At 64.3% G+C, this 55653-nt stretch carries 55 protein-coding genes, 1 tRNA gene and 1 rRNA gene (1 of these 57 only partly in view); 29 read left to right on the top strand and 28 right to left on the bottom strand.

Annotation, left to right across the window (positions count from 1 at the left end):
• A protein-coding gene (gene groL / locus AC5RWX_RS09860; protein ID WP_493940445.1) for a chaperonin GroEL crosses the window boundary here: on the bottom strand, positions 1-1252 show its 5' portion. 377 nt of this gene lie to the left of the window's left edge; only the first 1252 of its 1629 coding nucleotides appear in the window; it begins with the start codon at positions 1250-1252; the stop codon falls past the left edge of the window.
• A 393-nt stretch (positions 1253-1645) separates the two neighbouring features.
• Here groL and AC5RWX_RS09855 point away from each other — a divergent pair, with 393 nt between their 5' ends.
• Positions 1646-2218 carry a TM2 domain-containing protein gene (locus AC5RWX_RS09855; protein WP_494078374.1) on the top strand — a complete coding sequence of 191 codons (573 nt, stop codon included), beginning with the start codon at positions 1646-1648 and terminating at the stop codon, positions 2216-2218.
• Between the two features lie 243 nt (positions 2219-2461).
• On the opposite strand, the gene AC5RWX_RS09850 is transcribed toward AC5RWX_RS09855, so the two are convergent.
• From AC5RWX_RS09850 to AC5RWX_RS09840, 3 genes are all read right to left on the bottom strand, one after another.
• Positions 2462-2668 carry a cold-shock protein gene (locus AC5RWX_RS09850; RefSeq protein ID WP_136786853.1) on the bottom strand — a complete coding sequence of 69 codons (207 nt, stop codon included), beginning with the start codon at positions 2666-2668 and terminating at the stop codon, positions 2462-2464.
• A gap of 154 nt (positions 2669-2822) precedes the next feature.
• Positions 2823-3473, bottom strand: coding sequence for a LytR C-terminal domain-containing protein (locus AC5RWX_RS09845; protein WP_494097331.1), 651 nt, complete (start codon positions 3471-3473; stop codon positions 2823-2825).
• 60 nt (positions 3474-3533) lie between these two features.
• Positions 3534-3842: a DUF3263 domain-containing protein gene (locus AC5RWX_RS09840; protein ID WP_494097330.1), complete on the bottom strand. Its 309-nt coding sequence runs from the start codon at positions 3840-3842 to the stop codon at positions 3534-3536.
• A 139-nt stretch (positions 3843-3981) separates the two neighbouring features.
• On the opposite strand from AC5RWX_RS09840, the gene AC5RWX_RS09835 reads away from it, so the two are divergent.
• Both AC5RWX_RS09835 and AC5RWX_RS09830 read left to right on the top strand, forming a co-directional pair.
• Positions 3982-4737, top strand: coding sequence for a uracil-DNA glycosylase (locus tag AC5RWX_RS09835; RefSeq protein WP_494097329.1), 756 nt, complete (start codon positions 3982-3984; stop codon positions 4735-4737).
• An 876-nt stretch (positions 4738-5613) separates the two neighbouring features.
• A complete protein-coding gene (locus AC5RWX_RS09830) occupies positions 5614-6501 on the top strand; it encodes a siderophore-interacting protein (protein WP_494097328.1) in 888 nt (295 codons plus the stop codon).
• Between the two features lie 127 nt (positions 6502-6628).
• On the opposite strand, the gene AC5RWX_RS09825 is transcribed toward AC5RWX_RS09830, so the two are convergent.
• Both AC5RWX_RS09825 and AC5RWX_RS09820 read right to left on the bottom strand, forming a co-directional pair.
• Positions 6629-8314 (bottom strand): threonine/serine exporter family protein, encoded by a 1686-nt coding sequence (locus AC5RWX_RS09825; protein WP_494097327.1) that lies wholly within the window; start codon positions 8312-8314, stop codon positions 6629-6631.
• A gap of 87 nt (positions 8315-8401) precedes the next feature.
• Complete coding sequence (locus AC5RWX_RS09820) at positions 8402-10003, bottom strand: sialidase family protein (RefSeq protein WP_494097326.1); 1602 nt, start codon at positions 10001-10003, stop codon at positions 8402-8404.
• 182 nt (positions 10004-10185) lie between these two features.
• On the opposite strand from AC5RWX_RS09820, the gene AC5RWX_RS09815 reads away from it, so the two are divergent.
• The 4 genes from AC5RWX_RS09815 (at position 10186) to AC5RWX_RS09800 (ending at position 14560) form a co-directional block, all read left to right on the top strand.
• A complete protein-coding gene (locus AC5RWX_RS09815) occupies positions 10186-11586 on the top strand; it encodes an OFA family MFS transporter (RefSeq protein ID WP_494097325.1) in 1401 nt (466 codons plus the stop codon).
• Between the two features lies 1 nt (position 11587).
• Complete coding sequence (locus AC5RWX_RS09810; protein WP_414962484.1) at positions 11588-11689, top strand: MFS transporter small subunit; 102 nt, start codon at positions 11588-11590, stop codon at positions 11687-11689.
• A 327-nt stretch (positions 11690-12016) separates the two neighbouring features.
• Positions 12017-13435, top strand: coding sequence for a lipase maturation factor family protein (locus AC5RWX_RS09805; RefSeq protein WP_494097324.1), 1419 nt, complete (start codon positions 12017-12019; stop codon positions 13433-13435).
• 87 nt (positions 13436-13522) lie between these two features.
• The gene (locus AC5RWX_RS09800) at positions 13523-14560 is read left to right on the top strand and encodes an LLM class flavin-dependent oxidoreductase (RefSeq protein WP_494097323.1); all 1038 of its coding nucleotides are present in this window, start codon (positions 13523-13525) and stop codon (positions 14558-14560) included.
• A gap of 105 nt (positions 14561-14665) precedes the next feature.
• On the opposite strand, the gene AC5RWX_RS09795 is transcribed toward AC5RWX_RS09800, so the two are convergent.
• Positions 14666-15997 carry an MFS transporter gene (locus AC5RWX_RS09795; protein ID WP_494097322.1) on the bottom strand — a complete coding sequence of 444 codons (1332 nt, stop codon included), beginning with the start codon at positions 15995-15997 and terminating at the stop codon, positions 14666-14668.
• Between the two features lie 253 nt (positions 15998-16250).
• On the opposite strand from AC5RWX_RS09795, the gene AC5RWX_RS09790 reads away from it, so the two are divergent.
• From AC5RWX_RS09790 to AC5RWX_RS09775, 4 genes are all read left to right on the top strand, one after another.
• Positions 16251-17123, top strand: a complete 873-nt coding sequence (locus AC5RWX_RS09790) for a shikimate dehydrogenase (protein WP_494097321.1) — start codon at positions 16251-16253, stop codon at positions 17121-17123.
• 32 nt (positions 17124-17155) lie between these two features.
• On the top strand, positions 17156-19012 hold the full coding sequence (locus AC5RWX_RS09785; protein ID WP_494097320.1) for a bifunctional sugar phosphate isomerase/epimerase/4-hydroxyphenylpyruvate dioxygenase family protein: 1857 nt from the start codon (positions 17156-17158) through the stop codon (positions 19010-19012).
• Positions 19013-19076: 64 nt separating this feature from the next.
• Positions 19077-19859, top strand: coding sequence for an IclR family transcriptional regulator domain-containing protein (locus tag AC5RWX_RS09780; RefSeq protein WP_493944894.1), 783 nt, complete (start codon positions 19077-19079; stop codon positions 19857-19859).
• Between the two features lie 115 nt (positions 19860-19974).
• Entirely contained in the window at positions 19975-21252 is a 1278-nt protein-coding gene (locus AC5RWX_RS09775) for a CAP domain-containing protein (RefSeq protein WP_494097319.1), read from the top strand.
• Positions 21253-21283: 31 nt separating this feature from the next.
• Here AC5RWX_RS09775 and AC5RWX_RS09770 read toward each other — a convergent pair whose 3' ends face one another.
• Entirely contained in the window at positions 21284-21802 is a 519-nt protein-coding gene (locus tag AC5RWX_RS09770; protein ID WP_494097318.1) for a hemerythrin domain-containing protein, read from the bottom strand.
• 292 nt (positions 21803-22094) lie between these two features.
• Here AC5RWX_RS09770 and AC5RWX_RS09765 point away from each other — a divergent pair, with 292 nt between their 5' ends.
• The 3 genes from AC5RWX_RS09765 (at position 22095) to AC5RWX_RS09755 (ending at position 24826) form a co-directional block, all read left to right on the top strand.
• Complete coding sequence (locus tag AC5RWX_RS09765) at positions 22095-22967, top strand: HNH endonuclease family protein (RefSeq protein WP_494097317.1); 873 nt, start codon at positions 22095-22097, stop codon at positions 22965-22967.
• A 32-nt stretch (positions 22968-22999) separates the two neighbouring features.
• Entirely contained in the window at positions 23000-23515 is a 516-nt protein-coding gene (locus AC5RWX_RS09760; RefSeq protein ID WP_494097316.1) for a hypothetical protein, read from the top strand.
• 171 nt (positions 23516-23686) lie between these two features.
• Positions 23687-24826, top strand: coding sequence for an aminopeptidase P family protein (locus AC5RWX_RS09755; RefSeq protein WP_494097315.1), 1140 nt, complete (start codon positions 23687-23689; stop codon positions 24824-24826).
• 68 nt (positions 24827-24894) lie between these two features.
• Here the strand turns inward: AC5RWX_RS09755 and dmpG are convergent, their stop codons facing one another.
• On the bottom strand, positions 24895-25926 hold the full coding sequence (dmpG, locus tag AC5RWX_RS09750; RefSeq protein WP_494097314.1) for a 4-hydroxy-2-oxovalerate aldolase: 1032 nt from the start codon (positions 25924-25926) through the stop codon (positions 24895-24897).
• A 2-nt stretch (positions 25927-25928) separates the two neighbouring features.
• Complete coding sequence (locus AC5RWX_RS09745; protein ID WP_494097313.1) at positions 25929-26870, bottom strand: acetaldehyde dehydrogenase (acetylating); 942 nt, start codon at positions 26868-26870, stop codon at positions 25929-25931.
• A 147-nt stretch (positions 26871-27017) separates the two neighbouring features.
• On the opposite strand from AC5RWX_RS09745, the gene AC5RWX_RS09740 reads away from it, so the two are divergent.
• The gene (locus AC5RWX_RS09740) at positions 27018-27782 is read left to right on the top strand and encodes an IclR family transcriptional regulator (RefSeq protein ID WP_494078379.1); all 765 of its coding nucleotides are present in this window, start codon (positions 27018-27020) and stop codon (positions 27780-27782) included.
• A 96-nt stretch (positions 27783-27878) separates the two neighbouring features.
• On the opposite strand, the gene AC5RWX_RS09735 is transcribed toward AC5RWX_RS09740, so the two are convergent.
• Positions 27879-28469 carry a PadR family transcriptional regulator gene (locus tag AC5RWX_RS09735; protein ID WP_494097312.1) on the bottom strand — a complete coding sequence of 197 codons (591 nt, stop codon included), beginning with the start codon at positions 28467-28469 and terminating at the stop codon, positions 27879-27881.
• A 78-nt stretch (positions 28470-28547) separates the two neighbouring features.
• Here AC5RWX_RS09735 and AC5RWX_RS09730 point away from each other — a divergent pair, with 78 nt between their 5' ends.
• From AC5RWX_RS09730 to AC5RWX_RS09720, 3 genes are read left to right on the top strand one after another with little or no spacing between them, the layout of a single operon-like run.
• Positions 28548-29222 (top strand): class II aldolase/adducin family protein, encoded by a 675-nt coding sequence (locus AC5RWX_RS09730; protein ID WP_494097311.1) that lies wholly within the window; start codon positions 28548-28550, stop codon positions 29220-29222.
• Positions 29219-30127, top strand: coding sequence for a VOC family protein (locus tag AC5RWX_RS09725; protein WP_493956942.1), 909 nt, complete (start codon positions 29219-29221; stop codon positions 30125-30127). The genes AC5RWX_RS09730 and AC5RWX_RS09725 overlap by 4 nt, the downstream gene beginning before the upstream one ends.
• Positions 30127-30321, top strand: a complete 195-nt coding sequence (locus AC5RWX_RS09720; RefSeq protein WP_493940420.1) for a tautomerase family protein — start codon at positions 30127-30129, stop codon at positions 30319-30321. The genes AC5RWX_RS09725 and AC5RWX_RS09720 overlap by 1 nt, the downstream gene beginning before the upstream one ends.
• A gap of 271 nt (positions 30322-30592) precedes the next feature.
• Here the strand turns inward: AC5RWX_RS09720 and AC5RWX_RS09715 are convergent, their stop codons facing one another.
• From AC5RWX_RS09715 to AC5RWX_RS09685, 7 genes are all read right to left on the bottom strand, one after another.
• On the bottom strand, positions 30593-32065 hold the full coding sequence (locus AC5RWX_RS09715; protein WP_493940419.1) for an aldehyde dehydrogenase: 1473 nt from the start codon (positions 32063-32065) through the stop codon (positions 30593-30595).
• A 64-nt stretch (positions 32066-32129) separates the two neighbouring features.
• The gene (locus AC5RWX_RS09710; RefSeq protein ID WP_494097310.1) at positions 32130-33149 is read right to left on the bottom strand and encodes an ABC transporter substrate-binding protein; all 1020 of its coding nucleotides are present in this window, start codon (positions 33147-33149) and stop codon (positions 32130-32132) included.
• A gap of 47 nt (positions 33150-33196) precedes the next feature.
• Positions 33197-33994, bottom strand: a complete 798-nt coding sequence (locus AC5RWX_RS09705) for an ABC transporter ATP-binding protein (protein WP_493956941.1) — start codon at positions 33992-33994, stop codon at positions 33197-33199.
• 16 nt (positions 33995-34010) lie between these two features.
• Positions 34011-34763, bottom strand: a complete 753-nt coding sequence (locus AC5RWX_RS09700; protein WP_494097309.1) for an ABC transporter permease — start codon at positions 34761-34763, stop codon at positions 34011-34013.
• Positions 34764-34867: 104 nt separating this feature from the next.
• On the bottom strand, positions 34868-35668 hold the full coding sequence (locus AC5RWX_RS09695; protein ID WP_494078382.1) for an ABC transporter permease: 801 nt from the start codon (positions 35666-35668) through the stop codon (positions 34868-34870).
• Positions 35665-36462, bottom strand: a complete 798-nt coding sequence (locus AC5RWX_RS09690; RefSeq protein ID WP_494097308.1) for a 2-keto-4-pentenoate hydratase — start codon at positions 36460-36462, stop codon at positions 35665-35667. Before AC5RWX_RS09690 ends, AC5RWX_RS09695 begins: the two co-directional genes overlap by 4 nt.
• Positions 36459-37280, bottom strand: a complete 822-nt coding sequence (locus tag AC5RWX_RS09685; protein ID WP_494097307.1) for a 2-keto-4-pentenoate hydratase — start codon at positions 37278-37280, stop codon at positions 36459-36461. The genes AC5RWX_RS09690 and AC5RWX_RS09685 overlap by 4 nt, the downstream gene beginning before the upstream one ends.
• 143 nt (positions 37281-37423) lie before the next feature.
• Here AC5RWX_RS09685 and AC5RWX_RS09680 point away from each other — a divergent pair, with 143 nt between their 5' ends.
• Together AC5RWX_RS09680 and AC5RWX_RS09675 are read left to right on the top strand one after the other, a co-directional pair.
• Entirely contained in the window at positions 37424-38167 is a 744-nt protein-coding gene (locus AC5RWX_RS09680) for a FadR/GntR family transcriptional regulator (protein ID WP_494097306.1), read from the top strand.
• 296 nt (positions 38168-38463) lie between these two features.
• Positions 38464-39132: a hypothetical protein gene (locus AC5RWX_RS09675; protein ID WP_494097305.1), complete on the top strand. Its 669-nt coding sequence runs from the start codon at positions 38464-38466 to the stop codon at positions 39130-39132.
• 385 nt (positions 39133-39517) lie between these two features.
• On the opposite strand, the gene AC5RWX_RS09670 is transcribed toward AC5RWX_RS09675, so the two are convergent.
• Positions 39518-40369 (bottom strand): hypothetical protein, encoded by an 852-nt coding sequence (locus AC5RWX_RS09670; protein ID WP_494097304.1) that lies wholly within the window; start codon positions 40367-40369, stop codon positions 39518-39520.
• A 633-nt stretch (positions 40370-41002) separates the two neighbouring features.
• Between AC5RWX_RS09670 and AC5RWX_RS09665 the strand changes: the two genes are divergently transcribed.
• From AC5RWX_RS09665 to AC5RWX_RS09650, 4 genes are all read left to right on the top strand, one after another.
• The gene (locus tag AC5RWX_RS09665; protein ID WP_494097303.1) at positions 41003-41212 is read left to right on the top strand and encodes a helix-turn-helix domain-containing protein; all 210 of its coding nucleotides are present in this window, start codon (positions 41003-41005) and stop codon (positions 41210-41212) included.
• 16 nt (positions 41213-41228) lie between these two features.
• Positions 41229-41399 (top strand): hypothetical protein, encoded by a 171-nt coding sequence (locus AC5RWX_RS09660; protein ID WP_494097302.1) that lies wholly within the window; start codon positions 41229-41231, stop codon positions 41397-41399.
• A 984-nt stretch (positions 41400-42383) separates the two neighbouring features.
• A complete protein-coding gene (locus tag AC5RWX_RS09655; RefSeq protein ID WP_494097301.1) occupies positions 42384-42872 on the top strand; it encodes a tyrosine-type recombinase/integrase in 489 nt (162 codons plus the stop codon).
• Positions 42860-43537 carry a site-specific integrase gene (locus tag AC5RWX_RS09650; RefSeq protein ID WP_494097300.1) on the top strand — a complete coding sequence of 226 codons (678 nt, stop codon included), beginning with the start codon at positions 42860-42862 and terminating at the stop codon, positions 43535-43537. Before AC5RWX_RS09655 ends, AC5RWX_RS09650 begins: the two co-directional genes overlap by 13 nt.
• A gap of 2 nt (positions 43538-43539) precedes the next feature.
• On the opposite strand, the gene AC5RWX_RS09645 is transcribed toward AC5RWX_RS09650, so the two are convergent.
• A complete protein-coding gene (locus tag AC5RWX_RS09645) occupies positions 43540-43884 on the bottom strand; it encodes a hypothetical protein (protein WP_494097299.1) in 345 nt (114 codons plus the stop codon).
• A 3-nt stretch (positions 43885-43887) separates the two neighbouring features.
• On the opposite strand from AC5RWX_RS09645, the gene AC5RWX_RS09640 reads away from it, so the two are divergent.
• Positions 43888-44103 carry a hypothetical protein gene (locus AC5RWX_RS09640; RefSeq protein ID WP_494097298.1) on the top strand — a complete coding sequence of 72 codons (216 nt, stop codon included), beginning with the start codon at positions 43888-43890 and terminating at the stop codon, positions 44101-44103.
• Between the two features lie 27 nt (positions 44104-44130).
• On the opposite strand, the gene AC5RWX_RS09635 is transcribed toward AC5RWX_RS09640, so the two are convergent.
• The 4 genes from AC5RWX_RS09635 to AC5RWX_RS09620 form a co-directional block, all read right to left on the bottom strand.
• The gene (locus tag AC5RWX_RS09635) at positions 44131-44901 is read right to left on the bottom strand and encodes a hypothetical protein (RefSeq protein ID WP_494097297.1); all 771 of its coding nucleotides are present in this window, start codon (positions 44899-44901) and stop codon (positions 44131-44133) included.
• Positions 44902-45081: 180 nt separating this feature from the next.
• Complete coding sequence (locus AC5RWX_RS09630; RefSeq protein WP_494097296.1) at positions 45082-46401, bottom strand: serine/threonine protein kinase; 1320 nt, start codon at positions 46399-46401, stop codon at positions 45082-45084.
• A 180-nt stretch (positions 46402-46581) separates the two neighbouring features.
• Positions 46582-46655, bottom strand: a tRNA-Thr gene (locus tag AC5RWX_RS09625).
• A 126-nt stretch (positions 46656-46781) separates the two neighbouring features.
• The gene (locus tag AC5RWX_RS09620) at positions 46782-47660 is read right to left on the bottom strand and encodes a DsbA family protein (protein ID WP_493945228.1); all 879 of its coding nucleotides are present in this window, start codon (positions 47658-47660) and stop codon (positions 46782-46784) included.
• Between the two features lie 192 nt (positions 47661-47852).
• On the opposite strand from AC5RWX_RS09620, the gene otsA reads away from it, so the two are divergent.
• From otsA to AC5RWX_RS09600, 4 genes are all read left to right on the top strand, one after another.
• Positions 47853-49328 carry an alpha,alpha-trehalose-phosphate synthase (UDP-forming) gene (gene otsA / locus AC5RWX_RS09615; RefSeq protein ID WP_494097295.1) on the top strand — a complete coding sequence of 492 codons (1476 nt, stop codon included), beginning with the start codon at positions 47853-47855 and terminating at the stop codon, positions 49326-49328.
• On the top strand, positions 49321-50121 hold the full coding sequence (otsB, locus tag AC5RWX_RS09610) for a trehalose-phosphatase (RefSeq protein WP_494097294.1): 801 nt from the start codon (positions 49321-49323) through the stop codon (positions 50119-50121). Before otsA ends, otsB begins: the two co-directional genes overlap by 8 nt.
• Positions 50122-50299: 178 nt before the next feature.
• Positions 50300-51454, top strand: coding sequence for an ABC transporter ATP-binding protein (locus AC5RWX_RS09605; RefSeq protein WP_494097293.1), 1155 nt, complete (start codon positions 50300-50302; stop codon positions 51452-51454).
• 24 nt (positions 51455-51478) lie between these two features.
• A complete protein-coding gene (locus AC5RWX_RS09600) occupies positions 51479-52813 on the top strand; it encodes a DUF4032 domain-containing protein (protein WP_494097292.1) in 1335 nt (444 codons plus the stop codon).
• A 6-nt stretch (positions 52814-52819) separates the two neighbouring features.
• On the opposite strand, the gene AC5RWX_RS09595 is transcribed toward AC5RWX_RS09600, so the two are convergent.
• The 4 genes from AC5RWX_RS09595 to rrf all read right to left on the bottom strand — a co-directional run.
• Positions 52820-53440 (bottom strand): class I SAM-dependent methyltransferase, encoded by a 621-nt coding sequence (locus AC5RWX_RS09595; RefSeq protein ID WP_493942255.1) that lies wholly within the window; start codon positions 53438-53440, stop codon positions 52820-52822.
• Positions 53441-53548: 108 nt separating this feature from the next.
• Positions 53549-54892, bottom strand: coding sequence for an FAD-binding oxidoreductase (locus AC5RWX_RS09590; RefSeq protein ID WP_494097447.1), 1344 nt, complete (start codon positions 54890-54892; stop codon positions 53549-53551).
• A gap of 94 nt (positions 54893-54986) precedes the next feature.
• Complete coding sequence (locus tag AC5RWX_RS09585; RefSeq protein WP_494097291.1) at positions 54987-55472, bottom strand: SRPBCC domain-containing protein; 486 nt, start codon at positions 55470-55472, stop codon at positions 54987-54989.
• A gap of 85 nt (positions 55473-55557) precedes the next feature.
• Positions 55558-55653 (bottom strand): 5S ribosomal RNA (gene rrf / locus AC5RWX_RS09580); the annotation flags it as partial.

The raw sequence follows: 55653 nt of genomic DNA, 5'->3' as shown, positions 1-55653 counted from the left end.
TCAGGGCCACGCCGCCACCGGCGACGATGCCTTCCTCAACGGCAGCCTTCGCGTTGCGGACAGCGTCCTCAATGCGGTGCTTGCGTTCCTTGAGCTCAACCTCGGTTGCGGCACCGGCCTTGATGACTGCCACGCCGCCGGCCAGCTTGGCCAGGCGCTCCTGCAGCTTCTCGCGGTCGTAGTCGGAGTCGGAGTTGTCGATCTCGGCACGGATCTGGTTGACGCGGCCGGCAATGGCGTCGGCTTCGCCGGCACCTTCGACGATGGTGGTCTCATCCTTGGTGACAACCACCTTGCGGGCCTGGCCCAGCAGGTCCAGGGTGGCGTTCTCCAGCTTCAGGCCGACCTCTTCGGCGATGACCTGGCCGCCGGTCAGGATGGCGATGTCAGCCAGCATGGCCTTGCGGCGGTCGCCGAAGCCCGGAGCCTTCACGGCCACGGACTTGAAGGTGCCGCGCATCTTGTTCACGATCAGGGTGGCCAGGGCCTCAGCCTCGACGTCCTCGGCGATGATCAGCAGCGGCTTGCCGGACTGCATGACCTTCTCCAGGATGCCAACCAGGTCCTTCACGTTGGAGATCTTGGAGTTGACGATCAGGATGTACGGATCCTCGAGGACCGTCTCCTGGCGCTCGGCGTCGGTGACGAAGTACGCCGACAGGTAGCCCTTGTCGAAGCGCATGCCCTCCGTGAGCTCCAGCTCCAGGCCGAAGGTGTTGGACTCCTCGACGGTGACAACGCCTTCCTTGCCGACCTTGTCCAGAGCTTCAGCGATCAGCTCGCCGATCTGCGGATCCCCGGCGGAGATGGACGCGGTGGCCGCGATCTGCTCCTTGGTCTCGATTTCCTTGGCGGAGGCGATCAGCTCGGCGGTGACAGCGTCAACAGCCTTCTCGATGCCGCGCTTCAGGCTCAGCGGGTCGGCGCCGGCAGCAACGTTGCGCAGGCCTTCCTTGACCAGGGCCTGGGCCAGAACGGTTGCAGTGGTGGTACCGTCGCCAGCGACGTCGTCGGTCTTCTTGGCAACTTCCTTGACCAGCTCGGCGCCGATCTTCTCGTACGGGTCGTCAAGCTCGATCTCCTTGGCGATGGAAACACCATCGTTGGTGATCGTGGGAGCGCCCCACTTCTTCTCGAGCACGACGTTGCGGCCACGCGGGCCGAGGGTAACCTTTACGGCGTCAGCGAGGGTGTTCAGTCCACGCTCGAGGCCGCGGCGGGCCTCTTCGTCAAATGCAATGATCTTTGCCATAGCGGCTTACGTCCCTTCTGGACAATAGACACTGGACGCAGCTTTTGACGGCTGCTGGCCACCTGCGGTGCCCGCGACGGACGGTTCACGACGACGGCGATTTCGGTACGCCGCGCCGCTCACCTCACCGAGGTGGCGGGTTTCACTCCCTACGGAGACTTCTAGCAGTCGGCCCGCGAGAGTGCTAACTCAATAATTAGCACTCGGAGGGGTCGAGTGCAAGCTGTTGGGTGGACCGATCGGTCCGCTTCGCGGAGGGCGTATGACCCTGAGCGCCCCCGGGCAAACAATCAGGGTGGACCCCCATGGATACGGCCGGGTTCTCGCGCGTAGATTGGCTGGTAAGAGAAACCAGCTTCCAGCAGTCCGGCAACGGGCAAGGTCGGAGAAACCATGACTGAACCACGCGACGAAAAGAACGCCAGCAACCCCACCGAACCCTTGGGAACGGGCACCAACCCGACCAGGCCGATCGGGCAGCCACCGCACACCGGTGCCGCCGGACAGCCCTCCGGCCAGCAGCCCGCCGGCGCCCCGGGAACACAGCAAGGCGTTCCCAGCCAGCCGCCCTACGGCGCTCCCGGACCGCAGTACTCGCAGTCTCCGCCGCAGTCCGGCCAGCCCTACGGCCAGCCGGGCCCGCAATACAACCAACCCGGCCAGCCCGGCCAGTTCCCCCAACCGGGCCAACCCTACGGCCAGCAGCAGTATTACGGGACGCCGCCGGGCTACTACTACCCGGAGCAGAAGTCGCGTCTGATCGGCGGCCTACTGGGCATCCTGCTGGGCGGCCTGGGCGTCCACCGCTTCTACCTCGGCCACGTCGGCATCGGCGTGCTGCAGATCGTGGTCACGTTCCTGACCTTCGGCTTCGGCGCCGTCTGGGGCTTCATTGAAGGCATCATGATCCTGGTTGGGGCGGACCCCTTCAAGCGCGACGCCCGCGGCATTCCGCTGAAAGAGTAGCCCGCCCACGTACGTAACAATGCCGCCGCGCAGCGCGGAACACCGGCCGCAGATCCGGCCGGCAAACCCCACACCGACGCCACCGACCGGCAAAAGCCGGCCCTGCGCACCCGGGTCCAGCAAAGCCGGCCGGCGAAAAGCCGGCCCCGCACAACCGGCCCATTAAAAAGCCGCCGAAAGGGACCCCGGCGAAAAGGCGGTGGAGGCACCCCAGCCTCCACCGCCGTCGTCGTTAATGTCCTGCTAAGAAGCGACCCTGACTTCTTCTGCCTGCGGGCCCTTTTGGCCCTGGCCGATCTGGAACTCTACGCGCTGCCCTTCATCCAGGGAACGGTAACCGTCCATTTGAATTGCGGACCAGTGGACAAATACATCGGAATTTTCTTCGTCCACGGTGATGAAGCCGTAGCCCTTTTCCGCATTGAACCATTTGACGGTTCCCAGCGCCATAGTGTTCTCCATACTCAGTAGTTCCGCCCCTGCCGCAGTCGATTCAGCGGCAGGGTGGTCTTACCCTATCTACGCGCGGGGCGGAAAGTGAGTTACGGCACACTTAATGTTATTGAGGCGTAACCGAAATCCTCAAAAAATACTGCGCGGCGGCTTAGTAGTAGCCGGGGCCGAGCGCCACGGTGACGTACTGCGAGACGTTGCCGTTTTCCTGCAGATCGGCGATGCCGAGCAGTTTGCCCAGGGCCTGGGCGTTGGCTTCCTGGCCCGGGTTGTAGAAGATCACCGAGCCGGCCAGCGGTCCGCCGCCCCAGTTGTCCACCACGGCTATGGTCCAGCCGTCCGACTGCACCCTTTGCGACACGGTTCCGGCCAGCCCGGACACGCCGGCGCCGTTGAGGATCATTACCGGGTCCTGCTTGTTGACCGGCGCAGCCTCTTCGGTGGGCTCATCGGTTGCGTCTTTGGTGGGTTCCGGCGTGGCCTTGTCGCTCGGCTCCGTGGTGGCTTCCGCTTTTGCGCTTTCGGTTTCCTGCTGGGTTTCCTGCACCGTAGCCGACGGCGATGCCGATGCTGTTGCGGCGGGCGAGCTGGAGGGTTTGGCGGCCGGACTCGAAGGCCCTCCGGTCCCCAACAGCGGCAGCACGAAGAAGGACAAGGCCCCGACCGCCAGTGCCAGCACAGCGGCCAGGATGATCAGGCCCAGGCCATTGGACTTCGGCGTCGCCATGCGGGCGCGATGCACGCCGTGGCGGTCTGAAGTTTCGGGGACCTGGTCGAACTCATCCCGGGGGTACTTACTCATCGCGGCGCTGCATCCTTGGTGGTGAAGAATCGGGACCCGGCCTCCCGTGCGGTCCGGGAGTCAGGCGTCGTTGCCCAGCCGGCGAGCAGTGCGCGCGCGCTGGCGGGACGTACGTAGTCTACGCAATCTCTTGACCAGCATCGGATCGTGTGCCAGCGCATCCTCGGTGTCAATCAGCGCATTGAGGATCTGGTAGTAGTGCGTGGCGGACATGTCGAACAGTTCGCGGATGGCCTGTTCCTTGGCGCCGGCGTATTTCCACCACTGCCGCTCCAGCGCCAGCATGCGCTGGTCGCGCTCGCTCAGCGGGCTGGCGTCGTCAATCTCGGCCTCGAGTGAAAACGCACTGGCCTCGGCCGAACCTGCCACAACACACCTGCTCTTCCTAGTACTTGCCGACGGCAATCAATACCCTCTCCATAATAAGGGCGAATCACAGGCCTGTCATTCACTCCCCTCCGGCCGAGCTGATTGCCGGCCGGCGGCCAACATCCGCAAAGATAGAACGGTGAACTACGACGACGGTGCCCTCTTCCCGCTGCCTTCCCACCCGCCTGCCGCGGACTTTAGCGCCCCGTATCCGTTCGCCGCGCCGCAGGAACTTGCCGGCGTGATCCACCCTGAATGGGCCGAAGTACTGGCGCCGGCCGAACCGCTGCTCTGGGACCTAGCCGCCTATCTGGACGGCGAGCGCGCTGCCGGCAAGACCTTGCTGCCCGCGCCCGGGAACGTGTTGCGGACGTTCCAGCGGCCGCTGTCCAAGGTCAAGGTGCTGATTGTCGGTCAGGACCCTTACCCCACGCCAGGCCATTCCATCGGGTTGGCGTTCGCGGTGGAACGGCACGTCCGGCCGCTGCCGCGCAGCCTGGCCAACATCTACAAGGAACTGCAGATGGACCTGGGTTTCCGGCCGCCGCAGCACGGTGACTTGAGCGCTTGGAGCGACCAGGGCGTGCTGCTGCTCAACCGCTGCCTCACAGTTGAAGCCGGCAAGGCCGGTTCGCACCGCAACAAGGGGTGGGAGCAAATCACCGAACTGGCGGTCCGGGCGCTGGCACAACGCGGCGGCCCACTAGTGGCACTGCTCTGGGGTCGGGAAGCTCAGCAACTGGCGCCAGTACTGGAACACGTGCCGCGGATCGAGACGGCGCACCCCAGCCCGCTGTCGGCATCCCGCGGTTTCTTCGGTTCGCGGCCCTTCAGCCGGGTCAACGAACTGCTGGCCGCCCAGCAGGCCGAACCGGTGGAGTGGGCGCTGCGCTGAACGAGCGCCAGCACGCCGACCCGGGGGCTGGGCGCTGCGCTGAGCCGTGGTGCCCGGCTTGCAGGGGCACGGCGGAGCCGGGCATTCCCGACCCGCGCCAGCGCGCCGCTTACGCAACGGGCATCGCAGAGCCGGGCAGCCCTGACCCCGTATCCGCCGTCAGCCGTCCGCCATCCGCCACTCGCTCCCATGTATCGGGAAGGGCTATTTACATCGCCGCAGGTCAGGGGCACGGGAGGGCCTTGAAACATGGGAGGTTAGGCCGAGACTTGGGATCGAACCAAGCGGAGTAACGTGAGCGAGCCACCGCAGAGCAGACTCCCGGCCAAGGCCGCGCTGCTGGTTTGGCGGCGGCGCCGGGAGTGAAACCGCCGGCGAACAGGCAGCCGCGGCTCTTATTGTGCTGGGGCATCTGTTCCCGTGTGGGATTGAGGACTGGTGGGTGTCCACGTTTTGCGAGGGCGTTCGGCATCGCTGCAGATCAGGGGCTTGCGGCTCCCCAAAACCTGGACAGTTCCTGCAGAACTTGGACAGTAAACGCCGGACGCAGACAGGTCCGCCGAACATGGGTGGGCGGAAGCCCCATGTTCAGTGACGAGTGGCCGCCCCGCCGGCCAACATGACCTTCCACAGTGGCCGCCCCGCTGGCCAACATGACCTTCCACAGTGGCCGCCCCGCTGGCCAACATGACCTTCCACAGTGGCCGCCCCGCTGGCCACCATGACCTTCCACACGGCGCCCCGCTGGCCAACATGACCTTCCACACGGCGCCCCGCTGGCCAACATGACCTAACCCACCGGCAAATTGGGAATCATCTGCCGGTGGGTTAGGTTGGCCTAAGTAGCAGTATCCCTTTGTCAGGAGTAGTAAGCCCATGCAGACGCAACCGGCAGCAGCCCCCGCCCGCCCAGGACGGAGCGCCCGGCCGCCGCGCGTGCAGACCAACCTCCAGGTGACCCGCACCGAGTGGCTTTCGAAGCACATGGTCCGCGTGTACGCCAGCGGCGACGCCTTTGATTCGTTTGCGGAGAGGTATGCGGCGAAGGAAGCCACGGACCCGTACATCAAAATTTTCTTCCTTGACCCGTCCCTGGACGTGGAGCTCCCGGTCAATGTGGCGGAGCTCAAGGAAACGCTGCCGGCCGACAAACTGCCCGTCACCCGCACCTACACGGTACGGCGAGTGGACCGCGAGACCCGCGAAGTCGTGGTCGACTTTGTGGTCCATGGCGACGAAGGCCTTGCCGGACCGTGGGCTGCCCAGGCCAAGCCGGGCGACTGGATGATGTTCAACGGCCCCGGCGGCGCCTACCGCCCCGACCCCGACGCCGACTGGTACCTGCTGGCCGGCGACGATTCGGCGCTCCCCGCGATCGCGGCCGCCATCGAAGCCCTGGCTCCGGAGGCCCGCGGCCATGCCTTCCTGGAAGTGGATTCCGAGGACGACGTCCAGGAACTGGACTCTCCGGCCGGCTTGGAAATCCACTGGCTATTCCGCCGCGGACAGACGCCCGGGACCGCAACCATGCTGCGCGACGCTATCTCCGCCCTGGAGTGGCCCGAGGGCAAGGTGGATGCATTCGTCCACGGCGAGCGCGGCGAAGTGAAGTCGCTGCGCGATGTGCTGTTCAAGGAGCACGGGCTGTCTCGTGAGCAGGTCTCGATCTCCGGTTACTGGGCCTACGGCCGGGCCGAAGACGCTTTCCAAGCTGAGAAGCGCACCCCGGTGGGGCAGATCTTCCCGGAGAACGACCCGGCCTGACCCGGCGCGCACCGGCGAATTGGGCGTCCGTTCCCGGAGAACGATCCGGCCCGACCGGGCCCGCACCGACGGATAAGGCGCCCCTTGACGGAGAACGGGCCGGCCGGCACCGGCGGATAAGGCGCCCTTACCGGCGCCGGGCCCGCCTGTTTTCGTTCGATCCCAGCCCCTTGGTGAACGGACGGGCCAAGTTGTCGCCGAGCACGGTACCGCCGGCGATGGCCAGGATCACTGTCAGCGCACCGAACAGTCCCAGGATGCCGTTGAACGGCGCCTCCGAGTTGACGGTCAGCTCGAAGATGGAACGGAACACAGACAGCCCGGGCAGCAGGAACAGCACGGCCGGCACCGCCACCACCAGCTGCGGCGAGCCCATCCGCAGGCCCACGATGCGCCCGAGGAACCCGATCACCACCGCCCCGACGGCGGGGCCGATCCGGTCGCCGATCCCCGCCCACACCGCGAGATCGTAGATCAACAGCCCGGCCAGCCCGACGGCGGCCGTGGGCAGCAGCATGTTCAGCTTGGTCTGCTCGGTCATGCTGAGAGCAATGGTTGCCACGACTAGCAGCAGCGCCCGCACCACGTAGGGGTACTGGCCCTGGCCCTCCACGAAGACTTCGGGCAGTCCGACGCCGAGCATCGAGCCGCCCACCAGCCCCACGGCGACGCCGGCGGCAATCGCAGCGAAGGTAAAGAAGGCCGAGAGATAACGCCCCGACGCGGTGACCGGGAAGCCGTTAATGGCATCCTGGGTGGCGGAGACCAGCCGACCGGTCGGCAGCAAGAACAGGATGCCACCGGCGATCACCAGCGACGGGCTCATCGGCACTTGCAGCGTCCAGAACAGCAGCGCCATGACGGTGGCCAGACAGGCGCCGATGCCGGTGATGAAGAAGTCCGGCATCCGCCATTTGCTCAGCTTCCGCCCCACCAAACCCATCAGCACCGTAGAGATGCCTCCCACCATGGCCGCGAAGACGCTGCCGCCGAGAAAGGCGATGATGAAGCCGGAGAACACGCCGCCGGCCGCGATGGCCATCCAACGCGGGAAGGGCTTGGGGCGGGAGGTGATTTCCTGCAGCCGCTCCTTGGCTTCGCTGCGGCCCACGCCCCCGTTGACAATGTCGGTGACCAGCTCGTGCACCAGGGACAGGCCGGCATAGTTGTTGGTCCAGGATCGCACCACGCGCATCACGGTGATCGGCACGGTGTCCGGCTTGGCGTAGTTGATCAGGACGGACTGGTTGGTGATGTCGACGTCGATGTCGCTGAGGCCGAACGCCGCGGTGACGGCGATGATGCTGGTTTCCACTTCCAGCGCGCCGGCTCCGTAACGGAACATGGTTTCTGCCACGTCCAGCGCGAAGTCCAAGGTAATCCGCGCCGAGGCGTCGATGCCTGCGGTCTGGATCATCGGGTTGGCGTACGGGCTGCCCGCCAGCCGTTCCACAATGCTCATTGGAGCCGTGGGCGGCGCCTCGCCCTGCACCAGCTTGCGCAGCATCCGGCGCGCCGCCACGTTGGAGCGTGACGCCGCCGCCGACGCGCGCAAAGGTGCGGTTCCGGTCGGGACGGGCTTGACCTGCTTGGCCACCGGCCGGTCCGTCGGGCGCGGCACGGGAGGATGCGTGGGCTGTGGACCGGCAGCCGAGCCGGTGCGTCCGGGGGCCGAGGAACGGCCGGTTCCGGAGTCGGGAGCGGGAACGTTCTTCGGTTTGATGATCGGCAGCATTCCCGCCTGCGGGGTCATGGGCGACATGGATTCCTGGTCCGGGTCCTTGTCCTGCACTCCCACTCCGTTCTGCGTCATCGCCACCGTGACGGCGGCTCGTTGATCCCGGTTAAATCCTTGCACACTGCCACCGGGAGAACACTGCCGACGAGGCAGAGAGCCGCGTCACCCCTCGCTGATTTCTCCGCTGACGACGTCGAGGCTGAACTCCCGCGCTCGGTCCACCACTGCGGCACTCCCCAGAGCGTTGTTCACCGGAGCCGCGGTGCAGGTGAAGACTACGGTGAAGCGGCCGGCAGCGACGTCGGCGGCAGTCACCGTGTGGATGGGATGGAGGTAGTGTGCTTCCGCGCCCGGCCCGAGTTCCCGCGGCGGAAAATCCTCGGCATTGTCGAACGCGCCGGACAACTGCACGCGCAGGTGCTGCGGCCCCAGCACCCTTGCCCGTCCGGCAAATACCAGCAGGTCCCCGGCCCGGTAGCCCGGCTCAGGTTGCCCGACGTCCGCACTGAGGATCGCGTGCAGCACCATGTCGAAGCGCAACGGATAATCTCTGACCAGCGGCAGCGGGCCGGTCTCGGGCCGCCGCCCGCTAGTGCCTTCAAGCACCTTCTGTGTCACCGCTCCGCGGGGCCATGCCGCCCGCAGCATTCCGGGATCAGCTGTGGCGTAGGCCAGTTCGCGGCCGCCCTGCCGCGCGTACAGCACCCCTATTCGGCCGTCGGCCAGCCTGACCAGGGCCGGCCCGCTGGCTCCGCTGCCCCAGATGGTGACTTTGTGCGGCCAGGATTCCCCCTCGTCCCGGGACAGACTGAGCACTACGTTTCGGTTCAGCAACGGATCCTGGCAGTTGGCAGCCAGCAACCAGTTGCTGCTCTCCGGCGCGGCCAAGCCACCCAGAGCCGGCAACCCGTCGAAGCGGATCAGCGAACCGGGGCTGCCGGAATCGGGCAATTCTTCGATCGGTTGCAGCGGCCCATAGCTGTGCCCACCGTTGTCCGACACGGCGGCCCACCGGCTGGCAGCGGCGCTCAGGTGCAGCAGCACTCGACCGTCCGGCAAGCAGGCCGCAGCGCCCGGGTCCAGCTCCGGTTCCGGCATCTCCACTGCGGGGTAGGCCTGCGGCAACTCAAAGGCTTTGGACGCCACCGGCGCCTCCGAGATGGCCGGTGCTGGGGCCGGCGCGTCCAGCGGCTCACCGACAGTCCAACTGTCTCCGTGGTCATCGCTGTAGCCGGAGGCTGCACCCTGCCGCCCGTCCGTCTCGGTCACCGCGAACTGCACCAGCAGCCGACCGGCGAATCGCCCGGCATGCAGTCCGGTCCCTGAGCCGGCCTCGGCCAGTCCGGTCACCGTGTCCGAGGCCACCCGCGGGGTGACGGTCCGGTGCTGCCAACTGGCGCCGTCGTCGTCGGATGAGATCAGTTCAAAGCGACGGTCCTTGGCGGAAGGAACCGGACCCGTGCTGCCGGCTTTGTCCCGGGCGACGAAGGCCATCAGGATCCGCCCGGTCGCGGCGTCGGACAGTAGTCCAGGCCGGCCCGGTGCCTGCCCGGTTTGGCCAGCCCAAACCACCTGCTGCGGCTCCCAGCTGGCGCCGCCGTCGAAACTGCGACGCAGCAGCAGGTCCCCGGTGCGACGTGGTCCGCCCTGCCCGCCCACGCCGGCATAGGCAGCCAGCACGCTGCCGGATGGGGCGACGGCGAGCGCCGGGGTCCGGTAGCCGCGGTAGCCGCCCACGCCCCGAACGGCGAGGACCTGTTCCATTCCTCCACCGTACCGGCCGCGGTGCCCGGAGGGCAGGGGCAGCCGGAGCGGTTGGGACCGCGGAAGGCTCAGCGCGACACGCCGGGCTAATACGGTTGCCCAGCTCAACCATCAGTCAGGATGTGAAGTGAAACACATGTTGCAGTTTCGCCTCGCACCCGTCTTTGAAAGGACGCCCAACGATGAGTTGGTTGGACCGATCGCGTACGATCGCCCCTCCGGGTTTTAACCGCTGGCTGATTCCGCCGGCAGCCCTGGCCGTGCATCTGTGCATTGGCCAGGCCTACGCCACCAGCGTGTACAAGAACGCCCTGGTGGCCCACTTTGACGTGAGCTTGACCGAGATTGGCATCATCTTCTCCATTGCCATGGTGATGCTGGGGCTGTCCGCCGCGGTGATGGGCACCTGGGTGGACCGCAACGGTCCGCGGATGGCCATGTTCACGTCCGCCATGTTTTGGAGTGCCGGCTTCCTGGTCGGTTCGCTGGGCATCTTCACCGGCCAGCTCTGGCTGGTCTACCTGGGCTACGGCGTGATTGGCGGCATCGGCCTGGGCATCGGCTACATCTCCCCGGTGTCCACGCTGATCAAGTGGTTCCCCGACCGCCCCGGTTTGGCCACCGGCATGGCGATCATGGGTTTCGGCGGCGGTGCGCTGATCGCCAGCCCGGTCTCCACCGCGCTGCTGCAGTTCTATGACCCCAGCTTCGACGGCACGCCGGGCTGGGTGGCCAGCGGCGATGCGGTCGGCAAACTCTTCCTGACCCTGGCCGTGGTCTACCTGGCCTACATGCTGTTCGGCGCGTTTACCATCAAGGTGCCGGCAGCCGACTGGAAGCCGGACGGCTTCGACGCGGCCAAGATCAAGGCCAAGGCATTGGTCACCACGGCGAACGTCTCGGCCAAGAACGCCATCAAGACCCGCCAGTTCTGGCTGGTGTGGATCGCGCTGTTCTGCAATGTCACCGCGGGCATCGGCATCCTGGAACAGGCCTCGCCGATGATCCAGGACTTCTTCCGCCAGCCCGACGGCGTTTCGCTGGTGACGGCGGGCGTTGCCGCCGGCTTCGTGGGGCTGCTCTCGATTGCGAACATGGGCGGCCGGTTCGTCTGGTCCACCACGTCCGACTATCTGGGCCGTAAGAACAACTACATGCTGTACCTGGGCGTCGGCGCCGTGCTCTACGTGGTGCTGGCCCTGTTCGGCTACACGTCCACCGGCCTGTATGTGCTGCTGGCGGCGGTCATCATCAGCTTCTACGGCGGCGGCTTCTCCACGGTTCCGGCCTATCTGCGCGACCTGTTCGGCACGTTCCAGGTGGGCGCCATCCACGGCCGGCTGCTCACGGCCTGGTCCGCCGCAGGCATTGCCGGGCCGCTGATCGTCAACGCCTTTTTGGACGCCCAGGGCAAGCCCGGCGAACTCACGGCGCAGGCCTACCAGCCGGCGCTGCTGACCATGGTGGGCCTGCTCATCATCGGCTTCATTGCCAACCTGCTGGTCAAGCCGGTGGACAGCAAGTACCACGAGGCTCCGGCCCAAGAAGCCGGCGAATCCGCGATGGCCGGAAAGGAGGCCTGACATGAAGAAAGCACAAGTAGCCCTCGGCTGGGTGCTGGTGGGCATCCCGCTGCTCTACGGCATCACCCAGACACTGATGAAGGTCCCGGCGCTCTTCGGCTGACCCCTCACACCGCTTGGCCGGATCCCCCGGGAAGCGAGACGTAGCGGCAGGCCCGGCTCTCCTGAGCCGGGCCTGCCGCTGCGAGCGGGGACTTCACCGCTGCGCCGTGCTGATCGGAGCCGGGCCACGGCTTTGAGCCGGGCCTGCCGCTTCGAGCGGGGGGATCTCACTGCGCCGTGCTGATCGAAGCCGGGCCTGAGGCCCTTGCCGGGCGGCAGCGTTGAGCGGGGCCTCCTCCGAAGCCCGCGGCGTTGAGCCGCGCAGCCTTATTACCCCGGGACCGGCCGCCTTGACACCCGACCGGTCCGCCGTACCGTTGGAGGTGCCATGGAGTGGTTCAGCGCCGAGGGGTTCGAGCTGGCGCGGCAAGTGCTGCAACGGGGCATCGCCGCGGTGTTCCTGATTGCCTTCGCCTCCGCCCTGGCCCAGTTCCCCGCCCTGCTGGGCGAACACGGGCTGCTCCCCGTGCCGAGGCTGCTGGAACGGCGCACGCCGCGCGGCTTCACCCTCTTCCGCTGGGGCTACACCGACGGAAGGCTGCGCGCCGTGGCGGGCACCGGCGTCGTGATTTCAGCACTTCTGCTGGCGGGGCTGCCGCAGCTGGGACCGCCGTGGCTGCCGCTGCTGGCGTTCCTGGCGCTGTGGTTCCTGTACATGTCCATCGTGAACGTGGGCCAGACGTTCTACGGCTTTGGCTGGGAGACGCTGCTGCTGGAGGCGGGCTTCCTGGCCGCGTTCCTCGGCTCGGACCGGGTGGCGCCGCCGGCCCCGGTGCTGTGGCTGTTCATCTGGCTGGTGTTCAGGCTGGAATTCGGCGCCGGGATGATCAAGATGCGGGGCGATACCGTCTGGCGGGACCTGACCGCCCTGTACTACCACCACGAGACCCAGCCAATGCCGAATCCTGCCAGCTGGTTCTTCCACCACTTGCCCAAGCCGCTGCACAAAGTGGAGGTGGCCGGCAACCACTTTGCCCAGCTGGTGGTGCCCTTCTTCCTGTTCTTTCCGCAGCCGGTGGGCAGCATCGCGGCCGCGGTGGTGATCACCACGCAGCTGTGGCTGGTGGCATCCGGCAACTTCGCCTGGCTCAACACACTGACCATCCTGCTGGCCTTCTCCGCGGTGTCCGACCGCGCGGTGCAGGCCATCCTGCCGGTCAGCGACTTCACGCCGCAGTACCAGCCGGAGCCGGTGTGGTTCACCGTGCTGGTGCTCGCGGTCAGCGCCCTGATGGTGTATCTGAGCTACTGGCCGCTGAAGAACCTGTTCGCCAAGCGCCAGCTGATGAACGCCAGCTTCAATAACTGGCACCTGGCCAACGCCTACGGCGCGTTTGGGTCGATCACCCGGCAACGGTACGAAGTGGTGGTGGAAGGATCTACGGACGGCGTCCACTGGCAAGAGTACGGATTCAAGGGCAAGCCCGGGGATCCGCAGCGGATGCCGCGGCAGTTCGCCCCGTACCACTTGAGGCTGGACTGGCTGATGTGGTTCCTGGCACTGGGCTCCCCCGGTGAGAGCTGGTTCATCCCGCTGCTGCGGAAGCTGCTGGAAGCTGACAAAGCCACGCTGAAGCTGCTGCGGCACGATCCCTTCAACAGCGAACCGCCGCTGCTGGTCCGCGCGACGCTGTACCACTACCGCTATTCCAGCTGGGCGGAGCGGCGGCGGACCGGGCAATGGTGGGTTCGGAGCGAGGCGGGCCAGCTGGTGCCCCCGCTCTCCCTGCCGCGCACGGCGGAATAACCGCTGCCTCCCCGAGGTTGCCGCCAGTAACCACAAGATGCATATGCATGCACACTTCCTCCAACGCAGACGAAAGGCGGCCACCGCGTGGCGCAAACAATCGAACTCGGGCTGGACACCTTCGGGGACGTCACCACCGGGGCGGACGGAAAGCTCCTGCCGCAGGACCAGGTGATCCGGAACGTCATCGCCGAAGCCAAGCTGGCGGACGAGGTAGGCCTGGACTTTATCGGCATCGGCGAACACCACCGCGAGGACTTCGCCGTGTCCGCACCGGACGTGGTGCTGGCCGCCATCGCCGGGCAGACCAGCCGCATCCGCCTGGGTTCCGCCGTCACCGTGCTCAGCTCCGACGATCCCGTCCGCGTCTTCCAGCGCTTCTCCACCCTGGATGCCGCGTCCAACGGGCGCGCCGAGGTGATCCTGGGCCGCGGCTCCTTTACCGAGTCCTTCCCGCTGTTTGGCTTGGACTTGGCCGACTACGACATTCTCTTTGACGAGAAGCTCCAGCTCTTTACCGAACTGCTCAAGGAAGAACCGGTCACCTGGGCCGGCCGCACCCGGGCGCGGCTGGACAACAAGCGGATCTACCCGCCCACCGCGTCCGGCAGCCTGAAGACCTGGATCGCCGTCGGCGGCACGCCGCAGTCAGTGGTCCGCGCCGCCCACTACGGGCTGCCGCTGATGCTGGCCATCATCGGCGGGGCGCCGATGAACTTCGCGCCCTTCACCGACCTCTACCAGCGCGCGCTGGACCAGTTCGAAAAGCCCGCGCTGCCCATCGGCGCCCATTCGCCTGGCTACATTGCCGACACGGACGAACAGGCCCGCGAAGAGATGTGGCTGCCGTATGCCGACATGCAGGAGCGGATCGGCCGCGAGCGCGGCTGGAGCCGGATGACCCGCGGCCAGTTCGAAGCCGAGGCGGGCCCCGACGGCGCGCTGTTCGTCGGATCACCGCAGACCGTGGCCACCAAGATCGTGAAGATCGCCAAGGGCCTGGGCCTCTCCCGCTGGGACATGAAGTACAGCCTGGGCACGCTCCCGCACGAGAAGCTGATGAAATCCATTGAACTCTACGGCACCAAGGTGGCGCCGCTGGTGCGGGAGCAGCTGGCCCAGTAGGCAAACGCAACGTCGCTTAAAGAACGTCGCTTAAAGTACGACGCCGGCGGGAGGCTTTCGCTGGAAAGCCTCCCGCCGGCGTCGTACGCGCCCAGGGTTGCGGGGTTAGACCTTGGCCGGGCGACGTTCGCCCAGCTCTGCCGTGGGCACCTTGTAGGTTTCCCTGGCGGTCAGCGCAGATATCGAAGCGATGCCTGCGATGATCGCGGTGAAGATGCTGGTGGCAACCCAGCCGCCCTCCTGCAGGCCGCCGATGGCGGCAACGATGGAGGGCGCGAAGCCGGCCATCAGGAAGCCTATCTGGGTGCCGATGGCCAAGCCGGAGAACCGGACCCTGGCGCTGAACATCTCCGCATAGAAGGACGGCCAGACGGCATTGGCCGCCGCGTAGGCGCAGGAGAAGACCAGCACGGACAGGGTGAACTGCAGCAGGGTGTTGCCCGATTCCATCGAGAGCAAGTAGAAGGGCATGATCGCAGCACTGCCCAGCGCACCGTAGATGAACACGGGCTTGCGGCCGATCCGGTCGGCGAGCTTGCCGAACAGCGGCTGGGTAAAGAGTGCGCCGATGTTGCCTGCAACCACCAGCCACAGCGTGATGCCTTCGTCGACGCTGCCCACTTCGGCGCCGTACTTGATCGCCAGCGTGCCGTAGACCGTGGAGACCGCGGCGATGAACGCGCAGCAGATCACCCGGAGTACGTCGCGCCAGTGATTGCGCAGCAGCACACCGACTGGCAGCTTGGCCAGCTCATTGTTCGCCTTGGCGGCTTCGAAGGTCGGGGTTTCGTGCAGCGAGCGGCGGATGAAATAGGTAACGATCACGACGACGGCGGAGAGCCAGAACGGAATCCTCCACCCGATGCCGTACTTGATTTCGTCCGGCAGCGCGACGACCGGAATGAAGACCAGGGCGGCAAGGATCTGGCCACCCTGGGTGCCGGTCAGGGTCCAGGACGTGAAGAAGGAACGGCGATTGTCCGGTGCGTGCTCGAGCGTGAGCGAACTGGCGCCGGCCTGCTCGCCCGCGGCGGAGAGGCCCTGCATCAGGCGGCAGAAGACCAGAATCGCCGGAGCCCACCAGCCGATGGTGTCGAAGTCGGGGATACAGCCGATGACGAAGGTCGCGGCACCCATCAGGATCAGCGTAAACATCAGCACCTTCTGGCGGCCGATGCGGTCGCCGTAGTGGCCCACGAAAACGGCGCCAACGGGCCGGGCGATATACGCGAAGCCGAAGGTTGCCAGCGACATGATCCCGGCCTGAGCGCTTTCATCCGGAAAGAAGACGTGCGGGAAGATCAGCGCGGCGGCGGAACCGAAAATGAAGAAGTCGTAGTACTCGACGGCGCTGCCCATGAAACTGGCCAAGGCCGCCCGCTTGGGCGTCTTGCCGTGATGGGCGAAGGCCGCATCCTCTTGGTGGACGGTGGTCATGTGTTGCTCCTTAACAACTGCTGTGAGCACCCCGCCCACAATGTTGTGCGTTATGCGCACGGCTGTGCACTGATCGAACGCAGTACAACGTAGCGCACCTCACAGCAGAAGCACAAGACGCGTGGCTGCCGCATCATCCACCCCGGACCCTCGCGGGCTCTTTAGGCGGAGACTCCGCCGCCGTGCGCACCACCTCTTGCCTCGCTGTGCGATATGCGTACAATTGTGCAGTAATCGAACGAAGGGTGTCAGCATGAGCACGGTCGCGGAGTCCTTTTTGGTGGGCCTGATCGGTGAAGGCATTACCGCCTCCCTCACTCCCCCGATGCACGAACGCGAGGCGGACCACCAGGAAATCCGCTACCTCTACCGGCCCATCGACCTCTCCGTCATCAACCGGACCGGCGACCAGGTGGGCCAACTGCTGCGCCAGGGCCGCGATCTGGGCTACAACGCCTTCAACATCACCCACCCGTGCAAGCAGCTGGTGCTGGAACACCTAGATGACATGTCCGACGACGCCCGTCGTCTGGGCGCCGTCAACACCGTGGTGATCCAGGACGGGAAGTTCATCGGCCACAACACCGACTTCTCCGGCTTCAGCAGGGGAATGGAACAGGGCCTGCCCGACGCCGAGCTCGGCTCGGTCGTGCAGCTTGGCAGCGGCGGTGCAGGTTCCGCCGTCGCCTATGCCCTGCTGAAGAAGGGCTTGCAGCGGCTGACCCTGCTCGATCTCGACCCGCGTCGGGCCGCAGAACGAGGGGATGCCCTGGCCGCGCTCTTCCCGGAACAGGAAGTGGCGGTCGCGCCCATGGACCGGCTGCCGGAAATGCTTGCGTCCGCCGACGGGGTCCTCAATGCCACCCCGGTCGGCATGCACAGCCACCCGGGCCTTCCGCTGGACCCCGCCCTGCTCCAGCCTCGGCACTGGGTGGCGGATGTGATCTACCGCCCGGTCGAGACCGAGCTGATCGCTGCCGCCACGGCCCGGGGCTGCCGGGTGCTGGACGGCGGCCACATGGCCGTGGGCCAGGCCGTCGACGCCTTCCGCTACATCACCGGACTGGAACCGGATCCGGCGCGGATGCGCGCGCACTTCCTCGAACTCCTCGCCCTAGGCCGATAACGGCTGCCTCAGCTGCAGGAAAGGTCACCCCCTTGCGTACCTCCATCGCCACCGTCTGCCTCAGCGGGACACTGGAAGAAAAGATGCACGCCTGCGCCAAAGCAGGCTTCGACGGCATCGAAATCTTCGAACAGGACCTGCTGGTCTCCCCCTGCAGCCCCGGCGAAATCCGATCCCTGGCGGCAGAGCTGGGCCTCACCCTCGACCTTTACCAGCCGTTCCGGGACTTCGAAGGCGTCACCGAGGAACTGCTGACCGACAACCTCCACCGTGCCGAGGCGAAGTTCCGCCTGATGAATGAACTGGGCATGGACCTGATGCTGTTGTGCAGCAACGTGGCCACGGCCATCCACGACGACGATGAGCTGGCCGCCGCCCAGCTCCGCCAGCTCGGCGACCTGGCCGCAGGTTACGGCATCCGGATCGCCTATGAGGCCCTGGCATGGGGGAAATTCGTTAACGACTTCGAACATGCCATGCGCATTGTTGAGCTGGCGGCCCATCCGAACATCGGCACCTGCCTGGACAGCTTCCACATCCTGTCCCGCGGCTGGGACCCGGCCGGGATCGAGAAAATCCCGGCCGAGAAGATCTTCTTCGTCCAGCTGGCCGACGCACCCGAGCTCAGCATGGACATCTTGTCCTGGAGCAGGCACTACCGGGTCTTCCCTGGCGAAGGCGCATGGGAACTCGACAAGTTTATGGGCCATCTGGTCCGCAGCGGCTACAACGGCCCGGTCTCGCTGGAGATCTTTAACGACGTTTTCCGGCAGGCGGACGAGGAACGCACCGCCGTCGACGCCATGCGTTCACTAATTTGGCTTGAAGAGCAGACCTCCGTGCATCTGCAGGAAACCGACGGGCCGGACGCCACGTATGCAATGGAGCTGGCAACGCTGCCCCAGGTGGCCGAACCGACGGGCTTCAACTTCGCCGAGGTGAAAGCCGAAGACACTGAGCAGGTCCAGCAGTTGCTGCGGCAACTGGGTTTCACCTTCCGTGGCCGGCACCGCACCAAGCCGGTGCAGCTCTGGACCCAGGGCCGGGCGCGGATCATCGTCAACGAGCAGCAGGCCCGCGGACTGGAACCGACGATTGCCGCGCTGGCCTTCGACGTCGAAGATCCGTTGGTTGCCGCTTCCCGTGCCCTCCAGCTCAAGGCGGAGGCAGTTCCCCGGCAAAGCCAGGCCAACGAAGCCGTCCTGCAGGCCGTCAAGGCGCCGGATTCCACCGAGATTTTCCTGTGCGAGGCAACCGAGGACGGCACCTCGGCCTGGACGGAGGAATTCATCGCCGAAGCTGCCGTCCGGCCCGGCCCGGAGCTGATCACGCGCATCGACCACGTCAACCTGGCGCAGCCGTGGCAGCATTTCGACGAGAGCGTGCTGTTCTATGAGAGCACCCTCTCGCTCGCCCCGCGGCCCTCTACGGAAGTGCCCAGCCCCGTCGGCCTGGTGCGCAGCCAGGTCATGCGCACGGACGACGGCATGGTCCGGCTGGCCCTGAACATCGCGCCGCTGGTGATGGAACGGCCCGGCCCCTCGGCGGCGTCGGCCTACCCGCAGCATATTGCCTTCGTCTGCACGGACGTCGTCGCGTTGGCCCGCAATGCCGTGGCCGGCGGGCTGGAGTTCCTGAAGATTCCGGCCAACTACTACGCCGACCTGCAGGCACGCTTCCGCTTGGACCCGAAGTACTTGGCCACGCTGCAGGAACTCAACCTGCTCTACGACCGCGATGAATCGGGCGAGTTCGTCCATTTCTACACGGCAACCGTCGGGAGCGTCTTCTTCGAGGTCGTCGAGCGCCGGAACGACTATGACGGCTACGGTGCACCGAATGCCCCGGTTCGCCTCTCTGCCCAGTATCGTCTGAGCAAGAACGGCTAAACTCACTCGCGTTGCCCGCCGCCGTGGACAATGCCGTCCGCCAGTTGAAGGGATAGGAATGGTCATGGAGTTGCAGGACGACGCTGCGCCGGCCTACTGGGTCAAGTCCGCCGAGAAGACCTTGGCCGTGCTGTTGGCGTTCAGCTCGGACGAACCGCGCCTGACCATCACCCGCGCCGCAGCCAAGGCCGACTTGAGCCGCGCCGCCGCCCGGCGGTTCCTGCTCACGCTCACCGATCTGGGCTACCTCCGCGCAGACGGCAACACGTTCGAGCTGACACCACGGGCGCTGGACATCGGGGCCTCCTTCCTGTCCAGCCTGACGCTTCCCCAGATTGCGGAACCGCACCTAAAGCAACTGGCGGTGGATCTCGACGAGACCACGTCCTTGTGCATCCTGGACGGTACCGACGTGGTCTATATTTCGCGGGTGCTGGCGCCACGCATGCTCCGTGTCTCGGTCAACGTCGGTACCCGGTTCCCGGCCTGGGCCACCTCCATGGGCCGCGTGCTCGTCGCGGGGCTGCCGGCGGCAAGCCGCGACGCCTTCTTCGACCGCATCGAAATCACGCAGTTCACCGAGCACACCGTCAGCAGCATCGACGCGCTGCGCAAAGAAGTCGAGCGCACTGCCGAACGCGGCTGGTCTTTGGTCTCTCGCGAGCTGGACGATGGCCTTCGCGGACTCGCCGTCCCGGTCCGCCGCGGCACCGATCTCATCGCCGCCCTCAATGTGTCGCTGCAGACGCACCGCGGCCCGGAGGAGACGATCACGAAAACGGTGCTGCCCCGCCTGCAGGAGGCGGCCGAACGTATTGCCAATGACTTCGGCGGCCGCCGGGCCTGAATCCGGGGATTTTCTTCCGGACCGCAGCCTGCGGCAGTTTAAACCTTTCGTCTGCCAGTGCCCCTGGACGTCTCGGGGGTGCCGCGTGTTCAGGTGAACGGTTTACCCTAATGGGGTGCGCACCTTCATAAAACCATTCATCGCAGCAGTTCTGCTGCTGGCCCTTGCTTTTTCCGGGCTTTCGCCAGCGTCGGCCGCAACCCTGACCGCCAAGGATCCCTTCGTTGCCGAAGTGCTGCGGTTGACCAACCTGTACCGCGCGCAGAACGGGTTGTCGCCGGTGGTCTGGAACCAGAACGCCGGCAACGTTGCGCAGCAGTGGTCCGAGGAACTGAATACGCGGATCAACAAGGACAAGCTGGATCTGGAGAAGATCCACCGGCTCGGTTACGGCAGCAAGGAAATCCCCTCCGGCTTCGACTGGTACACCGAGAACATCGCCATCAACCACTCCGCCCGAAACGTGGTGGACTGGTGGATGGACTCCCCCGCCCACCGCGCCGGCCTGCTCAGCCCCAACGCGACCGACATCGGTGTCGGTTACACGAAGACCACGCACAAGGATTGGTACGGCATGTCGGTCGCGGTGGCCAATATCGCTGGCTACCCGTCCACGAGGGCCAAGCTGCCGCCGCATCCGGGCATGGTGCGTGCAAGCTTCCAGCACGGGGACATCGCTGCCGTTGATTCCGCCGGCAACCTCTATGTCTACGATTCGGCAAAGGGACATGACCTCTACAAGCGCCGGTACGTTGCCAACGGGTTCAAGGGCGTGGCCCAGGTGGAAGTAGCCGATTGGAACGCCGACGGTGTGCTGGATGTGGTGGCCCGGTGGAAGTCCGGGAAACTCACCGCCCACTTCGGTAAGCCGGCCGGCGGCCTGCTGAAAGCTGCGACCATCGGTTCCTCCGGTTGGGGCAACTACGACGTCACGGTTACCGCCTGGAAACAGGCCGACACGTTCCCGACGCTGCTGGCACGCAACACGGTGACCGGGCGGCTGTATCACTACGCGAACCCGGCCGGGCTCAAGCACGGCAGCCGCACCAATTTGGGGACCGGCTGGAAGTCCTTGTCGATCTTCAGCGCAGACGTCGACGGCGACGCGAAGATGGACGTGGTCGCCAAGACCACCACGGGGCAACTCAAGCTGTACCGTTCCAACGGCGCCGGCAAGTTCGTCTCCGAGTCCCGGCGGATCATCGCGCCCTCGGGCTGGAACGCTATGAACCATTTGTCGATGATCCAAGACCATCTAGGCGACGGGAGACCCGGGTTGCTGGCCCGGGATACCCGCGGCAACCTGTACCACTACCCAATCCTGGCCAACAAGCTGGGCAAGCGGGCAACCATCGGCGTCGGCGGCTGGCAGACGTTGACGATCGGCAGCTGACCGACGTCGGCCAGGAGATTGCAGATCGCGCTTAGCCGTGGGCGTGCTTGCTCTCATCCGGCGCGTGCACATGGGTATCGCCGACGAGTTCCACCAGCCCTTCGACGGCCGCGGACAAGGACAGGTCGGGAGTCCGGGCGATGAAGGGCAGCAGCACACGGTTCTCCTTGTCGATGTGCAGTGCGAACACGCGGGACAACGACGCCGCCACAAGGGCCGCCTCGATACCCGCGGCGCCGCGCAACTCATCCAGCAGCGCAGCCAATTCTTTGTGGTCTGCCGTCAGCACTTCTACCAGCAGCCTGGCTTCCTCCCTGGCACCGGCTGGCCGGTATAGCTGGGTCTCTTCCACCGCTGCGTGCGGAAGCATCTCCCGCTCTCCCCACTCCAGCAGGATGCCGTGTGCGTTGTAGGCGGTATCCTCGTCGCTGGTTTCTATGGCCCGGGTGAGCTCCGCCGTCATCGCCTGCACACGCGCCACTAGTTCGATGTGATGGCGGACCATCGCGTCCACGGCCGCGCTCTCTGCCTCAACATTGGTCTCGGTCACGGTGTGCTCCTCAGCTTGAGGGGTGCCCGCCGCTCAACAGGCTGGGTTCGTCCATTGTCGACGTGGACCATCAGGCTGTCGAGGGCCTGGCCGCCGCAGGCAGGTGCGACGTCCAAGCGCGGACCGCACCGCCCGGTGGCCGCCGTCGAAACTCTTTGTCTGGTGCAGCCAAACAGACAGTAAGGATTGTGCATCTCCTGAACGGGCCGCCCACACCTAACGCGGCGGCCTCGGCCGCCGATAGCTCATCGCACGGCGAAGGAAAGCCTCCGCGCCGGACACCTGGGGGATCATGAACACGTCTACTAACCGGCTGGGCCGATCGCTGGCCGCCATCACCACTGCCGCGGCCTTGTTGCTCGGGGGCTTCTCCGCCGCGACTCCAGTCGAAGCAGCCAGCGCAAAAGCCACGACCAGCGCGTCCTCGGTACTGAACACCCTCCCGGTCAAGGGCAAGGCCGCCAAGACCGGCTACTCCCGAGCCAAGTTCGGAAACGGCTGGAAGGATCCGGACCGTAACGGCTGTGACGCCCGCAATGACATCCTTAAGCGCGACCTGACCAAGGACCGTTTCAAGCCCGGCACACGCAATTGTGTTATCGCCTCCGGGACTCTGAAAGACCCCTACACGGGCAAGACCATCAAACACGTCCGTGGCGGCAACAAGGTGGACATCGACCACGTCGTCGCCCTCGGCCAGGCATGGGTGTCAGGTGCCCAGAAGCTCTCCACCGCCCAGCGGACCGCGTTCGCCAACGACCCGCTGAACCTGCGCGCCGTAGACGCCTCCGCCAACCGTGCAAAGGGCGACAGGGAAGCCAGCGCCTGGCTGCCCAAAAACAAGGCCTTCAGGTGCACCTACGTAGCCACCCAAATCGCCGTGAAGAAGAAGTACGCCCTGTCGGTTAACTCCGCCGAAAAAGCTGCCATGAAGCGGGTCCTCGCCTCCTGCCCCGGCCAGAAGGTTGTGAAGGTCACCGCTATCAAGCCCGCCGGCAAAGCCTCGACGGCCAAGAGCCCCACCCCTGCCAAGACCGTCAAGGGCGTGCACCCTGGCGCTTTCTGTGCCGCAGCGGTTAAGGGGCATAAGGGCATCAGCGCCAAAGGCAAGACCTACACTTGCAAGAGGTCGTCTACAGACAGCCGCCTGCGCTGGCGGGTCTGACCTCATAGGGCTTTTATTGACGGCAGGTGGATATGGGCGGGCGCGAAGACTTCGAAGCATTGCTGGAACTGTTGTCAGTGGTGCGTAACTCCGGCTTGCGCTACCCCATGTCGGCCATCGTGGACAGGACCGACCACGAAGGCAACAAGGTCAGCCTGAAAGTCCGCGTCTCTGACGGCGATCATAGTTGGAGCGTCAATGGCGACGGCGGAAGCATCACGTCTGATCCGTCCCACGGTTGCGTCAAAAGAACCGGCGGCAGGGTCGAAACCATCGGGCATGAACGGCCGGATTGGCTTCCGGATGAAATCCAACTCTTCTATCCGCTCACCATGCGGATCTGGGGCGGACACCAGGACAACCAACGCATTACGGGCGCAGTACGAACGCAGGACGGCATCCGCCTCTCCATGGTTTACCTAGAGGACGCAGAGTACGCTGCGGAAGCAACGTTCGATTCACAGCACGGCGTTGTTACCGATTTTCGTACTGCTACCGACCACCTCTCGGTGCGAGACCTGCAGACCGACATCCGAGTCAGAGACTGACGACGACGGCTGCGAGCACCCTGCAAATGAATGGGCCCCTTGGTGACGCTGTAGGCAATGCGCCCGGATGAACGAGGAGGCGCGGAGTGCTTGGTGGCCTGGCCCTTGCCAGGTCGTTTCCGTGGGGCGCTTAATGAACCTGTCCTCACCGACCTTTCGATGGAGGTTGTCGTGACCGAGCAGAGCAGCTCTGCTGAACCGGTCGCGTTCACTGCCGATGACTTCTCACTGCGGCAGCGGCGAGCTGCGCAGGCCGCGCACGACGCCGGGCTCGCCGGCCTGCTGCTGACGCCGGGACCAGATCTGCTCTACATGACCGGCTATGCCCCGGTGGCGATCACCGAGCGCATCACCATGCTGGTCATCCCCGCGGACGGCGAGCCCGCCATGATCGTTCCCAAGCTGGAACGTCCCGATGCGGAAAACGCACCCGGCGCCTCCACCTTCCAGTTGCTCGATTGGCCAGACGGAAGTGATCCGTATGAGGCGACGGCGAAGCTCCTGGACGGCTCCGGGCGCTACGCAGTATCTGACTCTGCGTGGGCCATGCACCTGCTCGGATTGCAGGGCAGGCTGGAGAAATCGTCGTACGTGTCCATGACCACGGCGCTACCGATGCTGCGCGCGATCAAGGACGCCGACGAGGTGGCAAGGCTGGCGGCGGCAGGGGCAGCCGCGGACCAGACCTACGAGGAGATCCTCAAGGTCCGGTTCGCGGGCCGTCGCGAGACCGACGTCGGTGCGGACCTGGCCGAGTTGCTGCGCCAGTTCGGGCATTCGCAGGTCGACTTCACCGTGGTGGGCTCGGGCCCGAACGGAGCCAACCCGCACCATGAGATCGGCGACCGGATCATCGGGGACGGCGACATGGTGGTGCTCGACTTCGGCGGCCTCAAGCACGGCTACGGATCGGACACTACCCGGACCGTGCACGTCGGCGAGCCCACCGAGGAGGAACGCGAGGTGCACGACGTCGTCCGCCGTGCGCAGCAGGCAGGCTTCGAGGCGGTGCAGCCCGGCATCGAGTGCCAGGAGATCGACCGCGTGCCACGAGCCGTGATTATCGAAGCCGGATACGGTGACTACTTCATCCACCGCACCGGACACGGCATCGGGCTCACCACCCACGAACCGCCGTACATGGTGGAGGGCGAAACCCAACTCCTCGAGCCCGGCATGTGCTTCTCGATCGAGCCAGGCATCTACCTCCCCGGCCGGTTCGGCGTCCGCATCGAGGACATCGTCACGGTCACGCCGGATGGCGGGCGGCGTCTGAACCAGACTCCGCATGAGATGGCGATCGTCTCCTAGCCTCCACCCCAGATTCAACCGACTGACTAGTCCCGAGGACCCCACGGGTTCGGGCAGCGGTTCGGGCGTTAGGCGGCCTGCTTCTTCAGGAGGTCGAGGGCGACGTCGACGATCATGTCTTCCTGGCCGCCGACCATCTTGCGGCGACCGAGCTCGATCAGGATCTCAATGGTCGGGATCCCGTACTTGGCCGACGCCGTTTCGGCGTGGAGCAGGAACGACGAGTAGACGTTGGCGTAGCCCAGCCCGAGGGTTTCGCGGTCGACCTGAACCGGGCGGACCTGGAGCGGGCGGACGATGTCGTCGGCGGCGTTCATGAGGGCCATCACGTCGGTGCCGTGGTTCCAGCCGAGCTTCTCGGTGACGGCGATGAAAACCTCAAGCGGCGCGTTGCCGGCCCCCGCGCCCATCCCGGTGAGGCTGGCATCGACGCGGTTCGCGCCCGCCTTGACGGCAGCGATCGAGTTGGCAACACCCAGCGAAAGGTTATGGTGGGCGTGGATGCCGATCTCGGTTTCCGGGTTCAAGACGTCGCGGAGCGCGTTGACACGGTCGGTGACGTCGTCCATGGTCTGGGCACCCGACGAGTCGACCACGTAGACACACTGGGCCCCGTAGCCCTCCATGAGCTTCGCCTGCTCGGCCAGCTTCGCTGGTGTGGTCAGCGCGCTCATCATCAGGAAGCCCGCGGTGTTGAGGCCGAGCTCGCGAGCGGTCGCGATGTGCTGGGCCGAGACATCCGCCTCGGTGCAATGCGTTGCGACCCGCACGTAGCTGACCCCGGCGGATGCTGCCCGCTTGAGGTCGGAGATGGTCCCGATGCCCGGGATGAGCAGGGTTGCGATGGCAATGTTCGATGCGACCTCGGCTGCTGCCTCAATCAACTCGACGTCGGAGTGGCGCGAGAACCCATAGGTGACGCTGGAGCCGTTGAGCCCGTCGCCGTGGGCGACCTCGACGCTGTCCACGCCGGCTGCGTCAAGCGCCGTCACGATGTCGCGCACGTTGCTCTCGGTGTACTGATGCCGCACGGCGTGGCTGCCGTCCCGGAGGGTCACGTCGGAGATGTACAGCTTCTCGGGAACGAGGGAATCGGTCATGGCTATGCCACCTCCATGGTCAGTGCGTGTGTGGCGATCGTTTCGGCAGTGCGAAGAGCGGCTGACGTCATGATGTCGAGGTTGCCCGCGTAGGCCGGCAGGTAGTGCGCCGCACCCTCCACCTCAAGGAACACGCTGGTCTTGAGTCCGGTGAACGCCCCGACGCCGGGCACGTTCACCGGTTCGGTTATCTCATCGAACTGGACCCGCTGCTTGAGCCGGTAGCCCGAGACGTAGGCGTTAACCTTGGAGACCATTTCGTCGACAGACGCTTCGATGGCGTCGCGGTCGGCGGCATCCGTCAACACGAAAACGGTGTCGCGCATCATCATGGGCGGTTCAGCCGGGTTCAGGATGATGAGGGCCTTGCCCGAGGCGGCACCGCCGACGCTCTGGAGCGCCTCGGCGGTGGTTTCGGTGAATTCGTCGATGTTGGCGCGGGTTCCGGGACCGGCGGACTTGCTGGAGATCGAGGCAACGATTTCGGCGTAGTGCACAGGAGTCACGGCGGAGACCGCAGCGACGATCGGGATCGTCGCCTGCCCGCCGCAAGTCACCATGTTCACGTTGAGCGCATCAAGGTTCTGTTCGAGGTTCACCACGGGAACGCAGTACGGGCCGATCGCTGCCGGGGTGAGATCGATCAGGCGGATGCCGGGCTTTGCGGCGCGCAACTTCTCGGCGTTGTAGCGGTGGGCGCCCGCAGAGGTGGCGTCGAAGACGATCTCGATGTCGGCGAACCCCGGAGAGGCGATCAGGCCGTCGACGCCGGTGGAGATCGCCGGGACGCCGAGGCGGGCGGCGCGGGCCAGGCCGTCGGATTCGGGGTCGATGCCGACCATGGCCTTGATAGAGAGGATTCCGCTGCCGCGGAGGATCTTGATCATCAGGTCGGTGCCGATGTTGCCGGAACCGATGATCGCTGCGGGAACGCCTTGTGGCATGCTCCGCTCCTTTCACTTCGTTGTGATACGTCGTGCGAGCTCTCGTTCGAAACTTCGGCACTTGTTCGATATATAGAACAGGAGCCCTGCATCTTTGTCAATGTCGGCTCATTTGCGGCACGCCGCTTTCCCCGGTATTCATAAGGCATGGCCCGACTCACTCCCGCTGTGCTGCGCACGCTCGACATCCTCGAGCTGTTCCTCGATGACAGCGCACCGCTCAGCGCACCGGAGGTGGTGCGGAGAACCGGCCTGCCGCGCACCTCGGTCCATGAACTTCTGGCGACGCTCGTCGCCCGGGAATACCTGCAGAAGGACGAGGTCACCAGCACCTTCCGACTGGGCGTTCGACTGCTCCAACTCGGAAACGCTTATTCGGCCCGGTTCGACATGCTGTCCACAGCAAACGACGTCGCCCGCGATCTCGCCGCCCGGAGTGGTGAGACCGTCAGCGTTGCCCTCCTTGAAGGAGGGGACGTTTTCTACCTGGCGAAGGTCGAAAGCCATGACAACTTGCGACTACCCTCCAGCATCGGCCAGCGCCTGCCGGCCAATGTCACCGGCCTCGGCAAGGCGCTGCTCGCCTATGCGTCGCCACAGTCACTCGCTTCACGGTTCGCCGACCACAACAACCTGCCGCGGATGACCGAGCACAGCATCGGCACTCTCGCGGAGCTGGAAGTGGAGCTGGCCCGCATCCGGGAACGGGGCGTCGCCTTCGAAAATGAGGAATCGACTCCGAAGATTCGCTGTGCCGCTGCTCCCGTGCGCGACGGCTCTGGAGCAGTCGTCGCCGCGATCAGCGTCTCGCTATCGAAGGCTCGTTGGGAGCAACATCCAGAGGAACACTGGGTCGACCTGGTTCGTGATGGCGCCGCGCACTTCTCAGCGCTGCTCGGCTTCCCCACCTAGCGCCCGCCGCACCTGATCCAGGCTCGACCGGACGCACATGGAGGTGCTCATCCAAAGGGTGCGGCAGCGGAGGTCTGGCGAGATTGCCTCCCGACGTCAGTGTGGAACGGCCGGTGCGACACCCAGAATGGCGAGCGCCCGCTCCGCCCACTCAATCCGGAGCGTCGCGGAGTCGATCAAGTAATCAAAGACGTGAGTTTTGAGATTCACGATCCGCGCATGATCGGCAGGGTCCCGCCGCTGCAGCCGCTCCCGGATGAGCGGTGTATCTGCGGCTGCCAACCTGGCCCGATGCGCGGCCCACTGCTCGCGCCGGTCCTGAATCTCGTCTATGTGTGCGCGAAGAACGGCCTCCGCTTCCGCGGGTGGGATCATGTCGAGAAAGAGGGTCTGGAGCAGGAAGGCGTCCCGGACATTCGGCTCGGCGTGCGCTTCAGCCAGCCAGCTGCGCAATATGGCCCGGCCAGCATCAGTGATGGAGTATGAAGTGCGCTTGAGCCTGCTGCCGCGCACCTGCTCTTCGCCCCTGATGAGGCCGTCCGTCGCCATCTTCGTGAGCAAAGGGTAGATCTGGCTTTGCGGCGCGGTCCACACCCAGCGGGCCGTCGACTCGAAAAATTGGGTGAGCTCATAACCGGTCATCGGACGCGCCTCAAGGACGCCCAGCACGGCATACTGCAGGGACATGCGCCCATCCTAGCTGGTACATGTCTTGATTGACATTTCTACCCATACATGTAGGCTCATTCCAGTCTACAAAGGAGTATGAGCGTGATCACAGTTGCCCAGACAGAACTGCGCGACGCTGCGGCGGTCGTGGCGGGTGCTGGACTGACCGATGCTTTCGGCCACCTCTCAGTGCGCACGTCGGCGAACGAACTGCTGATCACACCGCCCGTCGCGTTGTCCACGCTCACTGAAGCAGACGGGCTCATCCCCCTCTTTGTCGGTGATACTGACTTGCCGAGCGCCGCGCCGAAGGAAGCGTGGATCCATCTCGCCTTGGCCGAGGCCCGCCCGGACATCGGTGCGATCTGCCGTGCACAGCCCCCCGCAGTCGCGGCGCTCGTCGCGGCCGGTCAGCCAGTGCTGCCCCTCAACGGCCATGGTTCATTCCTCGGCGGGACGGTACCGGTTTATGAGGACTCCCGCCTCATCCGGGATGCAGCCAGCGCGAGGGAGGTTCGGGGCGCGCTGGGCGACGCGAACGCGGTGATCCTCCGAGGGAACGGCGCCGTCACCACCGGGCCTGACCTCGCAAGCGCCGTAGCGCTGATGTGGGTGCTGGAGAAGACCGCGGAGCTCAACCTCCGCGCGCTGGCCGCTGGCACGCCGCAGCCGTTGCCCCTTGACGAACAATCCTGGTGGCGCGACCGCGCCACCGAACTGCTGCCCAGAATCTACACCTACCTCACCAACACCTACCGAAAGGGTCAATGATGATCGAGATCACCGATATCGCCTACGTGCGATCAGGGTCTGCGGATGTCGACGCCGCAGTGCGTTTCGCCGTGGACATTGTCGGCATGCAGTATGCCGGCAGCGACAATGGGGTGCATTACCTGCGCGCCGACCACCGCCACCACTGCCTGGCCTTCGTCGAAGGGGAAGCAGGGGTGCTCAGCTCCGGGCTAACGCTGAAGGACGAAGACGCACTGCGGCTTGCTGAGACCGAGCTGGCCGACGCCGGCGTGAACGTCGTGCGCGGGACCGCCGAAGAGGCGCGGTCACGCCGCGTCAGCAGCTTCATCAGCTTCGATGACCCCTGGGGAAACCGCTTTGATCTGGTGGTCGGCCAGGTGTACGACGCCGATACCGTCCACTGGGGCAGGCAGGCCGGCATTGTCGAGTTCGGCCACCTCTGTGTGGACGCACCGGATGTGAAGGCGGCCTACGAGTGGTGGAGCTCGCTGTTCAACATCAAGATCAGCGACTGGATCGGTGACTGGGCCGCCCTCATGCGCTTCGACCCGGTGCACCACAAACTCGCCGTCTTCAAGGGCAGCGAACCAGGTTTGTGCCACATCAACTTCCAGGTTGAATCGCTGGATGACGTCATGCGTAGCTGGAACTTCCTCCTCGAGCAGGGCGTCGAAATCGAGCAAGGCCCGGGCCGACACCCGCAGTCCACGGCGATCTTCCTCTACTTCAAGGGCCCGGAGGGGCTCACCTACGAGTACTCGTACGGCGTGCGCCGGATCGAGGACGACGCCACCTGGCAGCCTCGCACCTTCGATCCCCTGCACCCCAAGTCGATCGACATGTGGGGCGGCGTCACCCAGCGTGTGCAGACGCAAAAGCAAATCCGTCGTCCACTCGACTCATCTGAATTGCAGGATGCCTGATGCCTCTGGTTGAGATCAGTATCGCGGAAGGACGCAACGAGGAGCAGCTGCGCGACCTCATGGAGCGAGTACATAATGCTGTCGAGGAGTGGGGCGCGCCCGGCCAAAGCGTCCGGGTCCTGGTCCGCGAGATCAGCCCGAAGCTGTGGCTGTCGGGCGGCGTCACCTTGGCGGAGAAGGCAGCGACCAAGTAGGCGCAAAGGAAGCAAAGCAGTAGGGCCCGCAGCCGAGAGCTGCGGCCCTACTGCTTTGCGCACTCCCCTCGGCTCAGTCCGTGAGCATCTGGCGTGCCTACGAGGTCCATCCGGGTACCCCCTACACTCCAAATGGTCTCGGAAACCGAGCACGCCCCCTTCATCTCAATGAAGAGGGCGTCCTATTTCTCCAGAGCCGACGTCGCCCCGCTCGGTGTGACCGAGCGGGGCGACGTCGAGCATTGGCTGGCGGGAGACGATTGGCCTGGCGTTAGTACGCCCCGGTGAGGGCCACCGGCGGATGAGCGACCGGTGGTTCCAGCTGCATCACGACGGCCTTCGGTTCGGTGAAAAACTCCCGGCTGAAGTTGCCGCCCTCTCGGCCGACGCCCGAGGCGCCGACGCCGCCGAACGGGGCACGCAGATCGCGGATGAAGAAGCAATTCACCCAAACCGTGCCAACCCGGAGGGAACCGGAGACGCGATGTGCCCTGACCAGATTCTCGGTAAACAGCATTGCGTTCAGCCCGTAGGGACTGTCATTCACCTCGTTGACGACCTCGGCTTCGGTGTCAAACGGTGTGATGGTCACTATCGGCCCGAAGATCTCTTCGCGCTGGTGGGGCGCATCGCGATGCAGCCCGGTGACGACTGTCGGGTGAATGGTCCAGCCCTCGCCCAGCGAGCCGGTAACCAGCTTGCCGCCGGCCTCCTCGATGGTGTCGAAGTAGCTGCGAACCTTCGCGTAGTGCTCTTCGCTCGCGAGCGGGCCTATCTGCGTGGCCGGATCTTTCGGGTCGCCGACAACCATGGCGTCCGCTGCGGCGGTGAAGCGCTCCGTGAACTCATCGAAGATCGAGCGTTCGACGTAGATTCGGCTTCCGGCCAGGCAAACTTGACCGGCGTTGGTGAATATTGCGCGGATCGACCAGCTGATGGCGTTGTCGAGGTCAGCGTCAGCGAAGACGACGTTGGCGCCCTTGCCCCCCAGCTCCAGGCTGACTGGGGTGAGGTTCGCGCTGGCCGCACGGGCAATGAACCTCCCCGTATTCGACTCGCCGGTGAACGTGATCCGGTCGACGTCGGAATTCTCGGTGAGTGCCTGGCCGACCGAGTCCGGGCCGTAACCGTGGACGACGTTGAAGACACCGGCTGGGATGCCGGCTTCCAAGGCAAGGCGGGCCAGGATAGTCGCAGACGCCGGGCTATCCTCGGCGGGCTTCAGAACGACGGTGTTGCCCCAGGCGAGCGCCGGCGCGACCTTCCAGCTTTCGAGCATCATCGGAAAGTTCCACGGGGCAATCGCGGCGACAACGCCTGCGGCCTCGTAGCGGGTGTACGTGTGGTGGCCGGAGTCCATCGGCAGCACATCAGCCGGGCTGAGGTGCGCGTGGTCGGCAAAGAAACGGAAGTTCTGGGCGGTCCGGGCGACGTCGTTGCCCAGGCTTTGCGTGATGGGCTTGCCCATGTCGCGGGTGTCGGCCATGGCGAGTTCCTCGCCGTGTTTGATGATCAGGTCGGCGAACCTGTTGATCAGTTCGCGCCGCTTGCCGGCGGTCATCCGCGGCCAGGGGCCCTCATCGAAGGCGCGGCGGGCGGCGGCGACTGCGAGGTCAGCGTCGGCTTTGGTGCCGAGCGCGATCTCCGCCCACGGTTTGCGGGTGTAGGGGTCGATGCTCGGGAAGGTCTCCCCCGAGACTGACGGGATTTCCTGGCCATCGATGATGTGACCGAATGTCTGCATGGCCTGGGGCCTTTCTTGCTGTGCCGGGCGGGCACTTTGGCCCGCCCGGCGGGTTGTGAGGTGTTTACTTTCCGGGGACGTAGACCATCTCGTTGAGGTCCACGGGAGTGGGAATGGCGCCCTGGTCGACCATGATCTTGTTCCAGACTTCAAGGTTTTCCGCACTGGCCGATCCGGCTACCCACTCGGGCAGCTTGATTTTGGCAGCGAGTTCCGGGGTGGTCTTGCTATAGGTCGGAACGATCTCGCGGGCGGCGTCGGGGTTTTCGGCGAGAAGTGCGTTGGCCTTCTCGAGCGCACGAATGAACGCAGCGGTTGTATTCGGGTTCGCCTTGACGAAGTCGGCGGTCATGCCCAGGCCGGAGAGCGGAACGCCCGCGGTCGGGCCGGAGAAGTTCGCGAAGAGCTTCTTGGCGCCGGCTTCGTTCGCGGCGGTTTGGAACGGCTCGACCAGCCACACCGCGTCGACGCCGCCGGACTGTAGCGTCGGCACCATGTCCGGGAACGGCAGCTCGAGGAACTCGACCTTGCTCACGTCCATCCCGGCTTCTTCCATCAGCACCTTGATGGTGAGCTCGCCGGTGTTCTTGAGGGTGTTGACGGCGACCTTCTTGCCCTCAAGGTCCTCGATCGAGTCAATCCCGGAGTCCTTTTTGACGTAGACCCCGTTGCTTTCCTCATTGCCGCGCACGCCCTCGGCGACAATGTTGATCCCGACCCCGCCGCTCTGCGCGAGCAGGAACGACGGATAGGTCGCGAAGGCAGCCTGCATGTCGCCGGCGATCATGGCCGGCACCGCGGCGGCGCCACCCTGCGCCGGCTGGGCCGTCACGTTGAGGCCCTCGTCCTCGAAGAATCCCTCATCGATGGCGATGAAAACGGACGCCTGGTCGGCGACCGGGGTGATTCCGACGAGCAATTCCGTCGTCTCAGGCTTACCGTCCCCGGCTGGCGCGGGTGCACCATCAGCGGGTGCTGCGGCGCCTCCTACCGAGCAGCCGGCGAGGCTAAGCGCCAGCGCGGACGCCGCGGCGATGCCGAGCCAGGTCTTCCTAGTACGAACTGTTTCTGATGTAATGGGCACGTTTCCTCCTTGAATAGTGCAGTGATTGATTGGTGCTGCTGGGACTATCAGGCAATGTCGGCCACAGGGGCCACGACATTGTCGTTCTCGGGGTGACGAATGAGGCGGGCCACCTCGCCACGCAGACGAATGAACTCCGGGTCCTCTTTCGTCTCGATCTGGTCGCGGCTGTCCGACAGGGGGATATCGAGCGTGGTGACCACGAACGTCGGCGGCTTGGAGAGCACCACCACCCGGTCGGCCAAGTAGACGCTCTCGTCGATGTCGTGAGTCACGAAGAGGATGGTCATGTTGAACTTCTTCTTCACCGCCAGCACCAGGTCTTCGAGGTCTTCCCGGGTCTGGGCATCGACGGACGCGAACGGTTCGTCCATCAAGAGGATCTTCGGACGGTAGGCAAGAGCGCGGGCGATAGCGACGCGCTGCTGCATGCCCCCGGACAACTGGGACGGATAGCGATCCTCGAATCCGGTGAGGCCGACGGCGGAGAGCGACTCGGCAACGCGCCCCTCCAATTCGGTCTTGCTGAGGCCGAGTTTCGTGAGCGGGAACCTCACGTTGGCCTCCACGCTGAGCCAGGGAAACAGCGATCCGCGGTAGTCCTGGAAGACCATCGCGAGGCCCTCAGGTACGGAAGTGATCTTGTCGCCGAGGAAGGTCAAGTCGCCGCCGGTCGGACGCATGAGTCCGGCCATGGTTCGCAGCAGTGTTGTCTTGCCGCAGCCTGAGGGGCCGACAATGGAGACAAGTTCGCCGGGCTGAACCTCGAAGGTGATGTCTTTGAGCGCGAGGTGCGCCTTCGCGCCCGTACCGTAGGTGTGGGTGAGATGGGTGACGTTGAGCATGTTTCTTCCTTGAGGTCTAGGCAGTTTCGCGACCGGAGCTGCGCTGCCAAGCGAGGATGCGGCGCTCGATGAGCGTGAGAACGGTGTTGAGGAGGAAGCCAATGATGCCGAGGAGGACGATTCCTGCCCACATATCGAGGAACCCGAACCCTCGCTGTGCCTGCACGATCGAAAAGCCGATGCCGTTGGAGGCTGCGACCATCTCAGAGATGACCATGAGAATGAGCGCCAGTGACAGGCTGGTCCGGACACCTGCCAGGATCTTAGGAGCGGCGCCTGGCAAAACGATCCGCGTAAGCCGCCCGACAAATCCGATTCGGAACACCGTGGCTGTCTCGTACTTCAGCTCTTCGATGGACCGAACGCCTTCGATGGTGTTCAACAAGATCGGCCAGGCTGTGCCAAAGGCGATCAACAGCACCCGCATTTCATCACCGGTGCCGAAAAGTACGAGGAAGATCGGTAGCAGCGCCGGCGGCGGAACTGCCCGCAGGAACTGGATGATCGGGTCGATGTAATCGCCGAATTTGCGGCTGAGCCCGATCGCGGTGCCCAAGGCCACGGCAACCACGACGGAGACGCTGAAACCTAGCAACATCCGTCCGAGGCTTGGCAGCACGTCGTTCAGCATGCTCGGAGTGAGGATGCCGTTCGCATCGGGTAGCCAGAGCAATGCGGCTCGCTCGAAGATGCGCGTGGGCTGCGGGAAGAACGGCGATGGGAAGATAACCGTCGCTACCTGCCAGGCGGTGACCAGGACAGCCAGCACAACCCACCGCAGAGCGAAGCGCCTCCACCAGTGGAGTCTGGCTGCCTGTTTCTCGGAGCCGGCGCGCGGACTGCCTGCGGTCTGCACCGCTGTGGTGAGCGCCATTACGCTACCCCCTCCTTCTTCCAGGCGAACATCTTGCGTTCAACCGCAACGAGCACCAAGTTCACGACGACGCCGATCAGACCGGCGACGAGGGTTCCCGCGAACACTAGTGAGGTGTCGCCGCCGCCTGAGCTGATCCGCAGAATGTATGAGCCGATACCACTTGCCGAACCGGCAAGCAGTTCCGCACTGATCGTTACGATCAGCGCGATGGCCGCCGAGATCCGGACGCCGGTGGCGGCCAGCGGTGCCGCGGATGGCAGACTCACTCGGGCTAGGATGCCCACCCGGCTAAGACGGAAAGTGCGGGCGGTTTCCTTGGCGACCGGGTCAACATCCCGCACGCCATACACGGTGTTGAAGAAAATCGGCCATAAGGAGGCGTACACCACGAGCGCGATCTTCATGTCGGTGCCCTGGCCGAACACGAGGATGGCGAGCGGGATGAGCGCGACCGACGGAATCGGCCGCATGAATTCGACTACCGCCGACGACGCCTCATAGGCGATGCGGAAAGATCCGAGTACCAAACCGAGCGGAACCGCCACGATGATCGCGATGCCCAGGCCGATCGCCCATGCGGTGAGGGTGGAACCTACGTCGCCGAGGAACTCGGAATCGAACAGAAGCCCGCCCGTGTCGGTGAGCACTCGGGACATCGGGGGCAAGATGCTCGCTGGCACGATGCCGAAACGCGATACCGACTCCGCGAGCAACAGCAGCCCCATGACGCCGATCAGCCCACGCGTGATCTTGGGGCTCACGCGGCGGTGGACAGGCAGGGTGGCAACGGCGGTCATGCCGACATCCGCACAGGAACGACGAGGGTGCCCAGTGATGTGAACTGCACAGAAACCTCGTCGCCATCGTGGATGAACACGGCGTCCGTCAAACCCCCGGTCAGCACGATCGACCCTGCTTCGATAGCCTCACCGCGAGCCGCAAGGGCATTGGCTGCAAGTGCCAGAGCCTCGGCGGGGTGGCCCTGAACGGCTGCTCCTGTGGCAGTGTCGACAACAGCCCCGTTGATGCGCAGCACGCACGCCTCGAGGGCGAGGTCCAGTCCGACCGGTGAAACGGAGGTGGCGCCAACCACGAACCGCGCACTTGAGGCGTTGTCCGCAACGACGTCGGGCATAGCGAAGCTAAAGTCGCGGTAGCGGCTATCAATGACTTCGAGGCCTGCGTGCACCGACGCCACGGCGCGCATGGCGGATGCTGCCGTCACTCCCGGCCCCTCAAGCCGCTCGCCGAGCACGAAGACGATTTCGGGCTCGACCCGCGGGTGAATAAGTTCGTCAAGCGGGATCGGCACGCCGCTTTCGAGCACCATTCTGTCCGTGATCACAGCGGTCAGCGGGGAGTCGATTCCCATGCGTTGCTGTTTGGCACGCGAGGTGAGTCCGAGCTTGACGCCGATGACGGTGTGGCCGTCAGCTTGCTTGCGCTCGATGAGCAGTCGCTGGGCGGCGTATCCCGTATCGAGGTCAAGTCCAGGCCACTCGTCGGTGATGCGGCCGCGGTCTGTGCGGCTGGCCTCGGCTTCGAGCAGAATGTCGGCGACCTTCTCGGTCGTCCAATCTGTTGACGTCACGCTGCGACCTCCGTCGATGCTGCGGTGAAACGAGCGCTCACCGATCCGAGGTGAGCGAACGTAGCCGTAATGGTGTCGCCGGCGGCAACCGGGACGGCGGCGGTGATCGAGCCGGCCATGACCACCGAGCCGGCCTCAAGGGTTTGGCCCAGCGATCCGAGCTTGTTGGCCAGCCAGAGCACCCCGTTGAGCGGGTGACCCAGCACCGCGGCGCCGGCGCCGGTGGCGACGACCCCTCCGTTCTTCGCGAGTACGCACCCGGCAAGTCCAAGGTCGGCGACATCAAGCTGTAGCGGGCGGGTACCTAGGATCAGGGCTCCCGACGAGGCGTTGTCCGCGATGGTGTCAGAGAGCGTTATTTTCCAGTCCGCGATCCGCGAGTCGATGATTTCGAGGGACGCGATGGCGTAGTCGATAGCGCCGATGACATCAGCGACGCTCAGCCCCGGGCCGCGCAGGTCGTGCTTGAGGACGAAGGAGATCTCGGGTTCGATTCTCGGGCTGAGGAATCCACCCACATCGACGCTCGAGCCGTCAAGAATCATGTCGCTGAACAAGTGCCCAAAGTCCGGTTGGGAGACGCCAAGTTGGCGCTGCATGGCCAGCGACGTCAGGCCGACCTTGTAGCCGGCCACAACCCGACCCTGGTCTTTCCACCGCCGCACCTGATGCAACTGGACGCGGTACGCATCTTCCAGCCGCAGGCCGGGAAGGTCCTCCGTCAGCGGGCGCACCGGCTGGCGGGTTTCATATGCCTTAAGCAAGGTCTCGGCATACGCGCCGATTTCTTCCTGGGAGTACTCAGTCTCGTCGTTCAAGGGTGACCTCGTTGTCGTCGAACTAACTTTTTCTAGTGGCAATACGCTAGACCATATTATTCAACATGTCGAATACCTTGAATTAGGGCGGCTTCCTCGCTGTGCCGTACTATTCGTCATGTTCAATGCTAGGATTGTGGACCATGAGTGACCTTCCCGACGGCGGTATCAGCCCCAGATTCGACCGGGTGGCGAGCGATCGCACTTCGCGAGCCGAAGCGGTCGCGCAGCAGGTGAGCGAATTAATTTCCCGCGAGAATGTCCAGCCGGGCGCGCGTTTGGGGCGTAAGTCCGATTTGCGAGACCAGTTCGGCGTCGCTGCCTCCACCCTGAACGAGGCCGTCCGCTTGCTCGAAAGCCGCGGGCTGGTCGAGACTCGTCCTGGCCCGCAGGGCGGCATCTTTGTTGCGCAGCCCACCGCTCAGATCCGGCTCAGCCACCTGATCCTCGGGCTCGACGCCAACTCCCTTTCCGTTGCCGATGCGCTGGAGATTCGCAACGCGCTCGAGTTGCCCCTTGCGGCCCATGCAGCGCTCCGCGCGGATCGCGAGAGCCTAGCCCGGCTGGAGCGGATCGTCCGTCGGATGGGGGAACTCCAGGACGATCCTGCGGAATACCTGAGTCAGAACTGGCAGCTGCACGAAGAGATTGCACGTATGTCCAGCAACGAACTTCTGCGCACGATTTACCTCTCGCTGCTCGACACCGCACGCCAGTCGCTCCGAGAGGTCGCGCCCGACGCGCAGTTCCGCGAAGCCTGGCAAGAGAATTGGGCGCTGCACCGCGAGCTGGTTGATGCGATTTCGTCGGGCAGCCCGGGGAGGGCACGGATCGCGGCCGAGCGCCACGCACCCTACGCGGAACGGCTCAACGAAAGCGTTTCGTAGCGACCCGACGCTGTAGCTGCTCGCGCTGTTCGGCCATCCTTCACTTGGTTACCGCCGCGCTCGAACCTGCCGGATCTTGGAAGTACCCACCCGGGGCTCAGCTCGACCTGACGCTGTTCAATGACCGGGCGCCATTCGTGCGCGATCCCGAAGTGTGGCCCACGGCGACTGGTTTGGCCACACCTGAGGCCCGCGCCGGGTCTTCTTTTTTCGAAATCGCGATGATGGCTTGCAGCCGCTCAAAAGCCTGCTGTAACGATTAAGTCGCAACATTCGCTACTGATTGGAGCAACAGCATGTCATCGATTACGAAATCCAGGGCCCGCCGGATGGCCGCGGCCGTGGTGGTAACAGGTTTGGTTACTGCCGGCGGCGCAGGAGTCGCTTCGGCAGCAGACACGCAAGAACCATTGGTGACCATCGATGCTGAGAGCGTGTTCATTGCCCCGGCTGTGGTCGAGCAGGTCGAACCGGTAGTTGAAGACACCACCGACCAAACTTCCACGGAAGGGCCGGCCGGCGACGAACCCGCACCGAGCGATGAAACCCAGCCCGGGGAGAACCCGGCCGAGGGCGAAGAACCAGCGGAAGAACCTACAGAAGCTGAGGAGCCTGCCGAGGAACCCGTAGTCCCGCAGCCGGGCGATGAGGGCCCGATCACCGAAGAGCCTGCGCCTGAGCCGGTGGAGGAAGAGCCCGTAGCCGAGGAGCCCGCTCCGGAGCCGGAGGAGCAGCAGCCGAGCCACGACTGGAAGGCCGTCAAGGCCGAAGCCGACGCCACATGGAAGGCAGCGAAAGCTAACGGACAGGCCGATTGGAAGGCTGTGAAGCATTCCGGAATGGCCGAGTGGAAGGCCGCCAAGCATGACGGCAAGCACTGGCAGTCCGACGAGCGTGGGCTTGATGTGAAGAAGGATGCCAAACACGAAGGCCACTCCGAGCGGAACGGCCACTGGGGAGACTAACCAGTCAACCCCTGAGCTGCGTTGGAACCGCAACGCAGAGCTAGGCTAGGAGGACCTGAGCACGGTAATTCACCGGGCTCAGGCCCTCTAGCTTGATTGAAGCCGTTTGCATGCTGACCGAGCGTAAAAAAACCTCTCTCACTGGCATTCGCCTAGTCAGAGAGGGGGTAAGGAGCCCCCCTGCCGGATTCGAACCGGCGACCCCCTGTTTACAAGTGCGACTATGCAGGACGACGTATAACTACGCACACCTACGAGCTTCTACGCTTTTGCCCCGAAATTCCGGGAATTTCCACTCATACTAAAGGTTCCGTTCGTCCCTGTTCGTAGCTGCCCGAGCGGCTTCATCAGGCAGGGCTGGAGGGGATCCAGAGGGGTCGTCCTGCTATGGCGCTGAAGTCTTCTTGATCTCCCCGGAAGCGAACCAGCCAACGATGGTTGCTGCGAGCATGACGTGTGTGCGCGCCTGTTCCAATGTTGGCGGAATGGCGTTCTGGTCTACGTGGCGGTACTGCTGCCCTGCCCAAAGCGTCTGGAGCATGTTGTAAATCGTCTCGTTAGCCGGTGCCCTGCCGTTTAGTTCGCGCAGTCCGTGACTCCAATTGCCCTGCTGCTTCACGTCTGACACTGCGTTGCCCAATGAGGGGTTCGGATGGTTCGGGCAGACGATTGGTGTGACAGCCCGTTCCGCAGCCTTCACAGCGGCGTCCATCGCCTCCTCTGGCTTCTCATCGAGGCCAAAGGCGTACTCCCATGCTCTGGCCAGTAGCTGCCCTGCTGTGGCATCTGCCGCATTAATGGCCTCCTGAACGGTTTCCGACACACCCTCCGGCAAGCGCATCCCAATTCGGCTCTTACCGTCTCGGCGATCCACGGTGTATTTGGACCGGTAGAGATTTAGATACTCCTCTAGGCGCTCACTTCCATCGTCGTAACCCCGCGGCGTTGAGTAGAGTACAAAGTCGATCACCCGCATGAACATCTGCTCCCCATGTTGAAATGCGATTGCGGCGAACGTGGAAGCGTGCTCATGGCCGCCAGCAACGAAGCCGAAGTCAGTGTTGAGAATCAGCTGCAGCTTCAGCCCGAAGGCGTTGTTGACGTAGTATCCATCACGGGGAACTTGTTGGGCCACCCAACCCTTCAGTGGCTCGGCCAAGACGGTAGGTATCCCCTCCCGGATAATCGCGAGAGACGACACTTCTTCTTCTGTTGCATCGAAGGGAATGAAAGTCATGACCCGATTACATCACCCTGCGAGGACTGGTTTGGGCAGCCGAGGGGTTTTGGAGGGGTTGTAATTCGATGGTGACAGAACGAAAGCCCATCCCACCTGCGGCTGGCCAAGTGAAATGGGCTTTCATGCTGTAGGCGGGTGGGGCTTGAACCCACGACCGAACGATTATGAGAGCGTCAACAAAGGTTTACGCATACATACGCACAGTTACGCGCGACGACTGTCTTGTCCCTTGTTTCTCGGGAAGTGCAGCCTTTCTGGTCGCCCCGTTCGTAGCTGTCCGTAGATGTGCGGACCGCTTCGAAGCGCAGGTGTGGAGGGGTTTTCGGAGGGGCAGGAGGGGAAAGCCAGGAGGGTATCTCTACCGACTAGCGGAGTGAGGCTCACGCAAGGTAGGCTTCCTCTCGATCCGAACATGAGCGGATGGCTTTACGAGAGATGGCCCAGTAGGGCTAAGGGCCTGGGATTCCGCGCAGTGCGGCTCAGCGGCTACGAGACGGACCGGAACGATCGTCCATCGTTCCAACTTGAAACCGTAGCAAGACCATTCGACCCGTGTGGCACGACTATCAACGTCGGAGCTGCACGGGTTTTTTGTTGCCCGAAACAGCTCCCTGAGTTCCTGGAGCAATCATGGCCACACAATTGCCGCGCAATACGAATCCGCCGGTTTTCACAGTGCCGACAGCCACCGAATACATCCCTGGCATGACGGAGCGTCAGATCTACGACGCCGTGCGCAAGAAGCGCATCACACACGTCAGGGTTGGCCAGTACATCCGCTTTCGACAGTCGGACCTTGATGAGTACATCGAGCGCAACACCATTCGTGCCGAAAGCTGATCGAGGAGCCGTTGCAATGACGAACGAACCGAATTTCCAGACCGACGAGAATCATCCAGCACCGCGCTACAGCGGCAAGGTCAAGCCAACGTGGACGCCGCCGAAGCGACGAAGCGACATTGAGGCGGCATCGGAGTTCACCGGGGAAGGCGCACGTTCCGCTCCGCGAACGGGTGAACGGTCGTGAAATCGCCCGTCACACCCGGCACATCGGTGTTCACGGACAAGGTGCGATGGTCCTGTTTTCAGGTCACGCCTGAGATGGCCGATGCTCTCCGCTACCTTTCCCAGTCCAGCGGCGTTTCTGAACGCAGCATCATCCGGACGGCTGTCACCGAGTATCTACGAGAAGCAGGATTCCCCGGCCTCCCAGATTTGCCTCCAACCCGCATCAACAAGAAGGGAACCAAGTAATGCATAAGGAAGCAGTAATTCACAAGATCGGTCAGTCGAATCTCGGACCTAATCTCGCTGCAATCGGAGCCGCGAACCGGCTGCAACAACCTCCCCAACGGCAGGAAGTCGGCCATCCCGTCGGCGGTCCGCGAGCGCATCTGGTCCCGCCGCGAGGAAGGCGCATCCTTCGGGCTGATCGCGAGCGAGCTGGCCGCGGAAGCGCATCTGTCGCCCATGGGTCTGGCTAGCTGGTCGGAAAGCACTGTGCGCCGCGCCTATACGAGCATGAAGCAGAAGCAGGAGGCGACAGCATGAATCCCCACCGGAGCTGACCGCGCTGGTGCTGAGCGAACCTTCCGAGGTCCGGCGGCGCGTGGTCCTTACGGAGCGTTACAGCGAGAACTTCTCGGATGCCTACCTGTGCCTCGCTGCGCTGGAATTCGTTGGGCGGGAGCTGGGAAGTCGCACGCTGGAACGAGTACGTGACCAGAACCGGGCAAGCTGGCTGGTCGATGTCGCCCGAGCCGAGGGACGGCACATGCATCACAGCCACCAGCGCCGGAAATGGCCGGCATGGCCACTGGTACCAACGAGCGCGGAGTGATGCAGCTAAAGCTGCATGGCGAGATCGAGCCTGAGGGCGCGAACAGCGGCCTCGCGAGCGCGTGCCATCAACAGAGCGCACGGCACCGGCCCATCGAAAAATCTTCACGCGCTACGGGCGGGAGATAGCTGGTTACTCCAGCTCCGGCCGAACGCACGAAAGGACAATCTCATGGCACACATCAAGACCCTGACCAGAACCAGCGGCAAGACGGCGTACGAAGTCCGATGGCGGGACGGCTCCCGTTTTCGGCAACGCACGTTCACTGTGAAGCGCGAAGCCGAACGGTTCGCCCTGAGAGTGGAAAATGAGCTAGCGGAAGGCGCTTCCACCGAGCCGCTGGTCAAGAACTCCAAGACCTTCCAAGAAATCGCGGAATCCTGTCTCGAATCTGACCGGCCACGTCTCAAGCAGAAGACGCTTGAAGGGTACCAAACCACCTTCCGTGTCCACATCTACCCAGTTTTCGGCTCCCGGCGTATTGCTTCCATCACCAGCCAGGATGTGGAGAGGTTCGTCGCTGAGTTACGCGTCAAGCCCACACCGGGAGGCAAGCAGCGATCAGATAGTTCTGTCCGTGGAACGTTCCTCGCCTTGCAGAAGGTGTTCACGTACGCAGTTCGACACCGCCTAATCTCTTCAGCCCCTTGGACGCGCTGAACAAGCCACGATTGCAGCCGTACGAAGCCAACTTCCTGACCCTCGCAGAGGCAAACGCCGTTGCATCGGAGCTAGATAGCTTCGAACCCTATCGGCTGATGGTGCGCTTCGCCGTCTGGACCGGCCTGCGTTCAGGCGAACTCGGTGCCCTAGGCTTTCGGGATATCGACCTAATGCACAAGGAGGTCCGAGTCGAGCGCACCATGAGCTGGGTTGAAGAAGGGTGGATCTACACGCCGCCGAAGTCCGAACGCTCTCGCCGGAGCGTCCCGCTGCTGGACGAACAACTAATTGTTGAGCTGCGCGAGTACATGGCGCAGCACCCGTACCGGGCCAACCCTGAGGCGGGGCTGTGGCCGGGGAAGATCAAGGGTCACCCACTGGCGACGTTCGAGCGCGCTTTCGATCCCAAGGGCTTCTACCGCTACAGCTTCAAACCAGCCGCCAAAGCGACGGGGCACCCAACGCTGAAGTTCCACGAGCTTCGGCACACCTTTGCCTCGCTGATGGTGAGCTTCGGAGTGTCCATGTTCGAGCTGAGCCGACTGATGGGGAACGGCTCCATCACTGTTACCGACAGCGGCTATGCCCACATGTACAAGAAGGACTACTCCGAGCTACGCCGTCGCATTGCTCAAGCTACCCGCGGTGAGGGCGCGGCATGACTTCAGGCCGCTGTGAAAAACTCTTTATTCTTGACCGAGCCGGAACCCACGTAGGCGGGGACATTCCAAAGCGAGGCGTGGCCACCGATAGCGCTCGTAATGATTTGCAACGGGTCGCCATCAAAAATGGCCAGAACGATGGCATTGTCAGGCTCGTGATAGCCCTTGGCGATCTTCTTGATTCCCTCGCCAACCCGCGCTTCGAACTCCTCACCATTGTGCTGGAACCGGAGGAAGTAAATTCGCTCTCCGTGAGGCTGCGGCCCCTGACCGGCTGCCTTCGCCAACTGTGCGTAGACTTCTTCGGCTTGTGCAGCATCCTCTGCTGCCGGGAGAAAGAATTCCATCCTGTGATTCTAGACGCTGGGCAGCTACTCACCTGGCACGACGGCGAGCGCGTGAGCGAGCCGGTAGATGTTGTCCAGTGCGACGTTCCGTCCGCCGCGTTCCACCCCACCTACATAACGAGCGGCAAGATGCAGATCGCGGGCAATGGCCAGAGCTACAAGCTCAACGCTCTCACGGAGGAGGGTTGCCGCGCTCTAGCTGACGCTCTACGACGCTAGGAGCTGGAGGCTGTCCCGGTTCAGGAATCAGCAGCTATGTTTGCCCGTATCCGTATCCGTATCCGTATCCGTATCCGGCCATAGAAGTCGAGCATGAAGCGGTCGTCCAAAGCTCGGACAGGACTCGCGGTTGCTGAGAACTTCAGTGGGTGTATAGCGAACCGATCGGTTTGCGTCAGCGATCCAAACGACGTGATTGCCCTGATCGGCCAGAAAGTAGCCGATTTCTGAGCCTCTCCCTTGGATAGTTAGACGCTCCTTAGGGATCCATCCCTGATCAGTCACGGACACAACCAACACGCCGAACACTACCCACATGATTGCTAAAAAACGCACATTGGGCACATGCGTATCGCTCGATTTCTGGGCGAGCCAGGGTACAGCTTTTCCGTTGGATTCTAGAAGGTGGCGTGCTATCCGCACTGCAGCGGCGTAGAGAAGTTGAGAAGCCGCAACGACGAGGGCTACCAAGGCGAATTCCCAGGACGCAACCAGCACGGCCACAATCGCGAAGGAGGCGCATAGAACGGCTTCTGTGCGCCATGGTCTTACCTCACGTATGGATTCGCCCAGACTCACGGATTGCATAACTAACGTTGCCAGAACTGCAATGGGCAACAGAACGACTAGGACGATGGCGAATAGCCCCGAAAAGGACTGGTGCATGAGGAGCGTCGCAACGGTATTTGAGTCCCAGTGGGCGAACGAGTACACCTTCAAGAAAGCGAACAGAGCAGATGCGCCACCAATGATCACAGTCCAGGATGGCATTCGGTTACGTGATTCTGCCTCCGACAAGCGAATTCCCTTCCCCAACTGCAACCGGACCCATCCAATACCGTAGCCGAGTGCCGGTTATGCACGAGTCGGCGATCTACTTGTGAAGCAGAACTACACCCCATCTTCTTCCCGGTTTTATGTGGCACGCCCTTGACACAGTCGAACCGCGCGTCAGCAGTCAGGCGGGTTTATCCCCTCTCACCACCAATTGACGGATTCAGCGGGTGGGTCCTGATTGAGAATCCGCTGGATCATCGGTGGCAAGGACTTCTCCAACAGTGCATCCCGTACGAAAGCTCTGGGCGGATAATGTTCTTCCAGGACTTCCGCAAGCGTGTGCACATACTGGTTCTCAGCTGCCGCCTGTACTGCGACGCGAGCGAATACGCTCCGCACGAACCAACGATTATGGTTGTAGCCCAGAAACAGGAGGGGCTTCAGGACCGCAATTCGGACACGGGGATCGTCCGTGGCGTCCCAGACATGCTCCAGGAAAACAGCGTAGGTGTCTGTCGCTGCAAACGGATGCTGCCCCTCGATGTAGCTGAGAAAGTTCGCCAACATGTCAATGAATGAGTCGAGACCCGCCGCGGCCATGTTTTCAAGATCGTCCGACGATAAGCTCGGCAGGAAGTTCAGGTATAGCTCGCGGTCCTGAGCGTTGGCTAACAGCAGTGCCATCAGTTCGCTTAGAGCAGCACGGTCGCCCTGTTGGTGCTGCACCAGCAGACGTTCAGCCCGTTTCTCAACGACCTCGTTGTCTTGGGAATCGCCCTTGCGCCTTTCGATCGCCTTCCGCATCTCAGCAATGCTTGAGTAGCGATTCTTGGAGTCGCGGTTAGTGGCACGGACAACGACGTCCCTAAACCGTTCCGGCACCCGGCTAGGCTGGATCCCTTCCGCGGGGGAAGAGTTGCTGAGCAGTGCGTACAGCAAGGCCCCCAACGAGTAGACATCCGCTGTTACGTCAGCTTCTTTGGCGTTGTTCCACTGTTCCGGCGCAACGTACCCGTTCGACCCAAACCCGGCATTCGTTCGAGTAATTACGGTTGATTCACTTGTAAGTCGTCTGCTGTACCCAAAATCAGACACCTTGTACACACCGTCAACGACGAGCACGTTGGCCGGCTTGATGTCCCGATGGATGACGTTGGAATCGTGGGCGAACTCGATGGCGTCAAGGAGCTCACCGAAGATCCTCAGGGCATGATCCTCCTCCAGACCCCACGGATTTTCACGCATCTCCTGCTCCAGCGTGCTGTCTGCCCACGGCATCAGATATCCGGGTTCTTGATTGGTGAGGCGGACCCGTTGAACGTTCACTATGCCGGGATGATTCAAGCTCTGCATCAGGGCGATTTCTCGCTCAAAACGCTTACGGTCTTCCTCCGGATCAGGGCTGTCGGCCGCAATCGTCAGAACCTTCACCGCGCACTTTTCGCCGTTGTCACCCGTGGCCTCGAAAACACTTCCCTGGCCACCCCGCTTAACCAACTGGCCAAGTATGAAATGTTTCATATCCCCCTACCTCTACCTTCGGCTTCGAGGTTACAGCACTGTGATCCCGCGCACCTAAACGATTGACCATGGTAACCAGCGCGATGTACATGGAGGGGTTTAGGAGGGGCTGGCTTCGCTTGAGCAAAAGCGAACCGCCCAATTCCGGGCATCTTCTCAGTGTTTGAGCGGTTCTAGCGGAGCCCCCTGCCGGATTCGAACCGGCGACGCCCTGTTTACAAGACAGGTGCTCTGGCCAACTGAGCTAAGGAGGCGTGCTGGCATATTCGCCAGACGTGCCGGACAAACCGGCTAGATAAGGGTAGCCCAGGCGGCGGCTTCGCGTGAAACTCTCAAGCCGCCGCCCGGAACCGCGCCGGGAACCGGCACGGAGAAATGGATTAGGCGCGGGCGTCGATGATGCCCTGAGCGAACTGCTGGAAGTCGCCGGCGGTGTTCGGGTCCCACTTCTGTCCGTCTACGTAGACCGTAGGCGTGCCGCCCACCTGGTACTCGCTGAAGGTCTGGTTCACGAACTTGGTCCAGGGACGGAATTCGCCGTCGTCAATGCAGGAGGACACGTCGGTTGCCCCGGCCGATTCGGCAATCTTGGTCAGGGTCGCGTTGTCCAAGCCGGCACCGCCCTCGGCCGGCTGCTGGGCGAACAGCTGCGTCAGGTACTCGTTGAAGACCTCGGGCTTGGAATCGGCTACACAGGCCACGGCGTTGGCAGCGCGGGAGGAGTAGTTGGTAGTCGACACCCGGTCAAGGAAGGTCGCCACCCGGTACTCGACGGTTGCGTCGCCGGAGGATGTGAGGTCGGTGAGGTACCCGCCGTACTGGCCTTCGAAGCTCTTGCAGACCGGGCAGCCCATGTCCACGTACATCACGATGCTTGCCGGCTTGCCCTTGGGCGCGGCAGCTACACCGGCCGGCACGATGACGTCGCCTTTAGTGGAGGCGGGGGCGGGGATGTTCGCCACATCCACCTGGGCGGGATCGGTGTCCGCCAGACCCTTCTGCGTGATGGTGTAGCCGCCGAACGCATTGCCGTGCGCCGGCGCTGCACCGGCGTCGGCAATCTGGCCGCGCTGGTTGGTGATCACAACCGCGGCGATCACACCGATGATCACCAGTACAGCGACCACCACCCCGCCCTTGACCAGCAGCGAGTTGCGCTTTTCCCGCTTCTGCTGTGCCTCGCGCATCTGGCGGGCCTTCTCCCGGGCCGCTGCGGTGCGCTCGGCCTTAGTCGGCTTAGGGCTGTTTTGGTGAGCCATGAATCCTCGCGTCTTCTCGGTCTGCTTCGCCCGGGCAGGGCACATCAGCACCAGTTTAGTTGCAACTTCAACGTTCAGGCGGCATCAGTGGCCGCGTTCACGTTTGTACCTGAGGGAACGATCCGGGGAAGCGACAGGTTTCCATTCCTTATAAGGTCTTCATCAGGACGACTTCACACAAAGGAGAGTCAATTGGCGGATTCCGCTCAAAACGACAGGGACGCAGAAGGACGCCAGTATGGTGAGTACGACCTGATCGTCGTCTCCAATCGGCTGCCGGTGGACTACACCACGGACGAGGACGGGCAGGGCGAGTGGCGCCGGTCACCCGGCGGACTGGTTACGGCGTTGGCGCCGGTGATGGCCAAGACCGAGGGTGCCTGGGTGGGCTGGCCGGGCGTCCCGGACGAGAAAGTAGACCCGTTCGACCACGACAACATGCACTTGGTGCCGGTGGCTTTGAGCGCCGACGACGTTGAACTGTACTACGAAGGCTTTTCCAACGCCACGCTCTGGCCGCTGTACCACGATGTGATTGCGTCGCCGGAATTCCATCGCGCCTGGTGGGAGTGCTACAAGATGGTCAACCAGCGCTTCGCCGAGGCCACGGCGGAGATTGCCGCGGAGGGCGCCACCGTCTGGGTGCAGGACTACCAACTGCAACTGGTTCCGAAGCTGCTGCGCGAGGCGAGGCCGGACCTGCGGATCGGTTTCTTCAACCACATTCCGTTCCCGCCGCTGGAGATCTTCGCCCAGCTTCCGTGGCGCCGGCAGGTGATCGAGGGCCTGCTCGGTGCCGACTTGCTGGGCTTCCAGCGCCCCAGCGACACCAGCAACTTTCTGCGCTGCGTGCGCCGCTTCAGCGGTTTCGCGGTGCGCCAGCAGCAGGTGCAAGTGGAAAACACCGACGGCAGTATCCGCCTCTGCAGGGCCGGCGCCTTCCCGATTTCCATCGATGTAGAGCACATCAACGAGCTGGCCCACCGGCCTGACGTGATTGCCCGGTCGGAACAGATCCGGCAGGAACTGGGCAACCCGGAGACCGTGGTGCTGGGCGTGGACCGACTGGACTACACCAAGGGCATCGGGCACCGGATCAAGGCATACGGCGAACTGCTCGAAGACGGCAAGCTTGACGTGGAGAACGCGGTGCTGATCCAGGTGGCCTCCCCCAGTCGCGAACGGGTGGAGTCCTACCGGCTGCTGCGGGAGGAAATCGAAGGGGCCGTCGGCCGGATCAACGGAACCTTCGACACCCTGGAGAACACCGCCATCCGCTACCTGCACCACAGCTACCCGGTGGAGGAGATGGTGGCGCTCTATCTGGCCGCCGACGTGATGCTGGTGACGGCGCTGCGGGACGGGATGAACCTGGTGGCCAAGGAATACGTTGCCTCCCGCAAGACAGCGGACGGGGCACTGGTGCTCAGCGAGTTTGCCGGTGCCGCCGACCAGCTTAAGCAGGCGATCCTGGTCAATCCGCACGACATCGATGGGCTCAAGGAGGCCATTGTCCGGGCGGTCAACATGCCGCGGGCCGAGGCCAACCGGCGGATGCGGGCCATGCGCCGGCAGATCCTGCAGAACGACGTGGAGCACTGGTCGCGCGATTTCCTGACGGCGCTCGAGCATACGGGCGAACACGAGCGTTCGGGTGACCATGACTGAGCACGGCCGCGAGGGGGCAGTGCCGGCAGAACTGCGGGCCGCCCTGGAGCATTTAGCCGGGACGGAGCGGTTGCTGGTAGCGCTGGATTTCGACGGCGTGCTGGCACCGATCGTGCCGCGGGCCGAGGATGCCCGGCCGCTGCCGGCCTCGGCCGCCGCCGTCGCCGCGCTGGCCGATCTGCCGAGTACGTCCACCGCCTTCATCTCCGGCCGGGCGCTGGCGAGCCTGCGCGCCGTGGCGTCCCCGGACGAGCGGACCCTGCTGATCGGCTCCCACGGCGGCGAAGTCTTCACCGGCCCGGACAGCCCGCCGTTGGTACTGGACGAGTCGCAGCTGCGCGCACTGGCGGCTGCCACCGCCGTCGTCGAAAAGGTCGTGGCAGCCCACCCGGGCACGCGGCTGGAAGCCAAGCCGGCCGGCGTCGTGCTGCATACCCGCACCGCCGCCGACGATATTGCAGCGGCAGCCACCGAGCAGGCCAGGGCCGCGCTGCAGGAGATTCCCGGGCTGCAGCTCAGCGACGGCAAGCGCGTGCTGGAGACGTCGGTGCTCAGTGCGGACAAGGGCCAGGGCATCGGCCTGCTGCGCACTTTCACCGGCGCGACCGCTGTCTTTTTCGCCGGTGATGACGTCACCGACGAGCACGCCTTCGCCGTCCTGCGGGATACCGACGTCGGTATCAAGGTGGGGCCGGGCAACACCGCGGCGCAATACCGGGTGGAGTCGCCGGAGGCTTTTGCTGCTGCGTTGGCCGTGCTGGCCGAGCTCCGAGCGGCTGCGGTGCAGGCTTAGCGCGCGTTTTAGGCGGCACGCGATGCTCACCGAGGCGTCGCCGGACGCTTTGACAGCCGTGGCATACTGAGGGCGTGAGCCGCCTCACGGTGTGTGCGCGGCGAGCCGTTTGGAAACTGAATATTCACCCATCACTACGGATCGTCGGGCACGTACCTGCCCGTGAAGGGAAAACACTATGGCAACGGTAACGTTCGATCATGCCACTCGCCTGTACCCGGGCACCGAGAAGCCCGCCGTGGACAGCCTGAATCTGGAGATTGCCGACGGCGAGTTCCTGGTTCTGGTCGGCCCGTCCGGCTGCGGCAAATCCACGTCGCTGCGGATGCTGGCCGGTCTGGAAGACGTCAACGCCGGCCGGATCCTGATCGGCGACCGGGACGTGACCGACGTACCGCCCAAAGACCGCGACATCGCGATGGTGTTCCAGAACTACGCGCTCTACCCGCACATGTCTGTGGCCGACAACATGGGCTTTGCCCTGAAAATCGCCGGCGTGTCCAAGGAAGAACGTGCCGAACGGGTCCGCGAGGCCGCCAAGCTGCTGGATCTGGAAGAGTATCTGGACCGCAAGCCCAAAGCGCTCTCCGGCGGCCAGCGCCAGCGTGTGGCCATGGGCCGGGCGATCGTGCGCAATCCGCAGGTGTTCCTGATGGACGAACCGCTCTCCAACCTCGACGCCAAGCTGCGGGTGCAGACGCGCACGCAGATCGCCTCGCTGACCCGGCGGCTGGGCGTCACCACCGTCTATGTCACCCACGACCAGGTGGAAGCCATGACCATGGGCGACCGGGTTGCCGTGCTCAAGGACGGCGTCCTGCAGCAGGTGGACACTCCGCGCGCCCTCTACGATCGGCCGTCCAACGTCTTTGTGGCCGGCTTCATCGGCTCCCCCGCCATGAACCTGCTGGAACTGCCAGTGACCGACGGCGGTGTCCAGTTCGGCGGCATGACCTATCCGGTGCCGCGGGACCTGCTTGGCGAAGCGCACGGCAGCACGGTGACGCTCGGCGTCCGCCCGGAGGATCTGGAGCGCGCCGAGGACAACCACGGCCTTGCGGTGTTCGTGGACGTGGTAGAGGAACTCGGCGCCGATGCCTACGTCTACGGACACACCGAGTTGGACGGCAAGCGTTACGAGATCACCGGCCGGGTGGATGGACGGACGCCGCCGGTAGCCGGCAGCACCGTCTTCGTGCGTCCCAAAGAGGGGCATGTGCACCTGTTCGACACACAGACCGGGCTGCGCCTGGGCGAGCACGCACCCGGCACTCCGGAGGCTTCGGTGGAGGACCTTAATGCCCCGGTTGAGGCCGGAAAGACAGCCGACTAGTCCCATGCCTAGGATGTAGTCATTATGGCTGCTCACTCCGGCACCGGCGGCCCCGTTCGGGGCACCGCGGACACGGCTCTGTCCGGTGAGGCCGCGGCGATCGCTTCCTTGAGCATCACCGCGGCCACCACCGACGAGCGGCTGCTGGATCTGCCGTGGCATCTGGCCTTGGAAGAGTGGCCGGCGGAAAACCTGGCGGCGCTGCCCCGCGGCCTGTCCCGGCACGTGGTCCGATTCGCTCCGCTGGGCGCCGGCGTGGTGGCCATCAAGGAGACCGGCGAAGAGGCAGCACGGCACGAATACCAGATGCTGCGCAAACTGCAGCGGCTGGGCCTGCCTTGTGTGGAACCAGTAGCCGTGATGACCGGGCGCATGCGCACCGATGGATCGGATCTGCAGCCGGTGCTGGTCACCCGTCACCTGCGCTTTTCGCTCCCCTACCGCGCGCTTTTTTCCCAGACACTGCGGCGGGAGACCATCACCCGCCTGATCGATGCGCAGGCGCTGCTGATGGTGCGCCTGCACCTGATCGGTTTCTATTGGGGCGATGTCTCACTGTCCAATACACTCTTCCGCCGGGACGCCGGCGCCTTCGCGGCCTACCTGGTGGACGCCGAAACCGGCGAACTGCACCCGCAGCTCTCCAACGGCCAGCGCGAACACGATCTCGAGATAGCCCGGGTGAATATCGCCGGCGAGATGATGGATCTGGTCGAGGGCGGCCTGCTGGAAGACAGAGTGGATCCGGTAACGACCAGCGAGCGGATCATGGACAGCTACCGGAAGCTCTGGGCGGAACTGACGGACGAGGAGTCGTTCGACTTAGGCGACCGGTGGCGAGTCAACGCCCGCATCCGGCGGCTGAACGATCTGGGGTTCGACGTAGAAGAGTTCTCCATCAAGAGCACGGCCGACGGAACCAGCATCCGCCTCCAGCCCAAGGTGGTGGACGCCGGGCACCACCAGCGCCGACTGCTCCGGCTGACCGGCCTCGATGTGCAGGAAAACCAGGCGCGGCGGCTGCTCAACGACCTGGATGCCTACCGTGCGGACCACCAGTCGGAGCAGAGCGAGGAAGTCAGCGCCCACAGCTGGGTCCGCCACGTCTTCGAGCCGATCGTCAAGGCGATCCCGCGCGAGCTGGCGGGAAAGCTGGAACCGGCCGAAGTGGTCCACGAGGTGCTCGAACATCGTTGGTATGTCTCGGAAGACCAGGACCGGAATGTGCCGCTGGCGGAGGCTGTGCAGTCGTATGTCGATTCGGTGTTGCGCCACCGGCGGGACGAGGCGACCATCATGCTGAATCCGGACGAGCAGACCGCTGCTGTCTTGGACGCCACCGAGACCGATGAAGGTTGACTCCGCTTAGGCCTGCTGCCCCGCCACCTTGCTGAAAACAGCCACCAGAAAGTCCGACGACGGCGTGAACGGCCGCAGGTCCCAGGTGGACAATCGCAGGTCCGCTGCCAGGCCGGCCGCGGAGGCGTCGGAGAAGAACTGGTCGAAGTCGTAGCCGCGGCCTGCTCCGAAGCCGGTCACGAGCCTGCCGCCAGGAGCCAGGTGGTTGGACAGCTTTCGCAGCACTTCGCCCGAGGTTCCCGGGGCGAGGAACGTCAGCACGTTCCCGGCGCTGACGATCGCGTCGAACGGCTCGGAGACGCCTTGGGCTGGCAGATCCAGTTCGGCGAGGTCGCCGACCAGCCAGGTGCAATCCGGATGGTCCTTGCGTGCTGCTTCGATCAACTCCGGATCCACGTCGACGCCGACCACCGTGTGGCCGCGGCGCGCCAGTTCACCGCCCAGCCGTCCCGGGCCGCATCCGGCGTCGAGGATCCGACTGCCGCGGGGCACCATCGCGTCGATCAGCCGGGCTTCACCATGCAGGTCCGCTCCCTCGGCCCGCATCTTTTCGAAGCGCTGAATGTACCAGGCCGAATGCCCCGGGTTCTGGCGCTTCATTTCTTCCCACAACGTCTCTTTCCTCATGGCACTAGCCTACGCGCGGGGCACTTGCCGCCGGGCACGTCCTTCAGCGGCCCCTGGCCAGCGACTCAGCGCTTCGGTCAACCAGCGGCAGCGCCTTCAGCCCCGCGCTCAGGACGGAATCTGCTCCGGCACGGCCGCGGGCAACGCCTTGCCCGGATTGAGCAGCTGCTGCGGATCAAACACATCCTTCAGCCGGCGCTGCAACTGCAAAACCTCTTCGCTCTGTTCGCGCCCCAGCCACCGCACCTTGAACTGCCCGACCCCGTGCTCGCCGGTGATCGTGCCGCCCAGTGCCAGCGCGACATCAATGGACTCGTCCAGGGCCGCATTGAGCGCCGGCACCTTCGCCACCTCCCCGCGGCCCACCCAGAAGGTCGGATGCAAGTTCCCGTCCCCTGCGTGCGCCACAACCTTGAGTCCGACTCCGTGCCGTTGGGCGATACCCTGCAATTCGTTTATATAGTGCACCAGCTGGGAACGGGGCACCGCCACGTCCTCGCCTACGCGGAAATCGTTGTCCACTTCGGCGCCACGACTGTGCCGGCGCAGGTCGACCAGGCGGACCGCTTCCACGGCGTCGGCCGCCTTTATGTCGCCGCCGAGCCTGGTGAGAACATCGCGGATGATGCCGGCCTCCACATCGGCCGCATAGCCGTCGGTCTGGATCAGCAGCAGCGCTGCACCCCGGCTGCACAGGTCGGAACCCTGCTCCCTGTCCAACTGGGCCATGGTGTTACCGTCCAACAGCTCCATGATGGCCGGCTGTACCCGGGCGCGGCCCACGGCCAGAACGCCGGCCGCGGCAGCCGTCACATCGGGGAAGAACGCTGCCACCGTTTCCACGGCGACCGGCAGATAACGCAGCCGGACCGTCGCTCCCACCACGACGCCCAGAGTGCCCTCAGAGCCCACGAACAGTCCGGTCAGGTCGTAGCCGGCAACGCCTTTGAAGGTCCTGTGGCCGGTGTGGATCAAGGTTCCGTCGGCCAGCACCACGTCGAGCGCCAGCACGGATTCGCGGGTCACACCGTACTTTGCGCAGCGCAGCCCGCCGGCGTTAGTGGCGATGTTCCCGCCGATCGTCGAGAGGCGGTAGCTTGCCGGGTCCGGTGCGTACATCAGTCCGTACTCAGCCACGGCGGCGTTCAGGTCGGAGTTGATCACGCCAGGTTCCACCCGGGCGATCTCGTCCTCGGGATGGATCTCCAGGATCCGGTCCATGCGCTCCAGATTCAGCACCAGGCACCCTTCCGTGGCGTGCGCGCCGCCGGATACACCCGTCCCGGCGCCGCGGCATACCACCGGCACCCCGGCCGCGTGGGCTGCGCGCATCACAGCCTGCACGTCCTCCACGCTTTGCGGCCGGACGACGGCATTGGGCAGCTGATGGTCCAGCACCGGTCCTTGGTCGACGGCGCAGGCTGCCAAATCCGACGGTTCGGTGCTGACCATACCGGCGGGCAGCACATCCAAAAGCCCGGCAAGGAAGGAATCGGTCACGGTCTCAAGGCCTCCAGTGGTAGTTGCATGATGACTCATGTGCGGCTCATGCCGGGCCGCCCATGAAACGGACATAGCGGCCGAGTACCTCGGGCCACCCCTCAGCGTAGTCGGCCCGCTGCTGCTGGCCGTCTGGCATGTTCTCCCAGCCCGAGTGGGCCAGCAGGATCTCCGTGCGGCCGGGGGAGGCTTCCGCAAAGTCGATGCGCAGTTCACCCGCTGTCGCCGGACTCGAGCCCGGGTGCCACGTGAGGCGCAGATGGCTGTCGGGTATCCAGTCCAGGATCTCGCCCCAGACATGGACCTCGTCCTCAATGCTCGTTTCAGTCAGCACCTGGTCTTCAAACTCCACATGGCTGCCTTCGCCGGCCACGCTGTGGCCGTCGACTGGCCACCACAGGTGAATGAGATCGGTGAAACCCTCGAACGCTTCCCTGCTGTCCCGTGCGATCGTCACACGGCAGTGCACCGGTTCGGCGCTCTTGGTTGGTTCGGGCTCCCGCGGCGCATGGGAGAACAAAGACGTGTCCATACGCCCAAGCCTAGTCTGGGTTGTTTTGGTGGTTAAACGGGGAAGGCCCCGCCGTCGTTGGCGGGGCCTTCCCTGTGTAAAGAATGTCCGGCGGTGACCTACTCTCCCACACCCTCCCGAGTGCAGTACCATCGGCGCTGTGGGCCTTAGCTTCCGGGTTCGGAATGGGACCGGGCGTTTC

This window comes from Arthrobacter sp. SPT-J7 (assembly GCF_059089965.1).
This window is presented reverse-complemented; position numbering and strand designations above follow the sequence as displayed.

Bases quoted from the DNA above. Each gene is read 5' to 3' on its own strand.
- AC5RWX_RS09855 (WP_494078374.1), top strand. From the start codon at position 1,646: ATGACTGAACCACGCGACGAAAAGAACGCCAGCAACCCCACCGAACCC.
- AC5RWX_RS09850 (WP_136786853.1), bottom strand. From the start codon at position 2,668: ATGGCGCTGGGAACCGTCAAATGGTTCAATGCGGAAAAGGGCTACGGC.
- AC5RWX_RS09845 (WP_494097331.1), bottom strand. From the start codon at position 3,473: ATGAGTAAGTACCCCCGGGATGAGTTCGACCAGGTCCCCGAAACTTCA.
- AC5RWX_RS09830 (WP_494097328.1), top strand. From the start codon at position 5,614: ATGCAGACGCAACCGGCAGCAGCCCCCGCCCGCCCAGGACGGAGCGCC.
- AC5RWX_RS09825 (WP_494097327.1), bottom strand. From the start codon at position 8,314: ATGACGCAGAACGGAGTGGGAGTGCAGGACAAGGACCCGGACCAGGAA.
- AC5RWX_RS09820 (WP_494097326.1), bottom strand. From the start codon at position 10,003: ATGGAACAGGTCCTCGCCGTTCGGGGCGTGGGCGGCTACCGCGGCTAC.
- AC5RWX_RS09815 (WP_494097325.1), top strand. From the start codon at position 10,186: ATGAGTTGGTTGGACCGATCGCGTACGATCGCCCCTCCGGGTTTTAAC.
- AC5RWX_RS09810 (WP_414962484.1), top strand. From the start codon at position 11,588: ATGAAGAAAGCACAAGTAGCCCTCGGCTGGGTGCTGGTGGGCATCCCG.
- AC5RWX_RS09805 (WP_494097324.1), top strand. From the start codon at position 12,017: ATGGAGTGGTTCAGCGCCGAGGGGTTCGAGCTGGCGCGGCAAGTGCTG.
- AC5RWX_RS09795 (WP_494097322.1), bottom strand. From the start codon at position 15,997: ATGACCACCGTCCACCAAGAGGATGCGGCCTTCGCCCATCACGGCAAG.
- AC5RWX_RS09790 (WP_494097321.1), top strand. From the start codon at position 16,251: ATGAGCACGGTCGCGGAGTCCTTTTTGGTGGGCCTGATCGGTGAAGGC.
- AC5RWX_RS09780 (WP_493944894.1), top strand. From the start codon at position 19,077: ATGGAGTTGCAGGACGACGCTGCGCCGGCCTACTGGGTCAAGTCCGCC.
- AC5RWX_RS09765 (WP_494097317.1), top strand. From the start codon at position 22,095: ATGAACACGTCTACTAACCGGCTGGGCCGATCGCTGGCCGCCATCACC.
- AC5RWX_RS09760 (WP_494097316.1), top strand. From the start codon at position 23,000: ATGGGCGGGCGCGAAGACTTCGAAGCATTGCTGGAACTGTTGTCAGTG.
- dmpG (WP_494097314.1), bottom strand. From the start codon at position 25,926: ATGACCGATTCCCTCGTTCCCGAGAAGCTGTACATCTCCGACGTGACC.
- AC5RWX_RS09745 (WP_494097313.1), bottom strand. From the start codon at position 26,870: ATGCCACAAGGCGTTCCCGCAGCGATCATCGGTTCCGGCAACATCGGC.
- AC5RWX_RS09740 (WP_494078379.1), top strand. From the start codon at position 27,018: ATGGCCCGACTCACTCCCGCTGTGCTGCGCACGCTCGACATCCTCGAG.
- AC5RWX_RS09735 (WP_494097312.1), bottom strand. From the start codon at position 28,469: ATGTCCCTGCAGTATGCCGTGCTGGGCGTCCTTGAGGCGCGTCCGATG.
- AC5RWX_RS09730 (WP_494097311.1), top strand. From the start codon at position 28,548: ATGAGCGTGATCACAGTTGCCCAGACAGAACTGCGCGACGCTGCGGCG.
- AC5RWX_RS09725 (WP_493956942.1), top strand. From the start codon at position 29,219: ATGATGATCGAGATCACCGATATCGCCTACGTGCGATCAGGGTCTGCG.
- AC5RWX_RS09720 (WP_493940420.1), top strand. From the start codon at position 30,127: ATGCCTCTGGTTGAGATCAGTATCGCGGAAGGACGCAACGAGGAGCAG.
- AC5RWX_RS09715 (WP_493940419.1), bottom strand. From the start codon at position 32,065: ATGCAGACATTCGGTCACATCATCGATGGCCAGGAAATCCCGTCAGTC.
- AC5RWX_RS09705 (WP_493956941.1), bottom strand. From the start codon at position 33,994: ATGCTCAACGTCACCCATCTCACCCACACCTACGGTACGGGCGCGAAG.
- AC5RWX_RS09695 (WP_494078382.1), bottom strand. From the start codon at position 35,668: ATGACCGCCGTTGCCACCCTGCCTGTCCACCGCCGCGTGAGCCCCAAG.
- AC5RWX_RS09680 (WP_494097306.1), top strand. From the start codon at position 37,424: ATGAGTGACCTTCCCGACGGCGGTATCAGCCCCAGATTCGACCGGGTG.
- AC5RWX_RS09675 (WP_494097305.1), top strand. From the start codon at position 38,464: ATGTCATCGATTACGAAATCCAGGGCCCGCCGGATGGCCGCGGCCGTG.
- AC5RWX_RS09670 (WP_494097304.1), bottom strand. From the start codon at position 40,369: ATGACTTTCATTCCCTTCGATGCAACAGAAGAAGAAGTGTCGTCTCTC.
- AC5RWX_RS09665 (WP_494097303.1), top strand. From the start codon at position 41,003: ATGGCCACACAATTGCCGCGCAATACGAATCCGCCGGTTTTCACAGTG.
- AC5RWX_RS09660 (WP_494097302.1), top strand. From the start codon at position 41,229: ATGACGAACGAACCGAATTTCCAGACCGACGAGAATCATCCAGCACCG.
- AC5RWX_RS09655 (WP_494097301.1), top strand. From the start codon at position 42,384: ATGGCACACATCAAGACCCTGACCAGAACCAGCGGCAAGACGGCGTAC.
- AC5RWX_RS09645 (WP_494097299.1), bottom strand. From the start codon at position 43,884: ATGGAATTCTTTCTCCCGGCAGCAGAGGATGCTGCACAAGCCGAAGAA.
- AC5RWX_RS09630 (WP_494097296.1), bottom strand. From the start codon at position 46,401: ATGAAACATTTCATACTTGGCCAGTTGGTTAAGCGGGGTGGCCAGGGA.
- AC5RWX_RS09620 (WP_493945228.1), bottom strand. From the start codon at position 47,660: ATGGCTCACCAAAACAGCCCTAAGCCGACTAAGGCCGAGCGCACCGCA.
- otsB (WP_494097294.1), top strand. From the start codon at position 49,321: ATGACTGAGCACGGCCGCGAGGGGGCAGTGCCGGCAGAACTGCGGGCC.
- AC5RWX_RS09605 (WP_494097293.1), top strand. From the start codon at position 50,300: ATGGCAACGGTAACGTTCGATCATGCCACTCGCCTGTACCCGGGCACC.
- AC5RWX_RS09600 (WP_494097292.1), top strand. From the start codon at position 51,479: ATGGCTGCTCACTCCGGCACCGGCGGCCCCGTTCGGGGCACCGCGGAC.
- AC5RWX_RS09595 (WP_493942255.1), bottom strand. From the start codon at position 53,440: ATGAGGAAAGAGACGTTGTGGGAAGAAATGAAGCGCCAGAACCCGGGG.
- AC5RWX_RS09590 (WP_494097447.1), bottom strand. From the start codon at position 54,892: ATGGTCAGCACCGAACCGTCGGATTTGGCAGCCTGCGCCGTCGACCAA.
- AC5RWX_RS09585 (WP_494097291.1), bottom strand. From the start codon at position 55,472: ATGGACACGTCTTTGTTCTCCCATGCGCCGCGGGAGCCCGAACCAACC.